Origin of the sequence: Micromonospora sp. NPDC049891, assembly GCF_040660295.1 — a bacterium.
Classification (GTDB): Bacteria; Actinomycetota; Actinomycetes; order Mycobacteriales; family Micromonosporaceae; genus Micromonospora.
The window spans coordinates 1-57,671 of sequence record NZ_JBFAML010000025.1 but is presented as its reverse complement, the minus strand read 5'-3'; the positions used below and the strand labels follow the sequence as shown (position 1 = coordinate 57,671).

At 69.6% G+C, this 57,671-nt stretch carries 55 protein-coding genes, 1 pseudogene and 1 riboswitch (1 of these 57 running past the window's edge); of the genes and pseudogenes, 4 read left to right on the top strand and 52 right to left on the bottom strand.

All coding sequences use genetic code 11. The annotated features are described in order from the left end of the window. A protein-coding gene (locus tag AB0I71_RS25535; protein WP_357588680.1) for a hypothetical protein crosses the window boundary here: on the top strand, positions 1–1,858 show its 3' portion. It extends 416 nt beyond the left edge of the window; 1,858 of the gene's 2,274 nt are visible here — the last part of the coding sequence; its start codon lies off the left edge, out of view; the stop codon is at positions 1,856–1,858. 157 nt (positions 1,859–2,015) lie between these two features. On the opposite strand, the gene thiC is transcribed toward AB0I71_RS25535, so the two are convergent. The 7 genes from thiC to AB0I71_RS25500 all read right to left on the bottom strand — a co-directional run bounded on the left by thiC (position 2,016) and on the right by AB0I71_RS25500 (position 8,195). Then, entirely contained in the window at positions 2,016–3,608 is a 1,593-nt protein-coding gene (gene thiC / locus AB0I71_RS25530; RefSeq protein WP_357588678.1) for a phosphomethylpyrimidine synthase ThiC, read from the bottom strand. 14 nt (positions 3,609–3,622) lie between these two features. Beyond that, positions 3,623–4,411 carry a bifunctional hydroxymethylpyrimidine kinase/phosphomethylpyrimidine kinase gene (gene thiD / locus AB0I71_RS25525; RefSeq protein ID WP_357588676.1) on the bottom strand — a complete coding sequence of 263 codons (789 nt, stop codon included), beginning with the start codon at positions 4,409–4,411 and terminating at the stop codon, positions 3,623–3,625. Continuing rightward, on the bottom strand, positions 4,408–5,337 hold the full coding sequence (locus tag AB0I71_RS25520; protein WP_357588674.1) for a thiamine phosphate synthase: 930 nt from the start codon (positions 5,335–5,337) through the stop codon (positions 4,408–4,410). Before AB0I71_RS25520 ends, thiD begins: the two co-directional genes overlap by 4 nt. A gap of 71 nt (positions 5,338–5,408) precedes the next feature. Continuing rightward, positions 5,409–6,194: a thiazole synthase gene (locus AB0I71_RS25515; protein ID WP_357588672.1), complete on the bottom strand. Its 786-nt coding sequence runs from the start codon at positions 6,192–6,194 to the stop codon at positions 5,409–5,411. Positions 6,195–6,199: 5 nt separating this feature from the next. Continuing rightward, entirely contained in the window at positions 6,200–6,400 is a 201-nt protein-coding gene (gene thiS / locus AB0I71_RS25510; RefSeq protein ID WP_099849631.1) for a sulfur carrier protein ThiS, read from the bottom strand. After that, the gene (thiO, locus tag AB0I71_RS25505) at positions 6,391–7,575 is read right to left on the bottom strand and encodes a glycine oxidase ThiO (protein ID WP_357588669.1); all 1,185 of its coding nucleotides are present in this window, start codon (positions 7,573–7,575) and stop codon (positions 6,391–6,393) included. The genes thiS and thiO overlap by 10 nt, the downstream gene beginning before the upstream one ends. Continuing rightward, positions 7,569–8,195 carry a thiamine phosphate synthase gene (locus AB0I71_RS25500; RefSeq protein ID WP_357588667.1) on the bottom strand — a complete coding sequence of 209 codons (627 nt, stop codon included), beginning with the start codon at positions 8,193–8,195 and terminating at the stop codon, positions 7,569–7,571. Before AB0I71_RS25500 ends, thiO begins: the two co-directional genes overlap by 7 nt. Then, a riboswitch (TPP riboswitch) is annotated at positions 8,190–8,299 on the bottom strand. Its footprint overlaps the gene before it by 6 nt. 350 nt (positions 8,300–8,649) lie before the next feature. Between AB0I71_RS25500 and AB0I71_RS25495 the strand changes: the two genes are divergently transcribed. Then, positions 8,650–13,350 (top strand): ThuA domain-containing protein, encoded by a 4,701-nt coding sequence (locus AB0I71_RS25495; protein ID WP_357588665.1) that lies wholly within the window; start codon positions 8,650–8,652, stop codon positions 13,348–13,350. A gap of 291 nt (positions 13,351–13,641) precedes the next feature. Continuing rightward, positions 13,642–19,482: a ThuA domain-containing protein gene (locus AB0I71_RS25490; protein WP_357588663.1), complete on the top strand. Its 5,841-nt coding sequence runs from the start codon at positions 13,642–13,644 to the stop codon at positions 19,480–19,482. 70 nt (positions 19,483–19,552) lie between these two features. Here AB0I71_RS25490 and AB0I71_RS25485 read toward each other — a convergent pair whose 3' ends face one another. The 3 genes from AB0I71_RS25485 to AB0I71_RS25475 form a co-directional block, all read right to left on the bottom strand. Further along, positions 19,553–20,503 (bottom strand): aldo/keto reductase, encoded by a 951-nt coding sequence (locus tag AB0I71_RS25485; RefSeq protein ID WP_357588744.1) that lies wholly within the window; start codon positions 20,501–20,503, stop codon positions 19,553–19,555. A 72-nt stretch (positions 20,504–20,575) separates the two neighbouring features. Continuing rightward, on the bottom strand, positions 20,576–22,255 hold the full coding sequence (locus AB0I71_RS25480) for an ATP-binding cassette domain-containing protein (RefSeq protein WP_357588661.1): 1,680 nt from the start codon (positions 22,253–22,255) through the stop codon (positions 20,576–20,578). Between the two features lie 47 nt (positions 22,256–22,302). Next, a complete protein-coding gene (locus AB0I71_RS25475) occupies positions 22,303–22,908 on the bottom strand; it encodes a methyltransferase (RefSeq protein WP_357588659.1) in 606 nt (201 codons plus the stop codon). A 127-nt stretch (positions 22,909–23,035) separates the two neighbouring features. On the opposite strand from AB0I71_RS25475, the gene AB0I71_RS25470 reads away from it, so the two are divergent. Next, positions 23,036–24,136: a hypothetical protein gene (locus tag AB0I71_RS25470; RefSeq protein ID WP_357588657.1), complete on the top strand. Its 1,101-nt coding sequence runs from the start codon at positions 23,036–23,038 to the stop codon at positions 24,134–24,136. A 41-nt stretch (positions 24,137–24,177) separates the two neighbouring features. On the opposite strand, the gene truA is transcribed toward AB0I71_RS25470, so the two are convergent. The 42 genes and pseudogenes from truA to AB0I71_RS25260 all read right to left on the bottom strand — a co-directional run. Continuing rightward, a complete protein-coding gene (gene truA / locus AB0I71_RS25465; RefSeq protein ID WP_357588655.1) occupies positions 24,178–25,008 on the bottom strand; it encodes a tRNA pseudouridine(38-40) synthase TruA in 831 nt (276 codons plus the stop codon). Positions 25,009–25,147: 139 nt separating this feature from the next. Continuing rightward, entirely contained in the window at positions 25,148–25,708 is a 561-nt protein-coding gene (gene rplQ / locus AB0I71_RS25460) for a 50S ribosomal protein L17 (protein ID WP_357588653.1), read from the bottom strand. Between the two features lie 34 nt (positions 25,709–25,742). Beyond that, a complete protein-coding gene (locus tag AB0I71_RS25455; protein WP_013735931.1) occupies positions 25,743–26,765 on the bottom strand; it encodes a DNA-directed RNA polymerase subunit alpha in 1,023 nt (340 codons plus the stop codon). A gap of 98 nt (positions 26,766–26,863) precedes the next feature. Beyond that, entirely contained in the window at positions 26,864–27,490 is a 627-nt protein-coding gene (gene rpsD / locus AB0I71_RS25450; RefSeq protein ID WP_123240570.1) for a 30S ribosomal protein S4, read from the bottom strand. 13 nt (positions 27,491–27,503) lie between these two features. Next, the gene (gene rpsK / locus AB0I71_RS25445) at positions 27,504–27,911 is read right to left on the bottom strand and encodes a 30S ribosomal protein S11 (protein ID WP_013288613.1); all 408 of its coding nucleotides are present in this window, start codon (positions 27,909–27,911) and stop codon (positions 27,504–27,506) included. 117 nt (positions 27,912–28,028) lie between these two features. Further along, positions 28,029–28,409, bottom strand: coding sequence for a 30S ribosomal protein S13 (gene rpsM, locus AB0I71_RS25440; protein ID WP_357588650.1), 381 nt, complete (start codon positions 28,407–28,409; stop codon positions 28,029–28,031). Positions 28,410–28,623: 214 nt separating this feature from the next. Beyond that, positions 28,624–28,737, bottom strand: coding sequence for a 50S ribosomal protein L36 (gene rpmJ, locus AB0I71_RS25435; RefSeq protein WP_012184307.1), 114 nt, complete (start codon positions 28,735–28,737; stop codon positions 28,624–28,626). A 91-nt stretch (positions 28,738–28,828) separates the two neighbouring features. Beyond that, positions 28,829–29,050, bottom strand: a complete 222-nt coding sequence (gene infA, locus AB0I71_RS25430) for a translation initiation factor IF-1 (protein ID WP_007073013.1) — start codon at positions 29,048–29,050, stop codon at positions 28,829–28,831. A 484-nt stretch (positions 29,051–29,534) separates the two neighbouring features. Beyond that, positions 29,535–30,023, bottom strand: a pseudogene (locus AB0I71_RS25425) (DUF1707 domain-containing protein); the annotation flags it as partial. 97 nt (positions 30,024–30,120) lie between these two features. Next, positions 30,121–30,972, bottom strand: coding sequence for a type I methionyl aminopeptidase (map, locus tag AB0I71_RS25420; protein ID WP_357588648.1), 852 nt, complete (start codon positions 30,970–30,972; stop codon positions 30,121–30,123). Positions 30,973–31,059: 87 nt separating this feature from the next. Beyond that, positions 31,060–31,713, bottom strand: coding sequence for an adenylate kinase (locus tag AB0I71_RS25415; RefSeq protein WP_210936527.1), 654 nt, complete (start codon positions 31,711–31,713; stop codon positions 31,060–31,062). Next, on the bottom strand, positions 31,714–33,036 hold the full coding sequence (gene secY, locus AB0I71_RS25410; protein ID WP_204000280.1) for a preprotein translocase subunit SecY: 1,323 nt from the start codon (positions 33,034–33,036) through the stop codon (positions 31,714–31,716). It lies immediately after the preceding gene. A 232-nt stretch (positions 33,037–33,268) separates the two neighbouring features. Next, positions 33,269–33,712, bottom strand: coding sequence for a 50S ribosomal protein L15 (gene rplO, locus AB0I71_RS25405; RefSeq protein ID WP_357588645.1), 444 nt, complete (start codon positions 33,710–33,712; stop codon positions 33,269–33,271). Beyond that, the gene (gene rpmD / locus AB0I71_RS25400; protein ID WP_018784560.1) at positions 33,712–33,894 is read right to left on the bottom strand and encodes a 50S ribosomal protein L30; all 183 of its coding nucleotides are present in this window, start codon (positions 33,892–33,894) and stop codon (positions 33,712–33,714) included. The genes rplO and rpmD overlap by 1 nt, the downstream gene beginning before the upstream one ends. Continuing rightward, complete coding sequence (gene rpsE / locus AB0I71_RS25395; protein ID WP_093403623.1) at positions 33,894–34,508, bottom strand: 30S ribosomal protein S5; 615 nt, start codon at positions 34,506–34,508, stop codon at positions 33,894–33,896. Before rpsE ends, rpmD begins: the two co-directional genes overlap by 1 nt. Before the next feature lie 34 nt (positions 34,509–34,542). Next, positions 34,543–34,932 carry a 50S ribosomal protein L18 gene (gene rplR, locus AB0I71_RS25390; RefSeq protein ID WP_093403621.1) on the bottom strand — a complete coding sequence of 130 codons (390 nt, stop codon included), beginning with the start codon at positions 34,930–34,932 and terminating at the stop codon, positions 34,543–34,545. Then, positions 34,929–35,471, bottom strand: coding sequence for a 50S ribosomal protein L6 (gene rplF, locus AB0I71_RS25385; RefSeq protein ID WP_357588641.1), 543 nt, complete (start codon positions 35,469–35,471; stop codon positions 34,929–34,931). Before rplF ends, rplR begins: the two co-directional genes overlap by 4 nt. 16 nt (positions 35,472–35,487) lie before the next feature. Beyond that, positions 35,488–35,895, bottom strand: coding sequence for a 30S ribosomal protein S8 (gene rpsH, locus AB0I71_RS25380; protein ID WP_093403619.1), 408 nt, complete (start codon positions 35,893–35,895; stop codon positions 35,488–35,490). A 97-nt stretch (positions 35,896–35,992) separates the two neighbouring features. Beyond that, positions 35,993–36,178, bottom strand: a complete 186-nt coding sequence (locus AB0I71_RS25375; RefSeq protein WP_007073023.1) for a type Z 30S ribosomal protein S14 — start codon at positions 36,176–36,178, stop codon at positions 35,993–35,995. 1 nt (position 36,179) lies between these two features. Next, entirely contained in the window at positions 36,180–36,749 is a 570-nt protein-coding gene (gene rplE / locus AB0I71_RS25370) for a 50S ribosomal protein L5 (protein WP_093403618.1), read from the bottom strand. Next, complete coding sequence (gene rplX, locus AB0I71_RS25365; RefSeq protein ID WP_170863408.1) at positions 36,749–37,069, bottom strand: 50S ribosomal protein L24; 321 nt, start codon at positions 37,067–37,069, stop codon at positions 36,749–36,751. The genes rplE and rplX overlap by 1 nt, the downstream gene beginning before the upstream one ends. After that, entirely contained in the window at positions 37,066–37,434 is a 369-nt protein-coding gene (gene rplN, locus AB0I71_RS25360) for a 50S ribosomal protein L14 (RefSeq protein ID WP_007073026.1), read from the bottom strand. The genes rplX and rplN overlap by 4 nt, the downstream gene beginning before the upstream one ends. Before the next feature lie 95 nt (positions 37,435–37,529). Then, on the bottom strand, positions 37,530–37,808 hold the full coding sequence (gene rpsQ, locus AB0I71_RS25355) for a 30S ribosomal protein S17 (protein WP_099849597.1): 279 nt from the start codon (positions 37,806–37,808) through the stop codon (positions 37,530–37,532). Then, the gene (gene rpmC, locus AB0I71_RS25350) at positions 37,805–38,041 is read right to left on the bottom strand and encodes a 50S ribosomal protein L29 (protein ID WP_007073028.1); all 237 of its coding nucleotides are present in this window, start codon (positions 38,039–38,041) and stop codon (positions 37,805–37,807) included. Before rpmC ends, rpsQ begins: the two co-directional genes overlap by 4 nt. Next, positions 38,041–38,466 carry a 50S ribosomal protein L16 gene (rplP, locus tag AB0I71_RS25345; protein WP_007465292.1) on the bottom strand — a complete coding sequence of 142 codons (426 nt, stop codon included), beginning with the start codon at positions 38,464–38,466 and terminating at the stop codon, positions 38,041–38,043. Before rplP ends, rpmC begins: the two co-directional genes overlap by 1 nt. A 3-nt stretch (positions 38,467–38,469) precedes the next feature. After that, the gene (gene rpsC / locus AB0I71_RS25340) at positions 38,470–39,336 is read right to left on the bottom strand and encodes a 30S ribosomal protein S3 (RefSeq protein WP_203997238.1); all 867 of its coding nucleotides are present in this window, start codon (positions 39,334–39,336) and stop codon (positions 38,470–38,472) included. After that, a complete protein-coding gene (gene rplV, locus AB0I71_RS25335; RefSeq protein ID WP_093403614.1) occupies positions 39,336–39,791 on the bottom strand; it encodes a 50S ribosomal protein L22 in 456 nt (151 codons plus the stop codon). The genes rpsC and rplV overlap by 1 nt, the downstream gene beginning before the upstream one ends. A gap of 40 nt (positions 39,792–39,831) precedes the next feature. Then, entirely contained in the window at positions 39,832–40,113 is a 282-nt protein-coding gene (rpsS, locus tag AB0I71_RS25330) for a 30S ribosomal protein S19 (RefSeq protein ID WP_013735950.1), read from the bottom strand. Between the two features lie 12 nt (positions 40,114–40,125). Continuing rightward, on the bottom strand, positions 40,126–40,965 hold the full coding sequence (rplB, locus tag AB0I71_RS25325; RefSeq protein WP_204000273.1) for a 50S ribosomal protein L2: 840 nt from the start codon (positions 40,963–40,965) through the stop codon (positions 40,126–40,128). Positions 40,966–40,977: 12 nt separating this feature from the next. Continuing rightward, the gene (gene rplW / locus AB0I71_RS25320) at positions 40,978–41,280 is read right to left on the bottom strand and encodes a 50S ribosomal protein L23 (protein WP_093403611.1); all 303 of its coding nucleotides are present in this window, start codon (positions 41,278–41,280) and stop codon (positions 40,978–40,980) included. After that, positions 41,277–41,927, bottom strand: a complete 651-nt coding sequence (gene rplD, locus AB0I71_RS25315; RefSeq protein WP_093403609.1) for a 50S ribosomal protein L4 — start codon at positions 41,925–41,927, stop codon at positions 41,277–41,279. The genes rplW and rplD overlap by 4 nt, the downstream gene beginning before the upstream one ends. Beyond that, the gene (gene rplC, locus AB0I71_RS25310; RefSeq protein WP_357588637.1) at positions 41,924–42,589 is read right to left on the bottom strand and encodes a 50S ribosomal protein L3; all 666 of its coding nucleotides are present in this window, start codon (positions 42,587–42,589) and stop codon (positions 41,924–41,926) included. Before rplC ends, rplD begins: the two co-directional genes overlap by 4 nt. 11 nt (positions 42,590–42,600) lie before the next feature. After that, positions 42,601–42,909 (bottom strand): 30S ribosomal protein S10, encoded by a 309-nt coding sequence (gene rpsJ / locus AB0I71_RS25305; RefSeq protein ID WP_007073037.1) that lies wholly within the window; start codon positions 42,907–42,909, stop codon positions 42,601–42,603. 349 nt (positions 42,910–43,258) lie between these two features. Then, positions 43,259–44,452: an elongation factor Tu gene (tuf, locus tag AB0I71_RS25300; protein WP_099849588.1), complete on the bottom strand. Its 1,194-nt coding sequence runs from the start codon at positions 44,450–44,452 to the stop codon at positions 43,259–43,261. A 220-nt stretch (positions 44,453–44,672) separates the two neighbouring features. Then, positions 44,673–46,769: an elongation factor G gene (gene fusA, locus AB0I71_RS25295; protein ID WP_204000267.1), complete on the bottom strand. Its 2,097-nt coding sequence runs from the start codon at positions 46,767–46,769 to the stop codon at positions 44,673–44,675. Positions 46,770–46,843: 74 nt separating this feature from the next. Beyond that, positions 46,844–47,314 carry a 30S ribosomal protein S7 gene (gene rpsG, locus AB0I71_RS25290; RefSeq protein ID WP_093403604.1) on the bottom strand — a complete coding sequence of 157 codons (471 nt, stop codon included), beginning with the start codon at positions 47,312–47,314 and terminating at the stop codon, positions 46,844–46,846. A gap of 1 nt (position 47,315) precedes the next feature. Beyond that, entirely contained in the window at positions 47,316–47,690 is a 375-nt protein-coding gene (gene rpsL / locus AB0I71_RS25285) for a 30S ribosomal protein S12 (protein WP_013735958.1), read from the bottom strand. A gap of 481 nt (positions 47,691–48,171) precedes the next feature. Beyond that, positions 48,172–48,543 carry a hypothetical protein gene (locus tag AB0I71_RS25280; RefSeq protein ID WP_357588741.1) on the bottom strand — a complete coding sequence of 124 codons (372 nt, stop codon included), beginning with the start codon at positions 48,541–48,543 and terminating at the stop codon, positions 48,172–48,174. 646 nt (positions 48,544–49,189) lie between these two features. Beyond that, entirely contained in the window at positions 49,190–49,555 is a 366-nt protein-coding gene (locus tag AB0I71_RS25275) for a hypothetical protein (protein WP_357588633.1), read from the bottom strand. Between the two features lie 155 nt (positions 49,556–49,710). After that, positions 49,711–53,598 (bottom strand): DNA-directed RNA polymerase subunit beta', encoded by a 3,888-nt coding sequence (locus tag AB0I71_RS25270; protein ID WP_357588739.1) that lies wholly within the window; start codon positions 53,596–53,598, stop codon positions 49,711–49,713. Between the two features lie 128 nt (positions 53,599–53,726). Continuing rightward, complete coding sequence (locus AB0I71_RS25265) at positions 53,727–57,158, bottom strand: DNA-directed RNA polymerase subunit beta (RefSeq protein ID WP_210936512.1); 3,432 nt, start codon at positions 57,156–57,158, stop codon at positions 53,727–53,729. A 356-nt stretch (positions 57,159–57,514) separates the two neighbouring features. Further along, positions 57,515–57,671, bottom strand: a 157-nt coding sequence (locus AB0I71_RS25260) for a biotin carboxylase N-terminal domain-containing protein (protein WP_357588737.1), incomplete at its 5' end; no start/stop codon positions are given.

Genomic DNA, 57,671 nt, shown 5'->3' with positions numbered 1-57,671 from the left:
CGTACTGGTCCGGCCGCCGCTGGCCTGGAACATGGCAGCGGTGGCCGCGGTGATCTGGCTGCTCGCGTTGCTCTCGGTGCTGCCCTCGCTGGGGGCGACCGGACCACTGACCCCGGTACGCCTCGGCGTGTTGGAGCCGTCCTGGCTCGCCGCCGGCACCGCGCAGCAACTGGCACTGCTGATCCTGCCGATGGTGACCCTGCTGGCCGGCGCGGCGACTGCGGCGGTGGCCCGGTGGCGTGGCCATCCGCCGCTGGTCAGCGGGCCCAGCGGAGTCGCCGGTCCGGTGCTTGTCGCGTTCGCCTACCTGGCCGCCGGCCCGGGTGACACGGGCGACAGGTACCAGTTGACCCCCTACTACGCAGCGCTGATCGCAGTGATGGTCGGCGCGCTCGGTTCGGCCGCCGCAGCCCTGCTGCCCTGGACGGCCACCGGCCGGCTCGCCCACCGGGCCACCGCGCCCGCCAACCCGACCGCCATCGAGCCGACCGCGATCCTCCAGCCGCTGCCGGCGACCCCCGCGCTACCCTCGCCGACCGGCGCCTCGGCCGACCCGCCGGCCACCCCGGTCGTCGTCCACGGCCGCACCGAGGCCGACCCGTCGACCGGCGGCACCCGCTCCGGCGACGGTCACCGGACCGCCGCCACCTCGGACGGCTCCCCGCCACACTGGCACTGGCCGATCGCGCACACCGATCCGTCCGCCGCCACGACCACGCCGACCACCAGCGACGCGGGTACTCCCGGCCAGGTCGCCGCCCTCAGCGCACCATCGGCAGCCGCACCGACAATCGGCACCGGGCCCGCCGACGTCGAGCGGCCCTGGGACGGCCTGCGCTCCGACGCGAGCGACGGCACCGACGACGGCGAACGGGCCGACGGTGCCCGCCCTGCTGACGGCGGTGCCGAGCCCGCGAACGACGCCGGCAGCCGAGCCGACGCCGTCGAACCCGCGGGCGACGCCGGCAGCCGAGCCGACGCCGTCGAGCGCGTAGCCGAAGCCGAGAGGCGAACCGACGCCGCCGAGCGGGCGCACAGCGGCGAGGGGCCGCGTGACACGGCCGGGCTGGAGTCCGGTGGCCAGCCGACGGTGGGGACCGACGGAAAGCCCGGGGCGGCGATCGATCCGGCGCCGGTTGGTGACGGCAGCGACCTGCCCCAGCCGGCACCCGCCACCATGGAGAGGGGCGCTCCGGTGGCCCCCGCCGGAAAGGCTCCGACCCCCCGACGCACCCGCGCCCCCCGCACACCGGCGCCGTCGCCGCCGCCGGGCTCGCCGCCCGCGACAGCAGCGGCGCAGCAGACACCGATCGTCGAGCCAGCACCAGCACCAGCACCAGCACCAGCACCAGCACCAGCACCAGCACCAGCACCAGCACCAGCACCAGCGAATGATGCCGGCGGCGGGGCGACGAGCGAGGCGCCACCTCGGCCCCGGCAACGGTTCGCGCTGCCCGACCTCGGTCGCGCGGCGGCCGGGCCCGACGCACCGGCCCGCCCCGACGCACCGACCGGGCCCGGCATCGCAGCGGCGCTTCCGGAGACCCCGGAGGTCTCCATCGAGACGGCCGCCACCGCCCGGGACCTCTCGGCCGCCTTCACGAAGCCACCCGCCGTCCTGGCCGAGGAGGTCCAGCCGGACGGCGAATCGGAGAAGGGCCGACGCGGGCTGTTCCGGCGAGGCAGGTCCCGCTCCGGAGAAAATGCCACGACCGAGCACGACGAACCGCTGCCGGCCCAGGACGAGGAGTACGTGGACTGGGTCGCCGGGCTCAGCCGGCCGCTCGACGACGAGCCCACACCGCCGAAGGAGCCGCGCCGCTCCCTCCGGTCGCCCGGACGACACCACCGGCGCTGACCGCCGGCACACCAGCATCACTCGCCGGCAACCGCACCGTCCGATGTGGTGGGCAGCGTGCGGTGCGGCAATGGTCGAGAGCCCTTTGTCTGGGTGGCATGATCATGTCACCCAGACAAAGGGCTCTTGAGGCTGCTACGGTCCTCCGCCCGACCGGTCAGGCCAGCGGCAGGTAGACCCGCCCGCCAGCGGCGACGAACTCGTCGGACTTGTCCTGCATGCCGCGGACGGCGTACTCCTTCAGATCCTGCGTGATCTTCATGGAGCAGAACTTCGGCCCGCACATCGAGCAGAAGTGCGCGGTCTTCGCCGGCTCGGCGGGCAGCGTCGCGTCGTGGTACGACCGCGCGGTCTCCGGGTCCAGCGAGAGGTTGAACTGATCCTCCCAGCGGAACTCGAACCGCGCCTTCGACAACGCGTCGTCCCAGTCCTGCGCCCCCGGATGCCCCTTCGCCAGGTCGGCCGCGTGCGCCGCGATCTTGTACGCGATCACGCCGGCCTTCACGTCGTCCCGGTCCGGCAGCCCGAGGTGCTCCTTGGGCGTGACATAACAGAGCATCGCCGTGCCGAACATGCCGATCATCGCGGCGCCGATGGCCGAGGTGATGTGGTCGTACGCGGGTGCGACGTCGGTGGTCAGCGGGCCCAGCGTGTAGAACGGCGCCTCGTGGCACCACTCCTGCTGGAGGTCGACGTTCTCCTTGATCTTGTGCATCGGCACGTGCCCGGGACCCTCGATCATCACCTGCACGTCGTACTCCCAGGCGACAGTCGTCAGCTCGCCGAGGGTACGCAGTTCAGCGAACTGCGCCTCGTCGTTGGCGTCCGCGATCGAGCCGGGCCGCAGACCGTCGCCGAGGGAGAACGTCACGTCGTAGCGGGCCAGGATCTCGCACAGCTCCCGGAAGTTGGTGTAGAGGAAGTTCTCCTGGTGATGCGCCAGGCACCAGGCAGCCATGATCGAGCCGCCCCGTGACACGATGCCGGTGACCCGGTCCACCGCCAACGGCACGTACGGCAGCAGCACACCGGCGTGCACCGTCATGTAGTCCACGCCCTGCTCAGCCTGCTCGACGACGGTGTCCCGGAACACCTCCCAGCTCAGCTTCACCGGATCACCGCCGACCTTCTCCAACGCCTGGTAGATCGGCACCGTGCCGATCGGCACCGGGGAGTTGCGCACGATCGCCTCGCGCGTCTCGTGGATTCGCTTGCCGGTGGACAGGTCCATCACGGTGTCCGCACCCCACCGGGTGGCCCAGGTCAGCTTCTCCACCTCCTCGGCCACCGAGGAGGTCACCGCCGAGGTGCCGATGTTCGCGTTGACCTTGACCAGGAAGGCCTTGCCGATGATCGCCGGCTCACACTCCGGGTGGTTGACGTTCAGCGGCAACACGGCCCGTCCCGCCGCGATCTCGTCCCGGACGAATTCCGGTGCCATCCCCTCCCGGATCGCCACGAACTCCATCTCCGGCGTGACGACACCGGCCCGCGCGTACGCGAGCTGCGTCGGCCGCTTGCCGTCCGAGCCGGCCAGTGGGGTCCCGGCACCGCGCACCGGCGCCACATCGGCCCGCTCGGCGATCCACGGTCCCCGCAACGGTGCCAGCCCGACCTCCGGATCAGAGCCCGGGCCGGAGGTGTCGTAGAGCCGTACCGGAGGGTTGTCTCCGGTCAGTTCCACCTCCGCGAACGGCACCCGGATGTCCGGTCGGGATCCCTCGACGTACACCTTGCGACGTGCCTGCATGACAGCCTCCCTGATCAGGCGGACCAGCCGAAGTGGTCCATCGGTCCGCGTCCCGCGCCCAACTCCCAGTCCCGCGCGCCGGTCAGCGCGCGGGTCACGTACTCCTTTGCGGCTCCGACCGCCGCCGGCACCGGATCGCCAAGCGCCAGCCGTACCGTCACGGCCGCCGAGAACGAGCAACCGGTGCCATGCGTGTGCCGCGTCGGCACCCGGGGGGCACGCAGCACCGTCGTCCCGTCCGGGCCGTGCAGCACGTCCACCGCCTCCGCACCGGCGTCCACGTCGCCGCCGGTGACGATCACCCATTCCGGTCCGCCGGCCGCCAGGGCCCGCGCCGCCGTGGTCATCTCCGCCACGTCGGTCACGGCCGCCCCGGTGAGGGCTGCGGCCTCCGCGCTGTTCGGTGTCGCCACCCGGGCGTACGGCAGCAGCCGCTCCACCGCCTCCACCACGCCGAGCCGGTGCCCGCTGGTGGCCACCAGCACCGGGTCGACGACGAGTTGCGGCAGCCGGCCGGCCGCCGCCGCGTCGGCGATCGCGGCAGCCACGGCCGGGGTGCCCAGCATCCCGGTCTTGACCGCCCGCACCGCGAAATCCGACAGGACACTGTCGAGCTGGTCGGTGACCAGTTGCGGCGGCAGCGGCAGCACCGCGTCCACGCCCCTGGTGTTCTGCGCGGTGACCGCCGTGAGCACGCTCGTGCCGTACGCGCCGAGCGCGGCGAAGACCTTCAGGTCGGCCTGGATGCCGGCGCCGCCACCGGAGTCGGAACCGGCGACGGTGAGCACGGTGGTGGGGGTCACGGCACTTCCTCTTGATTGGTCCGGGGTTCGGTTGTTGCTGTTGGGGGCTGCGGCCGACCGTGCCCGCTCCGGGCGGTCAGGCTTGATCCCTGCGTGGGCACGGTCGGCCGCAGCCCCGTCGTGGTCCGTCCGGTCGGGACGTGCCGGCCTGCGGGACTCGGGCCCGTCGCGGTCGTGCCCACCGGGACCTGCCGGCCTGCGGGCTTCGGAGTGGTCGCCTCGGGTTGGGTGGCCTGTCCGAAGGCTCGGGTCAGCGTGCTGGCTGCGGCGGTCGGGTCGTCGGCGCGCATGATGGCGCCGAGGACTGCGACGCCGGTGGCGCCGGCGACGGCGCAGGCGCGTGCCTGGGCAGGGGTCTCGATGCCGCCGAGGGCCAGCACGGGCACCGGGCTCAGCCGGATCAGCTCGGTCAGGCCTCCGGGGCGCAGGGGCGGGCCGTAGCCGGGCTTGGTCCGCGTGGGGAAGACCGGTGAGAGGGTGACGTAGTCCTCGGTGGTGAGGCGGCGCAGTTCCGACGCGTCGTGGCAGGAGCGACCGACCAGGTCGGCGACGGGCGGCGGATAGGGGCCGGCCGCCGACAGGTGCAGCGCGACCGGCGACCGGCCGGTTCCGGTGCTGCCGGGCCGGATGCCGGCACCAGCGCCGGTGAGGTCGGCACCGGACCCGTCGGCGGTGGCGCCGAGCGCGGCGCGGCCGGGATCGCCGTGGTCGATCAGCGGGTCGGGGCCGGCGATGACGAGGGTGCCGCCGGCCTCGGCGAGGATCGACCGCAGCTCGGTGGCGAGGGCGAGGCGCTCGACGCGCGGCAGATCCTTCTCCCGCAGCACCACCCAGCGCACTCCCCCGGCCACGGCCGCCGCCACCACCTCCACCAGCGCCCCCCGCGCCACCCGCCGATCGGTCAGCAGCACGACTCCCGAGGGCACTTGGATCTTGGTGCGAACCGGCCCCTGGAGGGGCGCTCCCGGGCCAAGATCGACGAGATCAGTCCACGCGGTCACAGGTCGGGGCGGCCTTCGTCTGGGGTGGAGGCGAGGGCGTGGAAGCGGCGGGGGATGCGACCGGCACCGTGGGCGAGGCGACCGGCCTCGATCGCGTACCGCATCGCGGTGGCCATCGCCACCGGGTCCGCCGCCCGGGTCACCGCGCTGGCCAGCAGCACCGCGTCGCAGCCCAGCTCCATGGCGAGCGCCGCGTCGGAGGCGGTGCCGATACCCGCGTCCAGGATCACCGGCACGCCGACGTCCTGCCGGATGAGCCGGATGTGGTGCGGATTGTTGATCCCCAGGCCGGAGCCGATCGGCGCGCCGGCCGGCATCACCGCCGCGCAACCGACGTCGGCCAGGCGCCGCGCCAGCACCGGATCATCCGAGGTGTACGGCAGCACGGTGAACCCGTCGTCGACCAGTTCCTCGGCGGCGCGCAGCAGTTCCACCCCGTCGGGCAGCAGCGTCCGCTCGTCGCCGATCACCTCAAGCTTGACCCAGTCTGTCTCGAAGGCGTCCCGGGCCAGCCGCGCCACCTTCACCGCCTCGCCCGCCGTGTAGCAGCCAGCGGTGTTCGGCAGCAGCCGCACGCCACACCTGTCGAGCAGGTCCAGCAGGCCACCTGAACCGCCCGGCACCGTCTCCACCCGACGCAGCGCCAGGGTGACCAACTCGGTGCCGGAAGCCCGGATCGCCTGCTCCAGCACGTGCAGGTTCGCCGCACCGCCGGTACCGAGGATCAGCCGCGAGTTGAACCGCACACCGCCCAGCTCGAAGCCGGTCGACTCGTTCTCCATCCGACTCACCCGCCCTGGGCGGCGCTGAGCACCTCGACCCGGTCGCCGCCGCGCAGCACCGTCGCCGGCCAGCCGGTACGCGGCACCACCTCGCCGTTGACCGCCACTGCCACACCGCGCTGCTGGCCGGTGACGTCGCGGACCAGGTCGGCCACCGTCAGCCCGTCCGGCAGGCTGCGGCCGGCACCGTTCACCGTCAGTTCCACGAGTCATCCTCCGTCGATGGCTGGAAAGTGCTGCCGGCAGCGGCCGCGCCGACGACGCCCGGCTGCTCGGCGAACCGGTCCGCCCGGAAGGGAGCGAGCAGCGGGTCGGAGCCGCGACCTCCGGTGACCAGATCGGTGATCAGGTCCGCGGTGACCGGGGTGAGTACGATCCCGTGCCGGTGGTGACCGGCGGCGACAAGCACGTCCGGGTGCCCCGGCAACGGGCCCAGGATCGGGGCGTTGTCCGGTGTGCCCGGACGCAGCCCGGCCAATGTCTCCACCAGGTCGTACTCGGCGATCTCGGGTAGCAGGTCGACGGCGGCCCGCAGCAGCCGCAGCACCGCACCGGCGGAGACGTCCAGGTCGGAGCGCTCCTCGACGGTCGCGCCGACGACCACCTCGCCGCTGTCTCGCGGCACCAGGTAGACGTGCTCGCCGTCGGCGTACCCCCGGATCACGTGCCGGAAGCCTGGCGGCCCGCCATCGGGCGCGCGCAGCCGCAGCACCTGTCCCTTCACCGGACGGACCGGCAGGCCGGTAAGTGCCGCCGCACCGCAACCGGCGGCGACCACGGTCACGCCGGCCGTGACGTCAGACAGCCGGCGTACCGGCTCGGTGACCAGCTCCGCTCCCGCCCGCTCCGCCGCCAGCCGCAGCGCCGGCACCAGCCGGCGCGGGTCGACCTGATGGTCGGTGGTGGCCAGCGCGCCGCCGCGCACCCGGGGCGCCAGCGCCGGCTCGCGCTCGCGTAGCTGCGACGGGCGTAACGGCGTCACCGGCAACCCCAGCCCCTGCTGGTACGCCCAGAGCCGGCGAGCCTCCGCGAGGTCGTCGGCGGTGAGCCCGACCATCAGGGTGCCCTCGGTCCGGTAGCCGATGTCGACGCCGGTCGCCTCGGTCAGTTCGGCGGCGAAGCCGGGCCAGCGGCCGGCCGACTCGGTGAGCAGGCCGGTCAGCTCCCGCTCGCCGAAGTACGCCTCGGCGACCGGTGCCAGCATTCCGGCGGCCACGTGCGAGGCACCGGATCCGGGTGCCGGATCGTGCACGACCACCCGCAACCCACGGGTGGCGCACCGCCAGGCGACCGCCCAGCCGATCGGGCCGCCTCCCACGACGGCCACCTCGGGCCGGTGTCGCCGCGCCACGCCGGTGGTGACGGGCTCCCCGGTCAGCATGTCAGCGCCCGAACCAGGTCGGCGGCGACGCGGGCGGGATCGGTGGCCCCGGCGAGCGCGCCGACCACCGCCACCCCGTACGCGCCAGCGGCCCGCAACTCGGGCACGTCCGCCGCCGTCACCCCACCGATGGCGATCACCGGCACCTCGACCGCGTCGACCACCGCCCGGACACCTGCCGCGCCGATCGGTGGTGGCAGCCCGTCCTTGGTCGCGGTGGCGCGGCACGGCCCCACACCCAGGTAGCTGGCCCCGGCGGTGACCGCCGCGAGCGCAGTTGCCGGTTCCCGGGCGGTGGCACCCAGCACGGCGGCCGGGCCGAGCACCTCGCGGGCCGCCGCCACGGGCAGATCGTCCGCGCCGACGTGGCCACCGGCGGCTCCGGTGGCCAGTGCCACGTGCAACCGGTCGTTGACCAGGCAGGGCACCTGGTACGGCGCGCAGCGGGCCAGTACCTGCCGGGTCAGCTCGTACGCCTGCCGGTCGGTCGCGGTGTCCTCGACCCGGACCTGCACCACCAGTTCGGTACGGGCCACCGGCAACACGGCACGGAGCACGGCGAGTGGATCCCGCCCGGGTCGGGTGTCGGTGATCAGATGCAGTCGTCCCAGGGACGGCACGGCAACACTCCTCCCTGCGCCGGCATTACCCGGATCAGGTTCGACGGTCGGGGGCTCACAGCCCCCCTCTCAGCCCGGTACACCGGGCTCCCGTGGGTTCGTTGGGTGTCACCGTACGTCGTTTCGCCGGCTCCGCCAAGCCCGTCCTGCGCCGCCGGCTGGGGCGAGGGCTCGCCCGCCACGCCGACTCACGTCGTTCTGCTGGACCGACCCGCAGCGGCACGGCGACCGAGAAAAGGCACCGATATGCAGCGACTCAGACCAATAAATAAGGTGGCCGTTACCAAACCGTTACCAGAGTTCACCTTGCCCGAAACTCATTCACGAACACAAATTGAATGATCGGATCGGCTTGTCGCCACCCAGACCTCGCTCGTCAGGCATGGGGGTCGGACCGACGCGGAGTGACCACCGCCGTCCACTCCGACCCGCCCCACCGACAGAGGAGATCTTCGTGCCCCGACCCCGTCGGCGGCGAGCACCGCTCGCCCCAGTGACCGTGGCGCTACTCGCCCTGGTACTCATCCTGGCCGCCGCACCGGCCCCGATCGCCGGCCCTGCCACCGCCCGCGCCGCCAGCCCCACCGCCGCCCAGCCCGCCGGCCCGGCCGTCCCAGTCGCCGCGGCGCAGGCGGAACCGTACTCCGTCCTGGTCTTCTCCAAGACCGCCGGATTCCGGCACGACTCGATCCCGGCCGGCATCAGCGCGATCCAGCAGCTCGGCACGGCGAACGGCTTCACGGTCACCACCACCGAGGACAGCGCCACCTTCACCGACACCAACCTCGCCAGGTTCAAGGCGGTCATCTGGTTGTCGACCACGGGTGACGTGCTCAACGCCAGCCAGCAAGCGGCCTTCGAGCGCTACATCCGCGCCGGTGGCGGATACGTCGGCGTGCACGCCGCGTCCGACACCGAGTACGACTGGGCCTGGTACGGCCAACTGGTCGGTGCCTACTTCAACAGTCACCCGGCCAACCAGACGGCCACTGTGAAGGTCGAGGACACCACCCACGAATCGACGCGGCACCTGCCGGACCGGTGGTCCCGATACGACGAGTGGTACAACTTTCGCACCAACCCCCGCGCCCGTCAGGTGCAGGTGCTGGCCTCGCTCGACGAGCGCAGCTACAGCCCGGGCAGCGGGGCGATGGGGCACGACCACCCGATCGCGTGGTGCCAGAACTTCGACGGTGGCCGGTCCTGGTACACCGGTGGCGGGCACACCCAGGAATCCTTCACCAACGCCGAGTTCCGGCAACACCTGCTCGGTGGTATCCAGACCGCGGCCGGGGTGGTGCACGCCGATTGCGGTGCCGGCCGAGCCGCCAGCTTCGAGAAGGTGACGCTGGACAGCAACACCAGCAACCCGATGGAGCTGGACATCGCGCCCGACGGCCGGGTCTTCTACATCGAACGCGACGGCCGGGTGCAGATCATCAAGCCGGACACCGGCCAGACGGTCACCGCGCTGCGGCTGAGCGTCTTCGCAGGTAACGAGGACGGCCTCCTGGGCATCCGGCTCGACCCCAACTTCGCCAGCAACGGGTGGGTCTGGCTCTACTACGCCCCGAACGCGGGCGGCTCCCGCAACCACCTGTCCCGGTTCACCGTCACCGGGGACACGATCAACCCGTCGAGTGAGCGGGTCGTCCTGGAGGTGCCCACGCAGCGCAACACCTGCTGCCACATGGGCGGGACGATGACCTTCGACTCGGCCGGCAACCTCTACCTGGCCACCGGGGACAATACCAACCCCTTCGAGTCCAGTGGCTACAGCCCGTTGGACGAGCGTTCCGGGCGGGCGGACTACGACGCGCAGCGCACCGCCGGCAACACCAACGACCTGCGCGGCAAGGTGCTCCGGATCCGGCCGCAGGCCGACGGGACGTACACCATCCCGAGCGGAAACCTCTTCGCCCCGGGCACTGCGCGGACCCGCCCGGAGATCTACGCGATGGGCTTGCGCAACCCGTTCCGGATCGGCATCGACCCGGTCACCAACGTGCTCTACGTCGCCGACTACGGCCCGGACGCCACCACCACCAACGCGAACCGGGGCCCGGAGGGCCTGGTCGAGTGGAACATCGTCGACCGGCCCGGCAACTTCGGCTGGCCGTACTGCCACGGCAACAACCAGGCGTACAACGACTACCAGTTCCCGTCCGGCCCGAGCGGGGCGAAGTTCAACTGCTCCGCGCCGGTGAACGACTCCCCCAACAACACCGGCCTGACCAACCTGCCGGCGGCCATCCCGGCCACCGTCGACTACGGCTACGGCGGCAACAGCCGCTTCCCGGAGATCGGCGGCGGCGGAGCGCCCATGGCCGGCCCCGTCTACCGGTACGACCCGACCATCTCGTCGCGGCGGCAGTGGCCGGCGTACTTCGACGGCAAGTCGATCTTCGGCGAGTGGAACCAGTCGCGGATGTACACCATGCAGGTCAGCCGGGACGGCAAGACGCTCGTCGACATCAACCGGATCCTCGACCAGATGACCTTCGTCCGGCCGATGGACTTCGAGTTCGGCCCCGACGGCGCGCTGTACCTGATCGAGTGGGGCAGCGGCTTCGGGGGCAACAACGACAACTCCGGCGTCTACCGGATCGACTACACCGCAGGCGCCCGCGCCCCGGTCGCTGTCGCCTCGGCGAACCCGACCTCCGGAGCGCCACCGCTCGCTGTCACCTTCTCCAGCGCCGGCTCGCGCGACCCCGACGGTGGCACGCTCACCTACGCCTGGACGTTCGGCGACGGCGGCACCTCCACCCAGGCCAACCCGACCCACACGTACACCCGGTCCGGCAGCTACACGGCGCAGCTCCGGGTGACCAACCCGGCGGGACGGACCGCGGTGGCGAACGTGCCGATCACCGTCGGCAACACGGCACCGACCGTGACCATCGAATTTCCGCCGGATGGAGGCTTCTTCGCCTGGGGTGACCAGGTCGCCTACACCGTCAAGGTCACCGACCCGGAGGACGGGACCATCGACTGCGACGATGTCGAGCTCCAGGTCCTGCTCGGCCACGACGAGCACGCCCACCCGCTGGAGCGGCACACCGGTTGCACCGGCACGGTGCAGACCCAGCTCGCCGACGGCCACGGGGCGGACGCGAACGTCTTCACCGTGTTGGAGGCGACCTACACCGACAAGGGCGGGTCCGACGGGGCCGAGCCGCAGACCGGCCGGGCGCTCGTGGTCCTTCAGCCGAAACGCAAGCAGGCCGAGTACTACTCCGCCACCGGTCGGGTGGCGGGCGCCACCGGGGGCGGCACCGCCGGGGTGGAGCGGGAGACCACAGGTGACACCGCCGGCGGCGGGCAGAACATCGGATTCATCGAGGACGGCGACTGGTGGTCGGTGAGTCCGGCCAGCCTGACCGGCGTCACCTCGATCCGGTTCCGGGTCGCCTCGGCCACCTCCGGCGGCCGGATCGAGGTACGCGCCGGCGCCGCGAACGGACCGCTGATCACCACCGCCACCGTGGCCGGCACCGGAGGGTGGCAGACGTACACCGACATCACCGCGCAGATACCCAACGGCGCCGCTGCGGAGGGCTCGTTGTACTTCGTCGCCCGGGACCCGAGCGGCGGCTCCGGCACCCTGTTCAATGTCAACTGGATGGACTTCGTCGGTCCCGGGGTGAGCGGCAACGCCCCGCCGACGGTCGCCGCCACGGCCACCCCGACCAGCGGGACCGGGCCACTGACCGTGACCTTCACCGGTACGGCGACCGACCCGGACGGGGACACCCCCCTGACGTACGCCTGGGACTTCGGCGACGGCGCGACCGCGAACACGCTCAGCGCCACCCACACGTACACCACGCCGGGCAGCTACACCGCCATCCTGACGGTCACCGACAGCCGGGGTGCCCGGGGGCAGGCAAGCGTGCCGATCCGAGTCGACGGGGCGGGCAACCCCTGCCAGGGAGCGCAGGGGCCACTGCGCTCCGACGAGTTCACCGGCACCTCGCTGGATCTCCAGCGGTGGACAGGCGTGGTGCGGGGGAACACCTCGTACTCGGTCGCCGATGGTTCGCTGCGGCTGCCCACCGCGGCGGGTGACCTGTACGGCACCCGCAACGACGCCACAAACCTGGTGCTCCAGCCCGCACCCAGCGGAGCCTGGCAGGCGACCACCCGGGTGACCCTGGCGGCCCGGGCCGACTACCAGCAGGCCGGTTTGCTCATCTACGGCGACGACGACAACTACGCCAAGTTGGACCTGCTCTACGGCGGCAGCCGCCGGGTGGAGTTCATCAGGGAGAGTGCCGGGACGCCGCGGAACGAGAGCACGGACTCCACAGCGGCTCCCACAGGTGACACCATCCATCTGCGACTGACGAGCGACGGGACGAACCTGACCGCCGCCTACTCGACCGACGGGCAGAGCTTCACCGCGGTCGGCCGGTCCGCCGCGCTGGCCGGGATCACCAACCCCCGGATCGGTCTCTTCGCCCTCAACGGCGGCACCACCGCACCCGTGGTGAACGCTCAGTTCGACTGGTTCCGGATCACCCCGGATGTCACCACGAGCGTCGTCACGCCGTCGGACGAGTTCACCGGCAGCAGCCTGGAGAAGTGCCGGTGGAACGCCATCGTGCGGGAGGATGCGACCCGCTACCGGGTGACCGACGGCGCGCTGCGCATCGACGTGCCGAACGGTGACATCTACGGCACCGGCAACACCGGGCCGACGAACTTCATCCTCCAGAACAGCCCGGCCGGGAACTGGACAATGCAGACCCGGGTCGACGGCAGTCTGCTCAATGAGCAGTACCAGCAGGCGGGCCTGCTGGTGTACGCCGACGACGACAACTACCTCAAGTTCGACTACGTGACGGACAACGCGGCCGGTCAGGCGGTCTCGCGGCGGATCGAGTTCCGCAGCGAGGTCGGCGGGGCGGTGCAGAGTACGCAGCCTCAGGCGACCGGCCTGACCCAGGGGATCTGGCACCTGCGGCTGACGCGCAGCGGCAGCACCTTCACCGCCGCGTACTCGGCTGACGGCACGAGTTGGACGACCCTGGGGTCGTTGACGAGCACCGCGGTCGGGACGACCCCGAGGGTGGGCCTGTTCACTCTCGGCGCCAACCAGACCGCCTCGAAGACGGCCGCGTTCGACTACTTCCGACTCACGCCGGGGTAGTCGGCCGACACAGCCGGTCCATCGATGCCGGTCCGTACCTCTGCTCTGAGGTGCGGACCGGCGCTCGTGGTGGTTTGGGCGGGCTGTGCGGGAATGTCACCCCCATTTACCGAAACGTTATCCATCGAAGTCTTGCCATTAATCGTTTCAACGGAACTAATTTGTTCAACGACTCGACATAAATGCTGGAACGGCACCCTTCGGCAAGGTGTCCGAACCGGCTCCATTTGGGACGGTCTTCGGCGAGCCGTCCCCCGCGACCAACGTCGAGTAACGACAGAGGAGACCGGAGTGCCCCGACCACCCCGTGCCCGCGTACCCATCACCGCCACACTGCTCGCCCTCGGCCTCGCCGCCACCGGCCTCGTCGGCGTCCCCGCCGCACAGGCCGCGCCGCGCACCGAGGCGATCGCCCAGAGCACCCCCGTCCAGCAGGCCAAGCGCACAGCAGTCCCCGAGGCCGCCGCCGAGACCTTCTCGGTGCTGGTCTTCTCCAAGACCGCAGGCTTCCGCCACGCATCGATCCCCACCGGCATCGCCGCCATCCAGGAACTCGGCGCGGAACACGGTTTCACCGTGGACACCACCGAGGACGGCGCCGCGTTCACTGACGCGAACCTGGCCCAGTACCGCGCCGTCATCTGGCTCTCCACCACCGGTGACGTGCTGACCGCCGACCAGCAGGCGGCGTTCGAGCGGTACATCCAGGCCGGTGGCGGCTACGCCGGCATCCACGCCGCCGCCGACACCGAGTACAGCTGGTCCTGGTACGGCGAACTGGTGGGGGCGTACTTCAACAGCCACCCGGCCAACCAGACCGCCACGGTCAAGGTCGAGGATCCGGCTCACCCCTCCACCGCGCACCTGCCGGATCGCTGGTCCCGATACGACGAGTGGTACAACTACCGCACCAACCCGCGTGGTGCGGTGCACGTGCTGGCCACCCTCGACGAGACCAGTTACTCCGCCGGCTCCGGCGCGATGGGGCACGACCACCCGATCGCCTGGTGCCAGGACTACGACGGCGGCCGGGCCTGGTACACCGGCGGCGGCCACACCGACGAGTCGTACGCCGAACCGGAGTTCCGCACCCACCTGCTCGGCGGCATCCGCACCGCCGCCGGAATCCAGGGTGCCGACTGCGGGGCGTCGCTGACCGCCAGCTTCGAGAAGGTGACGCTGGACAGCAACACCAACAACCCGATGGAGCTGGACGTCGCGCCCGACGGCCGGGTCTTCTACATCGAACGCGACGGCCGGGTGCAGATCGTCAAGCCGGACACCGGCAACACGGTCACCGCCATCGACCTCGACGTCTTCACCGGCAACGAGGACGGCCTGATCGGCATCCGCCTCGACCCGGACTTCGCGACAAACAACTGGGTGTACCTCTACTACGCCCCGAACGACGGGGTGGCGCGCAACCTGCTGTCCCGCTTCACGGTCAGTGGTGACTCGATCGACGCGGCCACCGAGAAGGTGGTGCTCCAGGTCGACACCCAGCGCAACACCTGCTGCCACGCCGGCGGCACCATGACGTTCGACTCGGCCGGGAACCTCTACCTGGCCACCGGGGACAACACCAACCCGTTCTCCTCGGACGCGTACACGCCTATCGACGAGCGGCCCGGACGCGCCGACTACGACGCGCAGCGCACCTCCGGCAACACGAACGACCTGCGCGGCAAGGTGATCCGGATCCACCCGGAGGACGACGGGACGTACACCATCCCGGAGGGCAACCTCTTCCCGCCGGGCACGGAGAAGACCCGACCCGAGATCTACGCGATGGGCTTCCGCAACCCGTTCCGGATCGGCATCGACCTGGCCACCGACACCCTGTACGTCGCGGACTACGGCCCGGACGCCGGGTCGGACAACCCGAACCGGGGCCCCCGGGGCCTGGTGGAGTGGAACATCGTCGCCGAGCCGGGCAACTACGGCTGGCCGTACTGCACGGGGACCAACGAGGCGTACAACGACTACCAGTTCCCCTCCGGCCCGAGCGGACCCAAGTTCGACTGCGCCGCCGTGGTGAACAACTCGCCGAACAACACCGGCCTGACCAACCTCCCGCCGGCCGTCCCGGCCACCGTCGACTACGGCTACGGCGGTGACCCGCGCTACCCCGAGATCGGTGGCGGCGGCGCGCCGATGGGCGGGCCGGTCTACCGGTACGACGCCGACCTCGACTCGGACCGCAAGTGGCCGGCGTACTACGACGGCAAGGCGCTGCTCGGCGAGTGGAACCAGTCGAAGATGTACACGATGCAGGTCACCGAGGACGGCAAGGAGCTGGTCGACATCAACCAGCTGCTCACCGGGATGTCCTTCATCCGCCCGATGGACTTCGAGTTCGGTCCGGACGGCGCGATGTACCTGATCGAGTGGGGCAGCGGTTTCGGCGGCAACAACGACAACTCCGGCGTCTACCGGATCGACTACATCGCCGGTGACCGGGCACCGATCGCGGTGGCCAGCGCCGAACCGACCTCCGGGCAGCCCCCGCTGGAGGTGACCTTCTCCAGCGCCGGTTCCCGCGACCCCGACGGTGGCACGCTCACCTACGCCTGGACGTTCGGCGACGGCGGCACCTCCGCCGAGGCCAACCCCACCCACACGTACACGTCGGCCGGCAACTACACCGCTCAGCTCACCGTCACCAACCCGAAGGGGCGTACGGCGGTGGCGAACGTGCCGATCACGGTCGGCAACACCGCACCGACCGTGACGATCGAGTTCCCGCCGGACGGTGGCTTCTTCGACTGGGGCGACCAGGTCAAGTACACGATCAAGGTGACCGACCCGGAGGACGGCGAGATCGACTGCGCCGACGTCCAGCTCCAGGTGCTGCTCGGTCACGACGAGCACGCCCACCCGCTGGAGCAGCACACCGGCTGCACCGGCACGGTGCAGACCCAGCTCGCCGCCGGCCACGGCGCCGAGGCGGACGTCTTCACCGTCCTGGAGGCCACCTACACCGACCAGGGCGGATCCGGTGGGGCCAACCCGCTCACCGGCCGGGCGATCGAGATTCTCCAGCCCAAGCGCAAGCAGGCCGAGTACTTCACCGCGACCGGGCGGACCGAGGACGGCACCGGCGGCGGTGACGCCGGCGTGGTGCGCGAGGCCAGCGGCGACTCCGCGGGCGGCGGACAGAACATCGGCGCCATCGAGGACGGCGACTGGTGGTCGGTCGTCCCGGCCGACCTGACCGAGATCGACGAGATCCGGTTCCGGGTCGCCTCGGCGACGAGCGGCGGCGTGATCGAGGTCCGCGCCGGTGCGGTCGACGGCCCGGTGGTCGCCTCGGCGACCGTGCCGGGTACCGGTGCCTGGCAGACCTACACCGACGTCACCGCACCGGTGACCGGGGCGGCGAGCGGTTCGCTGTACTTCGTGGCCCGCCACCCGACCGGGGGCTCCGGATCGCTGTTCAACGTCAACTGGGCGGACTTCGTCGGCAAGGGCGTCACCGACAACGCACCGCCGGCGGTCACCGCCACCGCCACGCCGACCACCGGCACCGCGCCGCTCACCGTCGCGTTCAGCGGTACGGCCACCGACCCCGAGGGCGACACCGCGCTGACGTACGAGTGGGACTTCGGTGACGGCGGCACGGCCGACACGCTGAACGCCGAGCACACCTACGCCGCGCCCGGCAACTTCACCGCCACCCTGACGGTGACCGACAGTCGGGGTGCCCGGTCGTACGCCACCGTGCCGGTCCGGGTCGAATCGCCGAACACCTCCTGCCTCGGGGCACGTTCGGACAACTTCGACGGCGACACGCTCAACCGCGACCGGTGGAGCAGCGTGGTGCGGGAGAACCAGCTCCTGTCCGTCTCCGACGGCGCGCTGCGACTTCCCACCGGGGTCGGTGACCTCTACGGCAGCCGCAACGACGCGACAAACCTGGTGCTCCAGCCCGCGCCGACGGGTGCCTGGCAGGCGACCACGAAGGTCACTGTCCCGGTGACGGCCACCTACCAACAGGCTGGTCTGATCGTCTACGGCGACGACGACAACTACGCCAAGGTCGACCTGCTCTACAACGGCAGCCGGCGGGTGGAGTTCCTCCGGGAGACTGCCGGCACGCCGCGCAACGACAGTGCCGACAACGTCGCCGCACCGGAGGGTGACACCGTCTACCTGCGGATCAGCAGCGACGGCACCAACCTGACCGCGGAGATGTCGGCCGACGGGCAGACCTACAGCCCGGTGGGGCGGTCCGCCGCGCTGGCCGGCATCGAGAACCCACGGATCGGCCTCTTCGCCCTCAACGGTGGCACCGACGCCCCCGTCGTGGATGCCGCGTTCGACTGGTTCCAGGTGACGCCGGACGAGCCGGCCGGGCCGGTCGACCCGTCCGACGACTTCGACGGCATCTCGCTGGACAAGTGCCGGTGGAACGCGATCCTGCGGGAGGACCCGAGCGCCTACCGGGTCAGCGGCGGCAAGCTGGACGTCGACGTGCCCAACGGTGACATCTACGGCACCAACAACACCGATCCGACGAACTTCATCATGCAGAACGCCCCGACCGGCGACTGGACGATGGAAACCAAGATCGACGGCAGTCTGCTGGACGAGCAGTACCAGCAGGCGGGTCTGATGGTGTACGGCGACGACGACAACTACCTCAAGTTCGACTTCGTGGTGGACAACCAGGCCGGCCAGCCGGTGTCTCGGCGGATCGAGTTCCGCAGCGAGATCGGCGGATCGATCCAGGATCCCCAGCCGGGTGCGGAGAACCTGACCTCGGCCGAGTGGTACCTGCGGGTGTCGCGCGCCGGTGACACCTTCACCGCGTCGTACTCGGCGGACGGCACCACCTGGACGGCGTTGACCGAGCTGGTCAACGCGGCCGTGGGGGCGACCCCGAAGGTGGGCGTGTTCACCCTCAGCGGCAACCAGACCGCCTCGAAGCCGGCGTCGTTCGACTACTTCCGGTTCTCCACCGAGGCCGGGCCGGACGACGACACCGCCCCGGTCACCACGGCCGAGGTGTCCGGCACCCCGGTCGAGGGTTGGCTCACCGGCCCGGCGACTGTCACCCTGACCGCCGCCGACAACGACGGCGGCAGCGGGGTGGCTCGCACCGAGTACCAGCTCGACGACGCCACCACCTGGACCGCCTACACCGCACCGGTGCAGGTGACCGGGGACGGCGAGCACGAACTGCGGTTCCGCTCGGTGGACGAGGCCGGCAACGTGGAGGAGACGAAGACGGTCACCGTCCGCATCGACGCCACCGCGCCGGTCAGCACCGCGACGTTCGCTCCGGCCAACGACGAGGGCTGGCACGACGGCACCATCCCGGTGGTGCTCACCTCGACCGACGCCGGTTCCGGGGTGAAGCTGCTGGAGTGGTCGCTGGACGGCGGCGACTGGACGCCGTACACCGAGCCGGTGCAGATCAGCGGTGACGGGGACCACGAGCTGCTCTACCGGGCCACGGACACCGCCGGCAACGCCGAGACGCTCAAGTCGGCGGTGGTGCGGATCGACGGCACCAAGCCCACCCTGTTGGTCTCCGGCATCGCCGACGGCCAGCTCTACGGTGACAGCCAGGACGTCCGCGTGTCGTGGCAGGCGGTCGACCCGACCTCGGGCATCGCGTCGGTGGTCGGTCAGCTCGACAACCGCCCGTACGTCAGCGGCACGCTCCAGGCGATGTACGAGCTGCCGCTGGGCCTGCACGAGCTGACCGTCACGGCGACCGACAAGGCGGGCAACGCCACCACCGCGTCGGTGCGCTTCTTCGTCACCACCTCGTTCCGGGACATGCAGAACCTGCTGGACCGGTTCAAGGCGACGGGTCGGCTCTCCACCAAGGCACACAACCAGTTGTCGAAGCGACTCTCCAACGCCCGTACGGCGGAGGCGGAGGGCAACGACAAGCGGGCGATCAACCAGCTCACCGCGTTCCGGACGCTGGCCGGTGACGCTGAGCTGGTCGGCGAGGCGGAGATCCGGGACGTGCTGATCCGGGACGCCGACGCCATGATCGTCCGGCTCGGTGGCACGGCCAGCAAGATCGGCGTACAGGCCAACGACGGCGAGTCCGTCAAGGGCGCCGGCCGCCTCGGCGGCGACCCCACCCGCCTAGCCCCGGGGCGTCGCCTCTGAGCGACAGTTCCCGGTAGCACACAAGGGCCCCGTCCGGCAGCAGCCGGGCGGGGCCCCGCCATGTTCCCGGTTACCGGTCGAGCACCGCCCGCAGGGCCTTCAGGTCGTCCTCGGTGGGGTGCCAGGTGCCGGCTTCGGCGTTGGCGCGTACCTGCTCCGGTGTGGTGGCGCCGGCGATGACCGAGGTGACTGTCGGCTGAGCCGCCAGGCCGCCGATCGCCACGTGCAGCATCGGCACACCCCGCTCCGCGGCGTACGCCTCGATGCCCTCGATGGTGTCCCAGTCGGCGGCGGCGAGGCGCTGGGCGTACCGTCCGCCGCCCGCCAGCCGGCTGCCCGCGGGTGGCGCCTCACCCCGCTTGTACTTGCCGGTGAGCAGCCCGTTCGCCAACGGGAAGAACGGCAGCATGCCCAACCCGAACCGGTCGCAGGCCGGCAGCACCTCGATCTCGGCGTCCCGGTTGAGCAGGCTGTAGTGGTTCTGTGCGCTGACGAACCTGGTGAACCCCCGGGTCTTCGCCGTCCAGTCGGCGTCGGCGATCTGCCAGCCGGCGAAGTTGGAGTTGCCGAGGTACCGCACCTTGCCGGCGCGGACCAGGTCGTCCAGGGCGGACAGCGTCTCGTCGATCGGGGTGCCTGGATCCGGCTCGTGGAACTGGTACAGGTCGATGTGGTCGGTGTCCAGCCGCCGCAGCGACGCTTCGACCGCCCGGATCACGTACCGCCGCGAGCCGCGTACCCCGAAGTCCCGTCCGTTGCCGCCGGCCATCGACATGCCGAACTTGGTCGCCAGCACCACCTCGTCCCGGCGGCCCTTGAGGGCCGCGCCGAGCTGCGCCTCCGACGCACCGTGCGGCTCGCCGTAGATGTCGGCGGTGTCGAAGAAGTTGATCCCGGCGTCGAGGGCCGCGTCGACCACCGCGCGGGTGCCGTCGAGATCGAGTTTGCGGCCGAAGTTGTTGCAGCCGATCCCCACGACGGACACCACGAGCCCGGAGTCGCCCAACCGGCGATAGGTCATCTCACTCACGAGATCACCATATGTCGCCCCGTCGGGTCGTCGCAGGGCCGACCACCGGAGCTGGTGCGGTGGTCAGCCCACGTCCCAGACCGGCTCGTCGGTCTCGACCACCTCGCCGTCGCCACGAAACAGCAGGAACCTGTCGAAGGTGCGGGTGAACCAGCGGTCGTGGGTGACCGCCACCACCGTCCCGGCGAAGGCGGTGAGCCCGGCTTCCAGCGCCTCTGCCGAGGCCAGGTCGAGGTTGTCGGTGGGCTCGTCGAGCAGCAGCATCGTCGCCCCTGACAGTTCCAGCAGCAGCACCAGGAAGCGGGCCTGCTGGCCGCCGGAGAGGGTGCCGAAGCGCTGGTCACCCTGCGCTGCCAGTTCGTACCGGGACAGCGCCGCCATGGCCGCGTGCCGGTCCATGCCGTCCCGGTGCTCGTCGCCCCGCCAGAGGATCTCGACGAGCGTCCGGGCCATCAGCTCGGGCCGGTCGTGGGTCTGGGAGAAGTGACCGGGACGCACCCGGGCGCCCAGTCGGGCCACCCCGTCGTGCGCCACCGGCGCCAGCGCCGCCGCACCGTCGACCGGGCCGTTCGCCGGGTCCGGGTCCGTCCCGCCCCGGGCCAGCAGGCGCAGGAAGTGCGACTTGCCGGTGCCGTTGGCGCCGAGCACCGCGAGCCGGTCGCCGTACCACAGCTCCAGGTCGAAGGGGTAGGTCAGGCCGTCCAACTCCAGCTGCTCGCAGACCAGCGCCCGCTTGCCGGTCCGCCCGCCGGCCAGCCGCATCCGGATGTCCTGCTCCTTCGGCGGTACGGGCGGCGGCCCGGCCTCCTCGAACTTGCGCAACCGGGTCTGCGCCGCCTGATAGCGGGAGGCCATCCCATCGTTGTACGCGGCCTTCTGCTTGTACATCAGCATCAGCTCGCGCAGCTTCTGATGCTCCTCGTCCCATCGCTTCCGCTGCTCGTCGAGACGGGCGTGGCGGGCCACCCGCGCCGCGTGCCAGCTGGCGAAGCCGCCCGGGTGCACCCAGGCGCTGCCGCCCTCCACCGCGACCACCCGGTCGGCGGTGTGCGCCAGCAGTTCCCGGTCGTGCGAGACGTAGAGCACCGACTTTGCCGACTCCCGCAGCCGCGCCTCCAGCCAGCGTTTGCCCGGCACGTCGAGGAAGTTGTCCGGCTCGTCGAGCAGCAGCACCTCGTCGGGGCCGCGCAGCAGCAACTCCAGGGCGAAGCGCTTCTGCTGCCCGCCGGAGAGGGTCCGCACCGGGCGCTGTCGGGCGGTCTCCCAGGGCAGATCGAGAACGATCGTGGCGACCGTGTCGAAGAGCACCTCGGCGTCGTACCCACCGGTCTCGCCCCAGGCGGCCAACGCGTCGGCGTACGCCAGCTGGGCCTTGCCGGCGGCGGTGCTGTACTTGCCGCGCAGCTCGGCCTCCCGCATGGCCGCCTCGGTCTCGGCCAGCCGGCGACCGGCGTCGCGCAGGGCCGGCGGGGCGAGCGACAGGGCCAGGTCGGCCAGGGTCGACTCGTCGCCGATCATGCCGATGAACTGGCGCATGACACCCAGCCCACCGGTACGCGCGATCGTGCCGGCGGGTACCGGGAGGTCACCGGCGACCATCCGCAGCAACGTCGTCTTGCCCGCCCCGTTCGGCCCGACAAGGGCCACCTTGGCGCCCTCACCGACCCGGAACGACACGTCGGCGAAGAGTTCCCGCCCGTCCGGCAGGACATGCCCGACCGCCGCCACGTCCACGTATCCCACGCGGGCATCCTGCCCGAGCCGGACCGGCCGGCCAACCGATTACCCGGTCAGCGGGTGACGCGCAACACCCGGAACCCCTTCTGGCTGGCGTGTCGGGTCACCTGCCAGCCCTGCTCGACCAGCCAACTCTGCAACGAGTCACCGCCGAGGTGGCGAGCCACCACGAGCCAGGCCACCCCGTCCGGGGCGAGCCGGGGCAGCCAGCGCAGCAGCAGCTGGTGCAGCTCGTCCTTGCCGACCCGGATCGGCGGGTTGGACCAGATCTGTGCGAAGCGGAGGTCGGCGGGCACCTCCTCGGGTGCCGTCACCCGCAGCCGGCCGGACAGCCCGAGCCGGGTGGCGTTCTCGGCCGTCAGACCCCGGGCCCGCTCGTTCACGTCCACCGCCCAGGTCGTCGCCGTGGGGGCGACGGTGGCGAGTACGCAGGCGATCGGGCCGAATCCACAGCCGAGGTCGAGCAGGGCACCTGTGGTCGTGGGGGCCGGTGGCTCGGCCTTGCGCAGCAACACGGCGGTGCCGGGGTCGAGGCGGCTGGCCGAGAAGACCCCGGACGCCGAGACCAGTGTGTAGTCGCGCCCGGCGACGGTGAACTGCACCTCACGCGCCTGGGCGGGCGCGTTCGGCTCGGCGGTGAAGTAGTGGTCCCCGGTCACGCGGGCCATTCTCGCACCGAGCCGGATCCGGCCGAAGGCGCGGCGGCCGCAGTGGATCCGACACGTCGATCCGCCGCGTTTCCGCAAAATACCTACTAAAGGGATAAACATCCCTACTCTGGACGACATGGTGTATCGGTACGACTCCGATGAGGACGCATACGTCCCGTACCGGGACGACGAGCCGGAGAGCGCTTCGCCCCGGCCCGGCCCGCCGCCACCGGCAGGGCCGTCCCCGTCGCGCTTCCCCACCCCGTCGCTGGCCCGGCCGAACCAGATCATGCTGCCGTCGTCGGCACCGCCACGCGGGACGTTCCCCGCCACGCAGGAACCGGCACCACGGTACGACCCGGCGCCGGCCATGCCCGACGAACCGGTGCCGACCGGCGTGGCGGCGGCCCCGCCGGAGCCCGGCACGACCACTGTCGTACCGCGGCCCCGCCGAGGTGGCGGTCGCGCCTGGCAGGTACTTGTCGGTGGCGCCGCGGCGCTGGTGCTGCTCGCCCTCTGCGGTCTCACCGCAGCCACCCTGCTCGACGGTCGGAACCTGATCGGCCAGCAGGCCGCGCCCAGCGCGGCACCGGACACCACCCGTGGGACGGTCCCCGCCGAGGCGAGCGACCTCGATTCCCGGGACACCGACCAGGCACCGCTCACCGCTCGCGAGGTCTTCCCCGCCAGCACTCTCGCCGTCGGTGACGGAGAAAACGGCTACGAGGTGCTGCGCACCCAGTCCAGCGCCAGTTGCGCGGTGGCCGCCACCGGCGAGGTCGGGGAACTGCTGGTCCGGCTCGGCTGCAACCAGGTCGTCCGGGCAACCCTCCGCACGCCGGACGGCGACCACCTGGTCACCACGGGGCTGTTCAACCTCACCGACCGGTCCAGTGCCGAACGGGCTCGGGACCGGATCCGCCAACTGCTCGACGAGCGGCAGGGCCGCTTCCGCGGCATGTCGGCGGGGGATGACACAGAGGTCGTCGCCACCGCCCCGGCACGGGTCGGCTGGCAGGTACGCGGCCACTACATCGCCTACGCGGTGGTCGCCCGCACCGACGGCGCCACCATCCGCTCCGGTGACACCACCGTCCGCGAGATCCTCTTCGACATGCTCGAACAGCACCTCAACCAGGGCGTGCTGGAGCGGCGTGCCGAGGGCGGGACGGCGAGCCAGCCGACCGAGGGGCCGACCGACGACACCGGCAACCAGGACGAGTCCACCGAGGACTGACCGGTCGGCAACGACGGGAGGCGGGCCCTGACGGGCCCGCCTCAGCTGTCGACGGCGACCCGCAGCCGCCGGGTCGCCTCAGCCCGGCGCGCGTACTCGACGGGGTCGTCCGGATAGCCGACGGCCACCAGGGTCAGCCCGTGCGCCGGTGCCACGGTCACCTCGCTGGCCCGCTCCCGACGCGCCAGCAGGTCGGCTGGCCAGCGCACCGGCCGACGGCCGTCACCGGCGACCAGCATGGCACCGACCAGGCTGCGGACCATCGCCTGGCAGAACGCGTCGGCCTGCACGGTGGCGACAAGCGTCCCGTCGGCGTCCCGCCGCCAGTCCAGCCTGGTCACCTCCCGCAGCGTGGTGGCGTTCTCCTTGCGCCGGCAGTACGCGGCGAAGTCGTGCTCCCCCACCAGTCCGGCCGCCGCGGCGGCGAGCCGGTCGAGGTCGAGTACGCGGGGCCAGGCCAGGATCTCGTGCCGACGCAGCGGGTCGCACCCCCACGGCGCGTCGGTCACCCGGTATTCGTAGCGGCGGAAGGTCGCCGAGAATCGGGCGTCGAAGGTGGCCGGCACCGCACGCATCGCCCGCACCCGCACATCGGTCGGGAGCAGGCGGGCCAGCCGGCGCAGCAGCCGCCCCTCGTGCACCCCCCAGACATCGGTGGGCAGGTCCAGGTGGCAGACCTGCCCGGTGGCGTGCACCCCGGCATCGGTGCGGCCGGCGACTGTCAGGCCCGTCGCCACGCCGGCACCGAGCACCAGATCCAGCGTCTCGACAAGCACTCCCGCGACGGTCCGCCGCTCCGGCTGGGCGGCCCAACCGGAGAAGGCTGTGCCGTCGTACGCGACGTCCAGCCGCAGCCGGGTGCGCTCCTCCACGTGGTACCTCCTGGGGTCGGCGACGAAGTCCCTGGTCCGCCTGCGGCGGGCCGGGTCAGCAACCGGGAACTTCGCCATCGACCCTAAACGGGTCGGGCCCGGCACCCCCCTGGGGTGCCGGGCCCGACGACGGCCTGGATCAGGCCTTGCCTTCTTCGGTGGCCAGGTCGCTGTCCTCGCGGGCAGCGGCGGTGTCACCGGAAGCCGACTGCGGCGGCTCGGCGTCCTGGTCGGCCGGCTGCGACGCGGGGGCCTCCTCGGCCGGCGCCAGCGCCTCGACCTTGTCCTGCTGGGCGGCCTTGCGGCCGGCGGTCTTCTTGTTCGCCTTCGGCTCGGCGACCTGAAGCTCCTCGACCAGCTCGATGATCGCCATCGGCGCGGCGTCACCCTTGCGCGGACCGGTCTTCACGATCCGGGTGTAGCCGCCGTTGCGGTTGGCGTACCGCGGCGCGATCTGGTCGAACAGGGAGTAGACCACGTCCTTGTCCTTGACCACGGTCAGCACCCGCCGACGCGACGCGAGGTCGCCCCGCTTGGCCTTGGTGATCAGCTGCTCGGCGAGCGGACGCAGCCGCCGAGCCTTGGTCTCGGTGGTCTGGATCTTGCCGTGCTGGAACAGCGCGGTGGCCAGGTTGGCCAGCATCAGCCGCTCGTGCGCGGGGCTGCCGCCGAGGCGGGGGCCCTTGGTGGGCGTGGGCATGCTTGGTGCTCCTCAGGTGTGGCGGCAGCGCGGACTAGAGCTGCTCGGTCTCGCGGTAGTCGTCGGTGTCGTAGTCGGCCTCGCCGAAGGCGTCCACGACGTGCGCCGGGTCGAAGTTCGGAGCCGAGTCCTTCAGCCCGAGACCCATCCCGGCGAGCTTCATCTTGACCTCGTCGATCGACTTCTGACCGAAGTTGCGGATGTCGAGGAGGTCGGCCTCGGTACGCCCGATGAGCTCACCAACGGAGTTGATGCCCTCGCGCTTGAGGCAGTTGTAGGAGCGGACGGTCAGGTCCAGCTCCTCGATCGGCAGGGCCAGGTCCGCCGCCAGCTGCGCGTCCTGCGGAGACGGGCCGATGTCGATGCCCTCGGCGGTCTCGTCCAGCTCACGGGCCAGCCCGAACAGCTCCACAAGCGTCGAACCGGCCGAGGCCAGTGCGGTACGCGGGCCCATCGACGGCTTGGTCTCGACGTCGATGATCAGCCGGTCGAAGTCCGTCCGCTGCTCGACGCGGGTCGCCTCGACGCGGTAGGTCACCTTGAGCACCGGGGAGTAGATCGAGTCGACCGGGATCCGGCCGATCTCCGCGCCCGCCTGCTTGTTCTGTGCCGCCGTGACGTAACCACGCCCCCGCTCGACGGTCAGCTCCATGTCGAGCCGGCCCTTGCCGTTGAGGGTGGCCAGCTTCAGGTCCGGGTTGTGCACCGAGACACCGGCCGGAGGCTGGATGTCACCGGCGGTCACGTCGCCCGGGCCCTGCTTGCGCAGGTACATGCTGACCGGCTCGTCGTGCTCGGAGCTGACGCAGAGCTCCTTGATGTTCATGACGAGCTCGACCACGTCCTCCTTGACCCCGGGAATCGTGGTGAACTCGTGCAGCACACCGTCGATCTTGATCGAGGTGACCGCCGCACCCGGGATGGACGACAGCAGCGTACGCCGCAGCGAGTTGCCCAGGGTGTAGCCGAAGCCCGGCTCCAGCGGCTCGATGGTGAACCGGGACCGGGTCTCGTTGATCGACTCCTCGGAGAGGGTCGGTCGCTGGCTGATGAGCATGTCTTCTCTTCTCTTCCGGGGCGCCCGCCATATGACGCCCACGACACAAACTGTTCCGGTGGCCCGCCCCGCCGGGGGAGGGCCACCGCAACGAGCCCTTACTTGGAGTAGAGCTCGACGATCAGCTGCTCCTGGACCTGGGTGTCGATCACCTGTCGGGCCGGGAGCGAGTGCACCAGGATCTTCATCTGGCTGGGGATCGCCTCCAGCCACGCCGGAACGGTCTTGGAGCCGGCCTCGGCCTGGGCCACGATGAACGGGGTGAGCTCCTTGCTCTTGCCCCGGACCTCGATGATGTCGTGCTCCTTGACGCGGTACGACGGGATGTCGACCTTCTTGCCGTTCACCGTGAAGTGACCGTGCTTGACCAGCTGACGGGCCATGTCACGGGACTTGGCGTAGCCGGCCCGGTAGACCACGTTGTCCAGCCGCGACTCGAGGATCTGCAGCAGCACCTCGCCGGTCTTGGCCTTCTTGCCCACGGCTTCCTCGTAGTAGCCGCGGAACTGCTTCTCCAGCACGCCGTACACGCGGCGGGCCTTCTGCTTCTCACGGAGCTGGAGCAGGTACTCCGTCTCCTTCGTGCGGCCGCGGCCGTGCTGCCCGGGCGGGAACGGCCGGGACTCGAACGGGCACTTCGGACCATCGCACTTGCTGCCCTTGAGGAACAGCTTCATCTTCTCCCGCCGGCAACGGCGGCAGTCAGCACCGGTGTAACGAGCCATCTCTCTCTACCTCTCAGACCCGACGACGCTTCGGCGGACGGCACCCGTTGTGCGGCTGCGGGGTGACGTCGGAGATCTGCCCGACCTCAAGGCCCACGGCCTGCAGCGAACGGATGGCGGTCTCCCGGCCGGAACCGGGGCCCTTGACGAACACGTCGACCTTGCGCATGCCGTGCTCCATGGCCCGACGCGCGGCGGCCTCGGCGGCCAGCTGTGCGGCGAACGGAGTCGACTTGCGGGAGCCCTTGAAGCCCACCTGGCCGGACGAGGCCCAGGAGATGACGGCACCAGTCGGATCGGTGATCGAGACGATGGTGTTGTTGAAGGTGCTCTTGATGTGCGCCTGCCCGTGGGCGACGTTCTTACGTTCCTTGCGCCGGACCTTCTTGACGGCGGCTCCGGCACGAGCCTTCGGTGGCATAAGTCTGTGCGCTCCTGAATGGGTTCTGGCTTCTCGCCCTGTTGATTTCGTAGACACCGGTTCCGGTTGGAGCCCGGCCTACCTCGACGGAGAACGACCAGAATTCCGGTTAAAGAATTACTTCTTGCCCGGCTTCTTCTTGCCGGCGACAGTCCGCTTCGGGCCCTTGCGGGTCCGTGCGTTGGTCTTGGTCCGCTGGCCACGCACGGGCAGGCCCCGGCGGTGCCGGATGCCGGCGTAGCAGCCGATCTCGACCTTGCGGCGGATGTCAGCGGCGACCTCGCGGCGCAGGTCGCCTTCAACCTTGTAGTTGGCCTCGATGTGGTTGCGGAGCTGGACCAGCTCCTCGTCCGTGAGGTCGCGGACGCGCTTGTCCGGCGAGATGCCGGTAACGCTGAGCGTCTCCAGGGCGCGGGTGCGGCCCACGCCGAAGATGTAGGTGAGCGCGATCTCCATCCGCTTTTCGCGGGGAAGGTCGACGCCGACTAGACGTGCCATGTGCGGGCGTACTCCTCGTGGTGTGCTGGCGAAGGTGTGGACCCGTCCCACCCCGCTACCGGCCGTCCCTGTCCTTCCGACGCCGATGGCGCCGGCGACCGGGATCGGTCGCTGCCCGAGCGGGCCCCGGCCTTCGACCGGGGGTCAACCACGATTGAGTACGCGCTGCGCACCGCTCGCGGCTGGGACGAGCATGTGTGTTGTGTGGGCTGGTTCAGCCCTGGCGCTGCTTGTGGCGCGGGTCGGTGCAGATGACCATGACCCGGCCGTGCCGGCGGATCACCCGGCACTTGTTGCAGATCCTCTTGACGCTCGGCTTGACCTTCACGGTTGCCTTACTTCCCATCTGGCCCGGCGCCACGAGGCGCGACACCGGACGTCGAAGACGGACACGGGACGTTTCCCGGCCGCCGTCAGGCTTACTTGTAGCGGTAGACGATGCGCCCGCGGGTCAGGTCGTACGGCGAAAGCTCGACGACGACTCGATCCTCCGGCAGGATGCGGATGTAGTGCTGCCGCATCTTGCCGCTGATGTGAGCCAGCACCTTGTGGCCGTTGGCGAGCTCCACCCGGAACATAGCGTTCGGCAGGGGCTCGATGACCCGACCTTCGATCTCGATGGCTCCGTCTTTTTTCGGCATGTCCTCCGCTGTCCTGACGTCGGTTGCTCCGGACGGCCCACAACGTCTTACACGGGTGCTTGACCAAGATCAGGCTTCCCGCGCCAGCCGCGGCTCCGCGTCCCACCGAAGCGCTGGTGGGCATGGCGGAGTGGACGCTGTGCGCCGATCAGAAAGTGTACGCCCGCCTGCACGCGGTCGCCAAACCGACCGGCCAGCTGGGCTCGGTCCGGTCCCGAAAACGGGACGTTCAGCCCACATCGCCCCGGTCGGGGCCTCGCACCGGCGTCTCGGTGACCTCGCCGGCCTCGGTATCCGCCGGGCCACCGGGGGCCGCCGCCGCGTCGCCGGTGACGTCGTCGCCGACCACCGCCCGCCGATCGCCGGGGACGCCGCCGGTCGCCAGCGCGGCACCGTCGCCGGCCGCTCCCCCGCCCGGGCCGACCGGCCCGACGGCACCGGGCTGCTGCTGGCCGAGGGCCTTGCGCTCCCGCTTGAGTGCGCGCTTCTCCGCCCGCCGCTGCCGGCGGCGCTCCCGCTCCGCCGCCCACCGCTGGGGCTCACCGCTGGCCAGTCCGGTGACGGTACGCACCAGGACCACAGCCCCCCACGGACCCGCAACCCAACCCGGCCAGAAGTAGAGCGCTTCACGGGTCGCCAGCGAGCTGACCGCCCAGATCGCCACCACGATCCCGACCACCTTCAGCCAGGGTTCCCAGACCTCGACCAACCAGCGCGCGGTCAGCCCACGTCCGACCCCGGCCGGCACCGGGGCGTCCGGCCCCCGAGGCGTCGGCACCACCGCACCGACGGGCGCCGGCAGATCGCTGACGAGGGCATCCAACTCGGCGTACGTGCGGGCGGCATAGGCCCGCTGCAACCGCTCGTCGTACTCGTGCAGGTCGAGCCGGCCCTCGTCGAGGGCGACCCGGAGGCGTTCGGCGACGGCCTGCCGGTCAGAGTCCGCTGCCCGCATCGCGTCCCGCTCGTCCATGCCGGCAAGCATGCCACCGCGCTGCCAGCGCCGCCCTGCCGGCCGTACCGGAGGGATCCCGCCGCGGTGCTCCCGGACGGTCCGCCGCCGCTGCCCGTCAGGCGGTGTGCGTGGCGCTCGGCTGGCGAGCGGTGACCAGGTCGCCCAGGCGGGCACGGCCACCGTCGTGGGCGGTCAGCACCCACACCCCGTCGGGCAGCAGGGCCATCGTGTGCTCGACGTGCGCGGCACGCGAGCCGTCGCGGGTGACGACCGTCCAGCCGTCCGCGAGTTCCGCGGTACGCGGCGACCCCATGGTGATCATCGGCTCGATGGCCAGCGCCAGCCCCGGCACCAACCGCGGCCCCTTGCCCGGCCGCCCGTGGTTGAGCACATGCGGGTCCTGATGCATCTCGGTGCCGATGCCGTGGCCGCCGTAGCCGTCGACGATGCCGTAACGCCCCGCCTTGCGTACCGCGCGCTCCACCGCGTGCGAGATGTCGGTCAGTCGACCCTTGCCGCTGGCGGCGCCGCGAGCGGCCGCAGCGATCCCGGCCCACATAGCGTCCTCGGCCACCTCGGCCATCCGCAGCAGCGCCGGATCGACCTCGCCCACGCCGACCGTGATCGCCGCGTCGCCGTGCCAGCCGTCGAGCACCGCTCCGCAGTCGATCGAGATCAGGTCGCCCTCGGCGAGGACCTGCTTCGGTGACGGGATGGCGTGCACGATCTGCTCGTTGACCGACGAACAGATCGACGCCGGGAAGCCGTGGTAGCCCTTGAACGACGGGACCGCTCCCGCCTCGCGGATCGTCGCTTCGGCGATCGCGTCCAGGTCGGCGGTGCTCACCCCGGGGGCCGCCGCCTCCCGCATCCGGCGGAGCGCCGCCGCGACCACGAGGCCGGCGGCACGCATCTTCTCGATCTGCTCAGGAGTCTTCAGCTGGATGTCCAGCTGGGGACGACGCATGGAGGCGCTACCTTTCGTTGCCGAACAGCGGGGTACGACCGGCGTACCCCGCTGTTCGCACTCTATCCGGCCGGCCGCCGGGCGACCTCAGCCCCCGTACGACCGCAGGGCGTCGATGGCGCGGACCGTGACGTCCTCCACCGGGCCGGTGGCGTCGATGCCGACCAGCTTGCCCTGCGCGCCGTAGTAGTCCACAAGCGGCGCGGTCTTCTCGGCGTACTCCCGCAGCCGCGCGGCGATGGTCTCCGGCTTGTCGTCGTCCCGCTGGAACAGCTCCGCGCCACACCTGTCGCAGATGCCTTCCCGGCTGGTCGCGTCGAACTCGACATGCCAGATCTTGCCGCAGCCCCGGCAGGTACGCCGGCCGGAGAGCCGCCGGATCACCTCGTCGTCGTCGACGACCAGTTCGAGCACGATGTCCAACGCGGTCCCGAGGTCCGCGAGGAGCTTGTCCAGCGCCGCGGCCTGCGGGGTGGTGCGCGGGAAACCGTCGAGCAGGAATCCCTCGGCGGCATCCGGCTCAGCGAGCCGGTCCCGCACCATGTTGATGGTGACCTCGTCCGGCACGAGCTTTCCGGCGTCCATGTACCGCTTGGCCTCGACGCCGAGCGGCGTGCCCTGGGACACGTTGGCCCGGAAGATGTCGCCGGTCGAGATCTTCGGCACGGACAGGTGCGCGGCGATGAACTCCGCCTGTGTGCCCTTGCCCGCACCCGGCGGGCCCACCAGAACCAGTCTCATCTACCGCAGGAACCCTTCGTAGTTCCGCTGCATCAGTTGGCTCTCGATCTGCTTGCTCGTCTCCAGAGCCACGCCAACCATGATCAGCACAGCGGTACCACCGAACGGGAAGTTGAGGTACTGCTGCCGGTCCAGCCAGATGAAGAAGAAGTTCGGCAGGATCGAGATGGTCGCGAGGTACAGCGCACCCGGCAGGGTGATGCGACTGAGGATGAAGTCCAGGTAGTCGGCGGTCGGCTTGCCGGGGCGGATGCCCGGCACGAAGCCGCCGTACTTCTTCATGTTGTCTGCGACCTCGGTCGGGTTGAACGTGATCGAGACGTAGAAGTAGGTGAAGAAGATGATCAGCATGAAGTAGACCACGATGTAGATCGGGCTGGTCGGGTCGACCAGGTTGTTCTGGATCCACGCCTGGGTCTTGCCCGGGTCATTCTGATCAAAGAACTGCAACGCCAGCTGCGGCAGGTAGAGCAGCGACGAACCGAAGATGACCGGGATCACACCCGCCTGGTTGACCTTCAGCGGGATGTAGGTCGAGGTGCCGCCGTACATCCGCCGGCCGATCATGCGCTTGGCGTACTGCACCGGGATCCGACGCTGCGCCTGCTCGATGAAGGTGACAGCGGTGATGACCACCAGGACCAGCGCGATGACGAGCAGGAACTTCCACCAGCCCTGGCTCTCCTTGATCCGCCAGCCCTCGCTGGGCAGGCGGGCGGCGATCGAGGTGAAGATCAGGACCGACATGCCGTTACCGACACCCCGGTCGGTGATCAGCTCACCGAGCCACATGACCATGCCGGTGCCGGCGGTCATCGTCATCACCAGGATGGACAGGGTCAGCCAGTCCGGGATGCCGGTGCCGGTCGGGATGATCTCCTCGTTGCACTGGTTGTTGAACAGCTGCCCGGAACGGGCCAGCGCCACGAACGCCGAGGCCTGCAGGACACCCAGCCCCAGCGTCAGGTAGCGGGTGTACTGGGTGATCTTCGCCTGGCCCGCCTGGCCCTCCTTGCGGAGCTGCTCGAGCCGGGGAATGACCACCGTCAGCAGCTGCAGGATGATCGACGCGGTGATGTAGGGCATGATGCCCAACGCGAAGATCGACAGCTGCAGCAGCGCGCCGCCGGAGAAGAGGTCGAGCAGGTTCAGTACGCCGGTGGAGCCTTCGATGGACTCCAGGCACTTCTGCACGTTGCCGTACGAGACGCCCGGGCTGGGCACCGTGGCGCCGAGCCGGTAGATCGCGATGATGCCGACTGTGAACAGCAGCTTCTTGCGCAGGTCAGGCGTACGGAACGCACTGAGAAAGGCGGACAGCAACTTCTTCCTCCTGCGCGAGGCGGGCCGCCGGTCGTCCCTGGCGGGTCGGGGTGGGTTCCGGGCAAGTGCCCGATATCCATGGCTGGGAAGGGACTCTAACAGCCCGATCCCGGTCCGGGCAGATGTGCCCGGCCACATAAACCGAATCCGATGTTACCGGGCGCACAAGGCCCTTGTAGACCTTGGCGCCCGCCAGCTGGGATCAACTGGCGGGCGCCAAGGTAAAACAGCTCTACAGCTCGGTTGCGGAGCCACCGGCGGCGGTGATCTTCTCCTTGGCCGACGCGCTGAACGCGTGCGCCGACACCTGGAGCGCCACCCCGCCGAGGTCCCCGGTGCCGAGGACCTTCACCGGCTGCCCCTTGCGGACCGCGCCGGCCTCGACCATCTCGGTCGGGCCGACCTGGCCACCGTTGGGGAACAGCTCGGCCAGGCGGTCCAGGTTGACAACCTGGAAGACCACCTTGAACTTGTTCTTGAAGCCCTTCAGCTTCGGCAGGCGCATGTGGATGGGCATCTGCCCACCCTCGAACGCCGCCGAGATGTTCTTCCGGGCCTTCGAACCCTTGGTACCGCGACCGGCGGTCTTGCCCTTGGAGCCCTCACCGCGACCCACGCGGGTCTTAGCGGTCTTGGCACCCGGCGCCGGACGCAGGTGATGGACCTTGATCGTCATTACTCGACCTCCTCGACCTTCACGAGGTGGTTGACCGTGAAGATCATGCCGCGAATCTCGGGCCGGTCCTCCTTGACCACCACGTCATTGATCCGCTTGAGACCGAGCGAACGCAGCGACTCGCGCTGGTTGCGCTTGGTCCCGATCTCGGAACGGACCTGGGTGACCTTGAGACGTGCCATCAGGATGCCACCTCCGCCCGCGAGGCCAGCATGGCCGCCGGCGCGACGTCCTCCACCGGCAGGCCCCGCCGCGCGGCAACGGCCTCCGGGGACTCCAGCCCCTTCAGCGCGGCCACGGTGGCGTGCACGATGTTGATCGGGTTCGACGAGCCCAGGCTCTTGGAGAGCACGTCGTGGATGCCCGCGCACTCCAGCACGGCACGGACCGGACCACCGGCGATGACGCCCGTACCGGCGGAGGCCGGCTTGAGCAGCACCACCCCGGCGGCGTCCTCGCCCGTGACCGGGTGCGGGATCGAGGAACCGATCCGCGGCACCTTGAAGAAGTGCTTCTTGGCCTCCTCGACGCCCTTGGCGATCGCCGCGGGCACCTCCTTGGCCTTTCCGTAGCCCACGCCCACGGTGCCGTCGCCGTCGCCCACGATCACCAGGGCGGTGAAGCTGAAGCGACGACCACCCTTCACGACCTTGGCGACGCGGTTGATCGCGACGACCCGCTCGAGGTGCGGGGTCTTCTCGGCGGGCGCGTTTCCGCGGCCGCCCTCACGGCGGTTGTCGCGGCGACCACCCTCGTTGCCACCGGACCCGCCGCCACGGCGCTGTTGACCTGGCATCAGCAGCCTTCCTTCTCTCTCGTGACGGGGATTGTCAGAACTCGAGCCCGGCTTCGCGGGCGGCGTCGGCAAGCGCGGCGACCCGCCCCGCGTACCGGTTGCCGCCGCGGTCGAAGACGACCTTGGAGATGCCAGCGGCCTTGGCCCGCTCGGCCAGCAGCGTGCCGACCTTGCCAGCCAGGGCGCTCTTGTCGCCCTCCGTGCCGCGCACCGAGGCGTCCAGGGTCGAGGCCGACGCCAAGGTGTGACCCTTGGTGTCGTCCACGATCTGGGCGACGATGTGCCGCAGCGAACGGGTGACCACCAGGCGGGGACGCGCGGCGGTGCCGCTGACGTTCTTGCGCACTCGGAAGTGCCGCCGCGCCCGCCCGACGGCACGCTTGGCGGCGACGCCGCGGCGGCGCTTGAGCAGCGTGGCGCTCACTTCTTACCTGCCTTTCCGGCCTTGCGTCGGATGACTTCGCCCTGGTACTTCACGCCCTTGCCCTTGTAGGGCTCCGGCGGGCGGATCTTCCGGATGTTGGCGGCGACCTCACCGACGAGTTGCTTGTCGATGCCGGCCACGTGGAACAGCGTCGGGCGCTCCACCGTGAAGGTGATGCCCTCGGGCGCCTGCACCTGCACCGGGTGCGAGAACCCGAGCGCGAACTCCAGGTCCTTGCCCTTGGCCACGACCCGGTAACCGGTGCCGGCGATCTCCAGGCTCTTACGGTAGCCCTCGGTGACCCCGACGATCATGTTGGCGACCAGGGTACGGCTCAGGCCGTGCAGTTCCTTGGCCTTGCGCTCGTCGTTCGGGCGGTTGACGCTCAGTTGCCCGTCCTCGGCCCGCTCGATGGTGATCGGCTCGGCCAGGGTGTGCGACAGCTCGCCCTTGGGGCCCTTGACCTTGACGGTCCGGCCGTCGATCGTCACGTCGACTCCGGATGGCACCGGGATCGACTTACGTCCAATACGCGACATTTCTACCTGTCTCCCGTTACCAGACGAAGGCGAGGACTTCCCCGCCAACGCTCCGCTTGCGGGCCTGCCGGTCGGTAAGCAGCCCCTGGGACGTCGAAATGATCGCCACGCCCAGCCCACCGAGCACCCGGGGGAGCCCGTCCGACTTGGCGTACACCCGCAGACCGGGCTTGGAGACGCGCTTGATACCGGCCAGGCTCCGCTCCCGGTTCTGGCCGTACTTCAGCTCGACGACCAGTCGCTTGCCGACGGCACCCTCCTCGGGCTCCTCGACTGCCCAGGTGGCGATGTAACCCTCGGACTTGAGGACCTCGGCGATGTTCGCCTTGATCTTCGAGTAGGGCATCGTCACCCGGTCGTGGTACGCCTGGTTGGCGTTACGCAGACGCGTGAGCATGTCTGCGATCGGGTCGGTCATCGTCATGAAAACTCGTCAACCTTTCTCGCCGGGGTTCCCGCGACACGTCGCAGGCCTACGGCGAAGAGACAGTCCAGCTGACGCGCCGGAGCGCGCCGGGCTATTACCAGGAAGCCTTGGACACGCCGGGCAGCTCACCGCGGTGGGCCATCTCCCGGATGCACACCCGGCAGAGCCCGAACTTGCGGTAGACCGCCTTGGGACGCCCGCACCGCTGGCAGCGGGTGTACGCGCGAACCGAGAACTTCGGCTTCGCGGCCGCCTTCAGGATCAGCGCCTTCTTGGCCATCTCAGTTCTCCTTGAACGGGAAGCCCAGGAGCTTCAGCAGCGCCCGGCCCTCGTCGTCGGTCGTGGCGGTCGTGACCACCGTGATGTCCATGCCCCGCTGGCGATCGATCTTGTCCTGGTCGATCTCGTGGAACACCGACTGCTCGGTCAGACCGAACGTGTAGTTGCCGTGCCCGTCGAGCTTGCGCCCGTCGAGGCCGCGGAAGTCACGGATACGCGGCAGCGCGATGGACAGCAGCCGGTCCAGGAACTCCCACATCCGGTCGCCGCGCAGGGTCACCTTCGCGCCGATCGGCATGCCTTCCCGCAGCTTGAACTGCGCGATGGACTTCGTCGCCCGCCGGACCTGCGGCTTCTGGCCGGTGATGGTGGCCAGGTCGCGGACCGCACCGTCGATGAGCTTGGCGTCCCGGGCAGCCTCGCCCACACCCATGTTCACGACGATCTTGACCAGCCGCGGCACCTGCATCGGGTTGCCGTACTCGTACTGCTCGCGCAGCTGGGCGATGATCTCGTTGCGGTACCGCTCCTTGAGGCGCGGCATCGTCTTGGTTTCGGTAGCCGTGGTCATCACAGGTCCTTACCGGTGCTACGCGCGATGCGAACCTTCTGGCCGTTCTCGTCGATCCGGTAACCGACGCGGGTCGGCTTGCCGTCGGAGTCCACGACCATCACGTTCGAGACGTGGATCGGGGCCTCCTGGGTGACGATGCCACCGGTCTTGGCGCCACGCTGGGTGGTGCTGATGCGAGTGTGCTTCTTGATCCGGTTCACGCCCTCGACCAGGACCTTGTCCTGCCGCGGGTAGGCCGCGATGACCTTGCCCTTGGCACCCTTGTCCTTGCCGGCGATGACGACGACCGTGTCGCCCTTCTTGACCTTCACGGTCACAACACCTCCGGCGCGAGAGAGATGATCTTCATGAACCGCTTGTCCCGCAGCTCGCGGCCGACCGGGCCGAAGATACGGGTACCGCGCGGGTCCCCACCGTCCTTGATGATGACGGCGGCGTTCTCGTCGAAGCGGATGTACGAGCCGTCCGGCCGCCGCTTCTCCTTGGCGGTGCGGACGACGACGGCCTTGACCACGTCGCCCTTCTTCACACCGGCACCCGGGATCGCGTCCTTGACGGTGGCCACGATGACGTCGCCGATGCTCGCGTAGCGCCGACCGGAGCCACCGAGAACCCGGATGCACAGGATCTCCCGGGCACCCGTGTTGTCGGCGACGCGCAGTCGCGACTCCTGCTGAATCACGTCTATCTCCTATGTCTGCCGGTTCTCCGGCCGCCGGAGCGGCCGGAGCCTGGCGGAACCTGCGCCCGACCGTCCCGGCCGAGCTCGAGCCTTCGCTACTTGGCCTTCTCGAGGATCTCCACGAGCCGCCACCGCTTGGTGGCGGAGAGCGGCCGGGTCTCCATGATCAGGACGCGGTCGCCGATGCCAGCGGAGTTCTGCTCGTCGTGGACCTTGAGCTTGCTGGTCCGGCGCATGATCTTGCCGTACAGCGCGTGCTTGACCCGGTCCTCGACCTCGACCACGACGGTCTTTTCCATCTTGTCGCTGACCACGAGGCCCTCACGGACCTTGCGGCGGCCCCGCGGCTGGGTGGCGGTCGTGTTCTCGCTCATGAAGCAGTCACCTCAGTCGGCGCGGCCGAGAGCCCCAGCTCACGCTCACGCATGATCGTGTAGATCCGGGCGATCTCCCGACGGATGACCTGCAGCCGCCGGTTGTTGTCCAGCTGCCCGGTTGCGGCCTGCACGCGGAGGTTGAACAGCTCCGCCTTGGCCTCGCGCAGCTTCGTGACCAGCTCCTCCTCGGAGAGCTCACGCAGCTCGGAGGCCTTAACGCCCGCTGCCATCAGGATTCACCCACTTCGCGCGTAACAATGCGGCACTTCATCGGGAGCTTGTGGATCGCGCGACGCATCGCCTCTCGCGCGATCTGCTCGTTCGGGAAGGACATCTCGAAGAGAACCCGCCCGGGCTTGACGTTCGCGACCCACCACTCGGGCGAGCCCTTACCGGAACCCATCCGGGTTTCCGCCGGCTTCTTGGTGAGGGCCTGGTCCGGGAAGATGGTGATCCAGACCTTGCCGCCACGCTTGATGTGGCGGGTCATCGCGATACGCGCCGACTCGATCTGCCGGTTGGTCACGTACGCCGGTTCCAGAGCCTGGATCCCGAACTCGCCGAACACCACCCGGTTGCCGCCCTTGGACGCGCCGCTGCGGTCCGGGTGGTGCGGCTTGCGGAAGCCCTTCGGGGGCTTGCGCGGCATCAGCATCTGTCAGCCCTCCTGCTGCGTTTCTGCCGGAGCCGAAGCGGCAGCCGCGACAGCAGCGCTGTCTACCGGCTCGCCACTCGGCGTCTCGGCCTGCTGCGCGACGGTCGTCGCGGCAGCCCGGCCGGCCTCGGTGCCACCGGAGGTCGTGCCGGACGAACCCGACCGACCGCGGCGCGGCCGCTCGGGCCGGTCACCGCGCTCCCGGCGCGGGCGCGACGGCGCCTCGGTCGGAGTCTCCCGACCCGGCACCGCGTCACCCTTGTAGATCCAGACCTTCACGCCGATCCGGCCGAAGGTGGTACGGGCCTCGAAGAAGCCGTACTCGATGTTGGCCCGCAGCGTGTGCAGCGGAACCCGACCCTCGCGGTAGAACTCCGTGCGGCTCATCTCGGCGCCGCCGAGGCGACCCGAGACCTGCACCCGGATGCCCTTGCACATCGGGTTCTTCATCGCCGACTGCATCGCCTTGCGCATCGCGCGGCGGAAGCTGACCCGGCTGGAGAGCTGCTCGGCAACGCCCTGGGCGACCAGCTGCGCGTCCGACTCGGGGTTCTTCACCTCGATGATGTTCAGCTGCACCTGCTTGCCGGTGAGCTTCTCCAGCTCGCCGCGGATCCGGTCGGCCTCCGCGCCCTTACGGCCGATGACGATGCCCGGCCGTGCGGTGTGGATGTCGACGCGGACCCGGTCGCGGGTGCGCTCGATGTCAACCTTGGAGATGCCGGCGCGCTCCAGCCCCTTGGACATCATCCGGCGGATCTTGACATCCTCGCCGATGTAGTCCTTGTAGAGCTTGTCCGCGAACCAGCGGGACTTCCAGTCGGTAGAGATGCCGAGCCGGAACCCGTGCGGGTGAACCTTCTGACCCATTACTCGGCGCCCTCCGTGTTGCTTTGCGTCTCGGCCGGCGCGGTCTGCTTCGCCGGAGCCGCCTTGTTCGCCGACTTCCTCGGCGCGGCCGGCGCGACCGCCTCGACCGCCACGGTGATGTGGCAGGTGCGCTTACGGATCCGGTACGCCCGGCCCTGCGCCCGTGGCTGGAACCGCTTCATCGTCGGGCCCTCGTCCACGAACGCCTCGCTGACGAGCAGCGCGTCGGGGTCCAGCCGCTCGTTGTTCTCCGCGTTGGCGATCGCGCTCGCGAGCACCTTGTACACCTGCTCGCTCGCAGCCTGCGGCGCGAACTGCAGCACCGTGAGAGCCTCCTTCGCGGGCAGGCCGCGGACGAGGTTGACCACCCGGCGCGCCTTCATCGGCGAGATGCGCACGTGTCGCGCAACCGCCCGCGCGCCCGGAAGCACCGGAGCGTCGCCCTTTCCTGGCATCGCTGTAACCCCTTGATCCTCTATCCGTATGCCCGCGGCGTCAGCGCCGGCGGCTCTTCCGGTCGTCCTTTTCGTGACCCTTGAACGTGCGGGTCAACGCGAACTCGCCGAGCTTGTGCCCGACCATCGCCTCGGTCACGAACACCGGGACGTGCTTACGTCCGTCGTGCACGGCGATCGTGTGCCCGAGCATCTCCGGGATGATCGTCGAGCGCCGCGACCAGGTCTTGATGACGTTCTTCGAGCCCTTTTCGTTCTGCGTCTCCACCTTCTTGAGCAGGTGGTCGTCGATGAACGGGCCCTTCTTCAGGCTGCGAGGCATGTCTTATCTCCCTCAGCCGCGCTTACGCGTGGCGTAGCGACGGCGGACGATCAGCCGGTCACTCGGCTGGCCCTTACGACGGGTGCGGCCCTCGGGCTTACCCTGCGGGTTGACCGGGTGGCGACCACCGGAGGTCTTGCCCTCACCACCACCGTGCGGGTGGTCGACCGGGTTCATGGCGACACCACGCACGGTCGGGCGCTTGCCCTTCCAGCGCATCCGGCCGGCCTTACCCCAGTTGATGTTTGACTGGTCGGCGTTGCCGATCTCACCGATGCTGGCGCGGCAGCGCACGTCCACCCGCCGGATCTCGCCGGACGGCATACGCAGGGTCGCGTACGCGCCCTCGCGGCCGAGCAGCTGGATGCCGACACCGGCCGAGCGGGCCAGCTTGGCGCCGCCGCCCGGACGCAGCTCCACGTTGTGGATCGTGGTACCGACCGGGATGTTGCGCAGCGGCAGGTTGTTGCCCGGCTTGATGTCGGCGCTCGGACCCGACTCGACGGTGTCGCCCTGCTTCAGGTCCTTCGGCGCGATGATGTAACGCTTCTCGCCGTCGGCGTAGTGCAGCAGCGCGATCCGCGCGGTGCGGTTCGGGTCGTACTCGATGTGCGCGACCTTGGCCGGCACACCGTCCTTGTCGACCCGCTTGAAGTCGATGATCCGGTACTGACGCTTGTGGCCGCCACCCTGGTGCCGGGCGGTGATCCGGCCGTGCACGTTCCGGCCGCCCTTCTTGGGCAGCGGAGCCAGCAGCGACTTCTCGGGCGTCGACCGGGTGATCTCGGCGAAGTCGGCGACGCTGGAGCCACGCCGGCCCGGCGTCGTCGGCTTGTACTTACGAATAGCCATTGTCTACACCCCTCAGCTGACCGGGCCGCCGAAGGCCTCGATGCGGTCGCCCTCAGCCAGCTTCACCATCGCCCGCTTGGTGTCCTTGCGCTTGCCGAACCCGGTACGGGTCCGCTTGCGCTTGCCCTCGCGGTTGAGCGTGTTGACCGTCAGGACACGGACGTTGAAGATCTGCTCGATAGCGATCTTGATCGCGGTCTTGTTCGCGTCCGGGTGCACCAGGAAGGTGTACCAGTTGCGGTTCAGCTCGCTGTAGCTCTTCTCCGAGACGACCGGCGCGACGATGATGTCGCGCGGATCGGCGATCGTGCTCACTTGCCACCCTCCTCGGTGGTCTCGGCCGGAACGCCCAGGAACTCGTCCAGGGCCTCCTTGGTGAAGACCACATCGTCGGCCACCAGCACGTCGTACGTGTTGAGCTGGCCGGCCTCGATCAGGTGCACCCGCGGCTCGTTGCGCAGCGACACCCAGTTCAGCTCGTCGGTGCTGCTCAGCACGACCAGCACCCGCCGGGCGGTGGTCAGCTTGGCGAGCGCGGTCAGCGCAGCCTTGGTCGACGGCTTCTCGCCCGAGACGAACGCCTCGACGACGTGCACCTGCCCGGCGCGCGCCCGGTCCGACAGGGCGCCACGCAGTGCGGCGGCCTTCATCTTCTTCGGGGTGCGCTGGCTGTAGTCGCGCGGCACCGGGCCGTGGACCACGCCACCGCCGGCGAACTGCGGCGCGCGGATCGAGCCCTGCCGGGCCCGACCGGTGCCCTTCTGCTTGTACGGCTTCTTGCCGCCGCCAGCGACCTCGCCCCGGGTCTTGGTCTTGTGGGTGCCCTGCCGGGCGGCAGCGAGCTGCGCCACGACGACCTGGTGCATCAGCGCGATGTTGGCCTGCGCGTCGAAGATGTCGGCGGGCAGCTCGACCGAGCCGGTCTTGGTGCCCTCTGAGTTGAGGACGTCAACGGTGGTCACTTGCCCACACCGCCCTTCTTCGCCTTGGCCTTGGCCGCGGTACGGACCAGGACCAGCGCGCCCTTGGGGCCAGGGATGGCGCCACGGACGAGCAGGAGATTGTTCTCGGTGTCGACCGCCTGGACGGTCAGGTTCTGCACGGTGTAGCGCACGCCACCCATGCGGCCGGCCATCCGGGTGCCCTTGAAGACGCGACCCGGAGTGGCGCAGGCGCCGATGGAGCCCGGCGAACGGTGCTTGCGCTCGACACCGTGGCTGGCCCGCAGACCGTGGAAGCCGTGCCGCTTCATCGGGCCGGCGTAGCCCTTGCCCTTGGTCTTGCCGGTCACGTCGATCGAGACGCCGACCGGGAACTCCTCGACCGTGACCTCCTGGCCGAGCGAGTAGTCCGCGGCGTCGTTGGTGCGCAGCTCGACGATGTGCCGGCGCGGCGCCACGTCAGCCTTGGCGTAGTGCCCGCGCAGCGGCTTCTTGGCCTTCCGCGGGTCGATCGTCCCGTACGCCAGCTGGACCGCGGAGTAACCGTCCTTGTCGGCGTCACGAACCTGGGTGATGACGCAGGGGCCGGCCTGAACCACGGTCACCGGGACAACACGGTTGTTGTCCCAGACCTGGGTCATGCCGAGCTTCGCGCCCAGGATCCCCTTAACTTGCCTGTCCATGTGTCCGGTCCCTACAGCTTGATCTCGATGTCGACGCCAGCCGGCAGGTCGAGGCGCATGAGCGAGTCGACCGTCTTCGGGGTCGGGTCGATGATGTCGATCAGTCGCTTGTGCGTACGCATCTCGAAGTGCTCGCGCGAGTCCTTGTACTTGTGCGGCGAGCGGATGACGCAGAAACGGTTGATCTCCGTGGGCAGCGGCACCGGGCCCGCGACCTGCGCCCCGGTACGCGTCACCGTCTCGACGATCTTCCGAGCCGAGGAGTCGACGACCTCGTGGTCATAGGCCTTGAGCCGGATGCGGATCTTCTGTCCCGCCATGGTGGCTTCTGTTCCTTCTCTCGATGCCGCTGTGTTGCGGGTGCCTGTACCGGCTGGCACAGACCCTCTTCGCCCACCCCCGCGGTCGGGCGTGTCGCGCCCTGGGGCCAGGCTCCGCCCCGGGACACCGGAGCGATCCTGACCGCGGTGGGTCGAGGCGCCGATCGCACTGAGGCGACCTGAGCGCCGCGCGAGGGTGGTTGACGGACGGGCCGCCAACCACCCCACGCCCGACTGCTCTGCCTACCCGGAGGTTCAGCGGAAGCCGAACACGGGCGGCGAACTGTCGTTACGCAACCTGACTAGTATGCCGCACGACCGGCGGCGGGTCTAATCGGGGTTACCCAGCTCACTTGATGATCTTGGTGACGCGACCAGCGCCGACCGTACGGCCACCCTCCCGGATCGCGAACTTGAGGTTGTCCTCCATCGCGATGGGCTGGATCAGCTTCACGGTCATCGTGGTGTTGTCGCCCGGCATGACCATCTCGGTGCCCTCGGGGAGGGTGACGACACCGGTGACGTCCGTGGTCCGGAAGTAGAACTGCGGACGGTAGTTCTGGAAGAACGGGGTGTGCCGGCCGCCCTCCTCCTTGGAGAGGATGTAGACCGTCGCCTCGAACTCGGTGTGCGGGGTGCTGGTGCCCGGCTTGACGACCACCATGCCGCGCTCGACGTCCTCGCGCTTGATGCCGCGCAGCAGCAGACCGACGTTCTCACCCGCACGGGCCTCGTCGAGCAGCTTGCGGAACATCTCGATGCCGGTGCAGACCGTCTTCTGCGACTTCTCGCGGATACCGACGATCTCCACCTCCTCGTTCGGCTTGAGCACGCCGCGCTCGGCGCGACCGGTGACGACGGTGCCACGACCGGTGATCGTGAACACGTCCTCGATCGGCATCAGGAACGGCTTCTCGGTCTCGCGCTCCGGCTGCGGGATCGCGGTGTCGACCGCGTTCATCAGCTCCAGGAGGCGGCCGGTCCACTCCGGGTCGCCCTCGAGGGCCTTGAGCGCCGAGACACGAACGACCGGCAGGTCGTCGCCCGGGTACTCCTGGGCCGAGAGCAGCTCACGGACCTCGAGCTCGACGAGCTCCAGCAGCTCCTCGTCGTCGACCATGTCGCTCTTGTTCAGCGCCACGACGATGTACGGCACGCCGACCTGGCGGGCCAGCAGCACGTGCTCGCGGGTCTGCGGCATCGGGCCGTCGGTCGCCGCGACCACCAGGATCGCGCCGTCCATCTGGGCGGCACCGGTGATCATGTTCTTGATGTAGTCGGCGTGACCGGGGCAGTCGACGTGCGCGTAGTGCCGCGCCTCGGTCTGGTACTCGACGTGCGCGATCGAGATCGTGATGCCCCGGGCCTTCTCCTCGGGCGCCTTGTCGATCTCGTCGAACGGCGTGTACGGGTTCAGGTCCGGGTACTGGTCGTGCAGGACCTTGGTGATGGCCGCCGTCAGCGTCGTCTTACCGTGGTCGATGTGACCAATGGTGCCGATGTTGACGTGCGGCTTAGTCCGCTCGAACTTCGCCTTCGCCACTGGTGTCCTCCTGTGGACTTCTTGGTTCGTTCGCCCCGGCGCGCCAGGTCGGCGCTTAGGACTCTGTCGACAGCCTTTCCGGCCTGACGGCCGGAGAGCTTTGTGGGTTCTGCGGCGATGAAGCCTACAGGCCCGGAATTCACACAATCCGACCGAGGTGGTCGCGGTCGGGGAACCTCCCACGACCACCGTCGGATCATCCGATCACGTCAGGTGAGCGTCACTCACCCGTCGCCTTGGCGATGATCTCCTTCGCCACCGAGGCCGGAACCTCCGCGTAGGAGTCGAACTGCATGCTGTAGCTAGCCCGGCCCTGGGTCTTCGACCGCAGGTCGCCGACGTAGCCGAACATCTCCGACAACGGCACCAGGGCCCGGACGACACGGGCGCCGCTGCGCTCCTCCATCGCCTGGATGATGCCGCGTCGGGAGTTGAGGTCGCCGATGACGTCACCCATGTTCTCCTCAGGAGTGGTGACCTCAACAGCCATCATCGGCTCGAGCAACGCCGGGTCGGCCTTGCGGGCCGCCTCCTTCATCACCATCGAGCCGGCGATCTTGAATGCCATCTCGGACGAGTCGACCTCGTGGTACTGGCCGTCCACCAGGGTCAGCTTGACGCCGACCAGCGGGAAGCCGGCCAGGATGCCGTACTGCATGGCGTCCTGCGCACCCGCGTCCACCGACGGGATGAACTCCCGGGGGATGCGGCCACCGGTGACGGCGTTGGCGAACTCGTAGGTCGGCGCGTCGTTCCCCAGCGGCAGCGGCTCCAGGCTGATGATCACCCGGGCGTACTGGCCGGAACCACCGGTCTGCTTCTTGTGGGTGTACTCGACCTTCTCCACCTTGCGGCGGATGGTCTCGCGGTACGCCACCTGCGGCTTACCGATGTTCGCCTCGACGTTGAACTCGCGGCGCATCCGGTCGACCAGGATGTCCAGGTGCAGCTCGCCCATGCCGGAGATGACCGTCTGACCGGTCTGGTCGTCCAGCTTGACGCGGAAGGTCGGGTCCTCCTCGGCCAGCCGCTGGATGGCGGTGCTGAGCTTCTCCTGGTCGGCCTTGGTCTTCGGCTCGATGGCCACCTCGATGACCGGCTCCGGGAAGGTCATCGACTCCAGGATGACCGGGTTCGCCGGGTCGCACAGGGTGTCACCGGTGGTGGTCTGCTTCAGACCCTGCACCGCGATGATGTCGCCAGCCTGGGCGGAGCTGCGCTCTTCCCGCTTGTTGGCGTGCATCTGGTAGATCTTGCCGATCCGCTCCTTGCGGTCCTTGGTGGAGTTGACCACCTGGGAGCCGGACTCGAGCGTGCCGGAGTAGATCCGCACGTAGGTGAGCTTGCCGAGGTGCTTGTCCGTCTGAATCTTGAAGGCCAGGCCGGAGAACGGCTCGGACACCGACGGCTTGCGCTGCATCGGGGTCTCGCCGTCGGTGGCCGTACCCTCGATCGCCGGGATGTCCAGCGGCGACGGCAGGTACGCGACAACCGCGTCCAGCATCGGCTGGATGCCCTTGTTCTTGAAGGCGGTGCCGGTGAGGACCGGGTTGGCCTTGCCGCCGATGGTGGCCCGACGGATGGCGGCCTTGATCTCCTCGGTGGAGATCTCCTCGCCCTCCAGGTACTTCTCCATCACCGAGTCGTCGACGTCGGCCAGGGTCTCCATCAGCTTCTCGCGCCACTCGGCAGCGGAGTCGGCCAGCTCGGCCGGGATCTCCTCGACCGCGTAGTCCTCACCCTTCTGGGTCTCGCCACGCCAGGTGAGGGCACGCATCTCGACCAGGTCGACCACGCCGATGAAGTCGGACTCGGCACCGATCGGGATCTGAAGCACCAGCGGGGTGGCGTTCAGCCGGTCGATCATCATCTGCACGCAGCGGAAGAAGTCGGCACCGGTGCGGTCGAGCTTGTTGACGAAACACATCCGGGGGACGTTGTACTTGTCCGCCTGGCGCCAGACGTTCTCCGTCTGCGGCTCCACGCCGGCCACACCGTCGTAGACCGCGACGGCACCGTCCAGCACCCGCAGCGACCGCTCCACCTCGACCGTGAAGTCGACGTGGCCGGGCGTGTCGATGATCTGGATCGTGTGGCCCTTCCACTCGCACTTCGTGGCGGCGGAAGTGATGGTGATACCGCGCTCCTGCTCCTGCTCCATCCAGTCCATGACGGCAGCGCCCTCGTGGACCTCACCGATCTTGTACGTGATACCGGTGTAGAACAGGATTCGCTCGGTGGTGGTGGTCTTACCGGCATCGATGTGGGCCATGATGCCGATGTTGCGTACGTTGGCGAGCGCGTCTGCGGCGGCCACTTCAATCCCTACTTATCGTCGTCTCGACACAACTGGTGGCGGTCCCGGCACCGGATGGCGCCGGGACCAGGGTGTTACCAGCGGTAGTGCGCGAAGGCCTTGTTGGACTCGGCCATCTTGTGCGTGTCCTCGCGCCGCTTGACGGCGGCACCGAGGCCGTTGCTCGCGTCCAGCAGCTCGTTCATCAGCCGCTCGATCATGGTCTTCTCACGCCGGGCGCGGGCGTAGGTGACCAGCCAGCGCAGGCCCAGCGTGGTGGCGCGGGCCGGCCGGACCTCGACCGGAACCTGGTAGGTGGCGCCACCGACACGGCGGCTGCGCACCTCGAGGGTCGGCTTGACGTTGTCCATGGCGCGCTTGAGGGTGACGACCGGGTCGGTACCGGACTTCTCCCGGCAGCCCTCCAGGGCGGCGTAGACGACGCGCTCGGCGAGCTGACGCTTGCCGCGCAGCAGGATCTTGTTCACCAGCTGCGTGACCAGCGGCGAGTTGTACACCGGGTCAGCGACCAGCGGTCGCCGCGGAGCAGGTCCCTTACGCGGCATGTCAGCTCTTCTCCTTCTTCGCGCCGTAACGGCTGCGCGCCTGCTTGCGGTTACGGACACCCTGGGTGTCCAGCGAACCGCGAACGATCTTGTAACGCACACCGGGGAGGTCCTTCACCCGGCCACCACGCACGAGCACGATCGAGTGCTCCTGCAGGTTGTGCCCGACACCGGGGATGTAGGCGGTCACCTCGACCTGGCTGCTGAGCTTGACACGAGCGACCTTGCGCAGCGCCGAGTTCGGCTTCTTCGGGGTGGTGGTGTACACCCGGGTGCACACGCCCCGCCGCTGCGGGGATCCCTTGAGCGCCGGGGTCTTGGTCTTGGTCGTCTTCGCCTGACGGCCCTTTCGGACCAACTGCTGAATGGTGGGCACCGGGTTTCTCCGCTCCCTTCGGCCGCTTGTCGCGGCCGCGCCGTCTGCCGTAGCCGATCTCGTGATCGGCTCTCCTACATTCCGGCCAGGGCCACCTCGCGGAGGTCCCGGCACCCGCGGTCGGGCGTGTCGCCCAGCTCACGGTTCCCGTCCGGCGCTCGCGCGCAGACCCGGGGTTTGTCACCGGCACACGGATCGCCGCAGGCCGGATCTTCTGGCTCAGTCGTGGTGCCGTCCGGATATCGGATCACCGGCTCCAGCGCACGCACGAGTTGCCCGGGCGGGCCCGGGCACAAGGGGAAAGAGTACCTACCACAGCCGTGCAGGTCAAAACGGAAGACCTGCCGAACATCGCACCGCTTGCCGGCTGGCCTCTGTCGTACCGCCCGCCCGTGATGGGCACCTACGGATACAAGTGTACCGGCTCCGCCGGAAAGCGGCCCGCGAGCCCCCAGGCTGGCCACTGCCGGTCAGCGACCGCCTAGGCCAGCGCCAACAGCAACGCCAGCCCCACACCCACCAGGCAGAGCAGCAACCCGGTTCCGCCACAGCTGATTCCCGCGATGGCCAGGCCACGGCCGGTGAAACGGACCGCCGGCGGAGGCGCCGGACGCCGGATCTGCCGCAGGCCGAGCAGGCCGGCCACGATGGCGCCCGCACCGGTGAGGCCACCCAGCGCGGCGAAGGCACCCGCCGCCCAGGCTCCGTTCGCCCCTCCCCCGATGGCGCCGAAGCAGATGACCAGGATCGAGACCAGGATCGAGGTGATACCCGCCACCAGCGAGCCGACCGCCAGGCCCGAGGCGACCGGGGGCACGTCGAGGTGCACCACCGCGAACGGGGTGCCGGGCACCGGCTCGACCCGCTTCGGCGGCCGGGGACGATCCTGCGGCGGTGGCGGCGGCTGCCGGACCCAGCCCGAGCCGCCGGCTGGCCAACCCGGAGGCGACGGCGCCCCCGACATGGACCCGAAGGCTGGTGGGCCCGCGGCCGATGCCCCGAAGGCCGCAGGAACGGGCGGTCCCGAACCAGGCGGCGGACCGTAATCGGGCGACCCGGGCGGCGGACCGAAGGACGAAGCGGCGGGCGGCGACCCGTAAGCGGGCGGCCCGGGCGGACCGTAAGCCGGCGACCCAGGCGGACCGTAAGCCGGCGGGCCGGGCGGCGGGCCGAAGGGCGGACCGGCGGGCGCCGGATCGAGGGCTGGCGGTCCGGACGGCGGGTGGACGGGCGTCGCGCCGGTTGCCGGTGGGGAGGTCGGAGGGACGGTCTGCTCCGGTTCGGGCTGTTCGGGCCCGGGCCGGGCCCATCCCGTCAGCTCGGCATCGGGGCGCCCGACGGTGGGCTGAGCGGCTTCGCCGCCCTCGGGGCGCACCGGTTCCGTCACGGGATCCTCCTTGTCGGGCAGCGTCCCCGCACCGCGCGACGGACACCGGTCAGGCTACCGTCGCCAGTCAGCCCCTCGGTGCCGGGCGCGAGGACGTACCGTCGCGCCGAGGTCAGTCGACGTCGGGCGCGAAGTCCTGCCCGTACGGTGCCTCGGCGAGCCGGATCACTCCGATCACCAACGCCACCACCAGGCTGACCGCGACCAGCACCAGGCCCGTCCAGGCCAGCCGCTCGCCGCGACGCAGCCAGGCCGCACCGGTCAGGAAACCCGCCGAGGCGTACGCCTCCCGGCGCGCCTGCCGGGCCAGGTGCAGGGCCACCGTGGCCGGTACCACGCCACCGATCAGCAGCCCCGTCAGCGCCGCCATCAGACCGAGGGCGAACACGGCCCGGGCCTTTGTCGCCCGGACCGGGTCCGGGTCGAGCGGGTGACGCGGTGCCGACGCGGTGGGCGCCGATCCGGGTGCGATCGTCATGACCACATGATGCCCCCGTCGACCGACGTCCGCGCCGTACCCACGGCACCTCGTCGGACCGCGACGCCGCAAGGTCCCTGCCGCGCCGCAAGATGGCCGGAACACGAGGAGGCCCCGGCGGTTGCCCGCCGGGGCCTCCCACGTCACTGCACGGTCTAGCGGTACGACCCGAAGTCGAAGTCGTCAAGCGGAACCGCCTGGCCGCTGGCCGGTCCGAAGCCGTAGTCGGTCTCCGGGTAGCCGGTCATCGAGTAGACCTTGGCCTTCGCCTCCTCGGTCGGCTCGACCCGGACGTTGCGGTACTTGCTGATGCCGGTACCGGCCGGGATGAGCTTACCGATGATCACGTTCTCCTTGAGACCGATCAGCGAGTCGCTGCGGGCGTGGATCGCCGCGTCGGTCAGCACCCGGGTGGTCTCCTGGAAGGAGGCCGCCGAGAGCCAGGAGTCGGTGGCCAGCGAGGCCTTGGTGATACCCATCAGCACCGGGCGACCGGCGGCGGGCTCGCCACCCTCACCGACGAGCCGGCGGTTCTCCGACTCGAACAGCGCCCGGTCGACAAGCACGCCCGGCAGGAACTCGGTCGAGCCGGAGTCGATGACCGTCACCCGCTTGAGCATCTGGCGGATGATGATCTCGATGTGCTTGTCGTGGATGAGCACACCCTGCGAGCGGTAGACCTCCTGGACCTCCTGGGTCAGGTGGACCTGGACCGCCCGCGGGCCGAGGATGCGCAGCAGCTCGTGCGGGTCGATGGTGCCCTCGGTGAGCTTCTCGCCGACCTCGACGTGGTCGCCGTCGTGCGCCCGCAGCCGGACCCGCTTCGAGATCTTGTCGTAGACGATCTCGTCGCTGCCGTCGTCCGGGATCACCACGATCTTGCGCGACCGCTCGCCGTCCTCGATCCGGATCCGGCCGGGGGTGTCGGCGATCGGCGCCTTGCCCTTCGGGATCCGGGCCTCGAAGATCTCCTGGACACGTGGCAGACCCTGGGTGATGTCCTCACCCGCGACACCACCGGTGTGGAAGGTACGCATCGTCAGCTGCGTGCCCGGCTCACCGATGGACTGGGCGGCGATGATGCCGACCGCCTCGCCGACGTCGACGATCTTGCCGGTCGGCAGCGAGCGGCCGTAGCACGCACCGCAGACGCCCAGCTTCGACTCGCAGGTGAGCACGCTGCGCACCCGGACGGTCTCGACCCCGGCGGCAACGATCCTGTCGACCAGGATCGAGTTGATGTCCGCGCCCCGCTCGGCGACGACGGTGCCGTCCGGCCCCTTGATGTCGTCGGCCAGGGTACGGGCGTGCACGCTGGTCTCGGCGTGCTCGTGCACCACGAGCCGGCCGTCGAGCTGCTGACCGACCTGCATCGGGATGGCCCGGTCGGTGCCGCAGTCCTCCTCGCGGATGATGACGTCCTGCGAGACGTCCACCAGACGCCGGGTCAGGTAACCCGAGTCGGCGGTACGCAGGGCGGTGTCCGCGAGACCCTTACGCGCGCCGTGCGTGGAGATGAAGTACTCCAGCACGGACAGACCCTCCCGGTAGCTGGCCTTGATCGGCCGCGGGATGATCTCGCCCTTCGGGTTGGCCACCAGGCCACGGATCGCCGCGATCTGCCGGAGCTGGAGCAGGTTACCGCGGGCACCCGAGTTGATCATCTTCCAGAGCGGGTTCTCCTGCGGCAGCGCGGTGTCCATCTCCTTGGCGACCTCGTTTGTCGCCTTGGTCCAGATCTCGATGAGCTCGCCGCGGCGCTCCTCGGCGGTCATCAGACCACGCTGGTACTGCTTGTCGATCCGGTCGGCTTCCTTCTCGTACCGCTCCAGGATCTCCCGCTTGCGCGGCGGAGCGATGACGTCCTCCATGCCGATGGTCACGCCGGACCAGGTGGCCCAGTGGAAACCGGCCTCCTTGAGCCCGTCGAGGGTGGCCGCCAGGGCCACCTTCGGGAACCGCTCGGCGAGGTCGTTGACGATCGCGGAGAGCTGGCCCTTACGGATCTCGTAGTTCACGAACCGGTAGCCCTGCGGCAGGGTCTCGTTGAACAGCACCCGACCGAGGGTGGTCTCCACCGTCAGCGGCTCGCCCGGAACCCAGCCCTCGGGGGCCGTCCAGGGCTGCCCGCCAGCGCCGTTGTCGACCTCGACGACGTCCCGCAGCCGGATCTTGACCGGTGCCTGCAGGTGCAGCTCACCGTTGTCGTACGCCATCCGCGCCTCGGCGTCCGAGCTGAACGCCCGGCCTTCCCCGCGCTCACCGGTGGTGAGGTGGGTCAGGTGGTAGAGCCCGATGACCATGTCCTGGGTGGGCATGGTGACCGGCTTGCCGTCGGCCGGCTTGAGGATGTTGTTCGACGACAGCATCAGGATCCGCGCCTCGGCCTGGGCCTCGGCGGACAGCGGCACGTGCACCGCCATCTGGTCACCGTCGAAGTCGGCGTTGAACGCGGTGCAGACCAGCGGGTGGATCTGGATGGCCTTGCCCTCGACCAGCTGCGGCTCGAAGGCCTGGATGCCGAGTCGGTGCAGGGTGGGCGCCCGGTTGAGCAGCACCGGGTGCTCGCCGATGACCTCTTCCAGCACGTCCCACACGACCGGCCGCTGCCGCTCGACCATCCGCTTGGCGGACTTGATGTTCTGTGCGTGGTTGAGGTCGACCAGCCGCTTCATCACGAACGGCTTGAACAGCTCCAGCGCCATCTGCTTGGGCAGGCCGCACTGGTGCAGCTTGAGCTTCGGGCCGACCACGATGACCGAACGGCCGGAGTAGTCGACGCGCTTGCCCAGCAGGTTCTGACGGAACCGGCCCTGCTTGCCCTTGAGCATGTCGGACAGCGACTTGAGCGGACGGTTACCCGGGCCGGTGACCGGCCGGCCACGGCGGCCGTTGTCGAACAACGCGTCGACGGCCTCCTGCAGCATCCGCTTCTCGTTGTTGACGATGATCTCCGGCGCACCGAGGTCGATCAGCCGCTTGAGCCGGTTGTTCCGGTTGATCACGCGGCGGTAGAGGTCGTTCAGGTCGCTGGTGGCGAAGCGGCCACCGTCGAGCTGCACCATCGGGCGCAGGTCCGGCGGGATGACCGGCACGCAGTCCAGCACCATGCCGAGCGGCGAGTTGCGGGTGTTCTGGAACGCCGCGACGACCTTGAGCCGCTTGAGCGCCCGGATCTTCCGCTGGCCCTTACCGGTACGGATGGTCTCCCGCAGGTTCTCGGCCTCGGCCTCGAGGTCCATGTTCTGCACCAGGGCCTTGATCGCCTCGGCACCCATGCCGCCGGTGAAGTACTCACCGAACCGGTCGCGCAGCTCGCGGTAGAGCAGCTCGTCGGTGACCAGCTGCTTCGAGTCGAGCTTGCGGAAGGTGTCAAGCACCTCGTCCAGGCGGTCGATCTCGCGCTGGGCCCGGTCGCGGATCTGGCGCATCTCGCGCTCTCCGCCCTCCTTGACCTTGCGCCGCACGTCCGCCTTCGCGCCCTCGGCCTCCAGCTCGGCCAGGTCGGCCTCAAGCTTGGCCGCCCGCTTCTCGATCTCCGAGTCGCGGCTGTTCTCCGACTGCCGCTTCTCGGCAAGGATCTCGTTCTCGATGGTCGAGAGGTCACGGTGACGCGCTTCGGCGTCAACGCTCGTCACGACGTACGAGGCGAAGTAGATGATCTTTTCGAGGTCCTTCGGAGCGAGGTCCAGCAGGTAACCCAGCCGGCTCGGCACGCCCTTGAAGTACCAGATGTGGGTCACCGGAGCAGCCAGCTCGATGTGGCCCATCCGCTCACGGCGGACCTTCGAGCGGGTCACCTCGACGCCGCAGCGCTCACAGATGATGCCCTTGAACCGGACCCGCTTGTACTTACCGCAGTAGCACTCCCAGTCCCGCTGCGGACCGAAGATCTTCTCGCAGAAGAGCCCGTCCTTCTCTGGCTTGAGGGTGCGGTAGTTGATCGTCTCGGGCTTCTTGACCTCGCCGTGCGACCACTGACGAATGTCGTCCGCGGTCGCCAGCCCAATTCGCAACTCGTCGAAAAAGTTGACGTCGAGCACGTTCAAATCCCTCACACGTCGCTTGGTGCGTCAGCAGCTCACCGGGTTTTGGTTTCGGGGCGGGGTGACCCGTGAAGGGATCAAACCTGACCGCCCGGAGTGGGTCGCCCCGCCCCGAAACCCCAACGTCACACTTCCTCGACCGAGCTCGGCTCCCGCCGGGACAGGTCGATACCCAGTTCTTCCGCGGCCCGGAACACCTCGTCGTCGGTCTCGCGCATCTCCAGGGCCACACCGTCGCTGGACAGCACCTCAACGTTGAGGCACAGCGACTGCAGCTCCTTGAGCAGCACCTTGAACGACTCCGGGATGCCCGGCTCCGGGATGTTCTCGCCCTTGACGATGGCCTCGTAGACCTTCACCCGACCGAGAACATCGTCGGACTTGATCGTCAGCAGCTCCTGCAGGGCGTACGCGGCACCGTAGGCCTGCATCGCCCAGCACTCCATCTCACCGAAGCGCTGGCCACCGAACTGCGCCTTACCACCCAGCGGCTGCTGCGTGATCATCGAGTACGGGCCGGTCGAACGAGCGTGGATCTTGTCGTCGACCAGGTGGTTGAGCTTCAGGATGTAGATGTAGCCGACGGCGATCGGATCGGGCAGCGGCTCACCGGAACGACCGTCGAACAGCTGCGCCTTGCCGGAGGAACCGATCAGCTGCCGACCGTCCCGGTTGGGCAGGGTCGACGCGAGCAGACCGGAGATCTCCTCCTCGCGGGCACCGTCGAAGACCGGGGTGGCCACGTTGGTGTCCGGCTCGGAGGAGTCGGCGCCGATGCCCTGGAGCTGCCGCTTCCACTCGGCGTCGTCGCCCTCGACCTGCCAGCCCGTCTTGGCCACCCAGCCCAGGTGGGTCTCCAGCACCTGGCCGATGTTCATCCGGCTCGGCACACCCAGCGGGTTGAGCACGATGTCGACGGGCGTGCCGTCCTCCAGGAACGGCATGTCCTCGACCGGCAGGATCTTGGAAATGACGCCCTTGTTGCCGTGTCGGCCGGCGAGCTTGTCACCGTCCTGGATCTTCCGCTTCTGGGCGACGTAGACCCGGACCAGCTCGTTGACGCCCGGCGGCAGTTCGTCGCCGTCCTCCCGGGAGAAGGTACGCACGCCGATGACCGTGCCGGTCTCGCCGTGCGGCACCTTCAGGGAGGTGTCCCGGACCTCGCGCGCCTTCTCGCCGAAGATGGCCCGCAGCAGCCGCTCCTCCGGGGTCAGCTCGGTCTCGCCCTTGGGCGTGACCTTGCCGACCAGGATGTCGCCGGGGACGACCTCGGCACCGATCCGGATGATCCCGCGCTCGTCGAGGTCGGCGAGCATCTCCTCGCTGACGTTCGGGATGTCGCGGGTGATCTCCTCCGGGCCGAGCTTGGTGTCCCGCGCGTCGACCTCGTGCTCCTCGATGTGGATCGAGGTGAGCACGTCCTGCTGCACGAGGCGCTGCGACAGGATGATCGCGTCCTCGTAGTTGTGCCCCTCCCAGGTCATGAACGCCACGAGCAGGTTGCGCCCGAGCGCCATCTCGCCCTCGTCGGTGCACGGACCGTCGGCGATGACCTGGCCGGCCTCGACCCGGTCGCCCTCGAAGACCACCGGCTTCTGGTTGACGCAGGAACCGGCGTTGGAGCGGCGGAACTTGTGCAGCAGGTACGTCCGGCGGTGGCCGTCGTCCTGGTGGACCGTGATGTAGTCGGCGCAGAGGTCCTCGACCACGCCACCGACCTCGGCCACGACCACGTCACCGGCGTCGACCGCGGCACGGTACTCCATGCCGGTGCCGACCAGCGGGGACTCGGCCTTGACCAGCGGCACCGCCTGACGCTGCATGTTCGCGCCCATCAGGGCCCGGTTCGCGTCGTCGTGCTCCAGGAACGGGATCATCGCGGTCGCGACCGAGGTCATCTGCCGCGGCGACACGTCCATGTAGTCCACGGCGGCCGGCGTGACGTCCTCGGTCTCGCCACCCTTACGGCGGACCAGGACGCGGTCCTCGGCGAACGAGCCGTCGGCCCGCAGCGGAGCGTTGGCCTGCGCCTTGACGAACCGGTCCTCCTCGTCCGCGGTCAGGTAGTCGATCTGGTCGGTGACCCGACCGTCGATGACCTTCCGGTACGGCGTCTCGATGAAGCCGAACGGGTTGACCCGGGCGAAGGTGGACAGCGCGCCGATCAGACCGATGTTCGGGCCTTCCGGCGTCTCGATCGGGCACATCCGGCCGTAGTGGGACGGGTGCACGTCGCGGACCTCGAAGCCGGCCCGCTCCCGGGACAGACCACCGGGGCCGAGCGCGCTCAGCCGCCGCCGGTGGGTCAGGCCCGCCAGCGGGTTGGTCTGGTCCATGAACTGGGACAGCTGCGAGGTGCCGAAGAACTCGCGGATCGCGGCGACGACCGGGCGGATGTTGATCAGGGTCTGCGGCGTGATCGCCTCGACGTCCTGAGTGGTCATCCGCTCCCGGACGACCCGCTCCATCCGGGACAGGCCGACCCGAACCTGGTTCTGGATCAGCTCGCCCACGGTACGCAGCCGCCGGTTGCCGAAGTGGTCGATGTCGTCGGCCTCGTAGCCCTCCTCACCGGCGTGCAGCCGGCAGAGGTACTCCACGGTGGCGACGATGTCGTCCTCGGTGAGCGTGCCGGTGGTGATCGGCACGTCCAGTTCGAGCTTCTTGTTGAACTTGTACCGACCGACCTTGGCTACGTCGTACCGCTTCGGGTTGAAGAAGAGGTTGTCGAGCAGGGTCTGGGCGTTCTCGCGGGTCGGCGGCTCGCCAGGGCGCAGCTTGCGGTAGATGTCTAGGAGCGCCTCGTCCTGGCCGGCGATGTGGTCCTTCTCGAGCGTGGTCATCATCAGCTCGGACCAGCCGAACTTCTCACGGATCTGCTCGGCCGACCATCCGATGGCCTTGAGCAGCACCGTGACGGCCTGCCGGCGCTTGCGGTCGATGCGGACGCCGACCGTGTCGCGCTTGTCAATGTCGAACTCCAGCCAGGCACCCCGGCTCGGGATGACCTTGACGCTGGAGAGGTCGCGGTCGGAGGTCTTGTCCGGCTGCTTGTCGAAGTACACGCCCGGCGAGCGGACGAGCTGGCTGACCACCACGCGCTCGGTGCCGTTGATGATGAAGGTGCCCTTCGGCGTCATCATCGGGAAGTCACCCATGAACACCGTCTGGCTCTTGATCTCGCCGGTGGTGTTGTTGGTGAACTCCGCGGTCACGAACAGTGGCGCGCAGTAGGTGAGGTCCTTCTCCTTGCACTCCTCGATGGAGGCCTTGACCTCGTCGAAGCGCGGCGCCGAGAAGGAAAGCGACATAGTGCCGGAAAAGTCCTCAATGGGACTGATCTCGTCGAGGATTTCCGCGAGACCCGAGCGTGCGTGCGGGTCGTCCGCCGACCGGCCCTGCCAAGCCTCGTTGCCGACGAGCCAGTCGAAGGACTCGTTCTGAATGGCGAGGAGGTTGGGGACCTCGAGGTGTTCGGTGATCCGACCGAAGGAAACTCGGCGGGGAGCGAATGCGCTCGACGTACGACTGGTCTTCGCAGGGCGGGAAGCTGCCAAGATGCGTCCTTCCGAGGACCGGTGCTGCAGAACGGCTGGTACGCGTGCACTCCAATGACCCCACCAGAAAATATCCACAAACGGACATTTCCGAGCAGGGGTCAAGTCGGAAGGCAGCGCAAACTAGCAGTGTAGCCGAGAGGCTAACCGCTGTCCAGCCCACCCCGCAGGTTGTTGCGGAACGTGCCTCGGGACCCCTCGAACGGGTCGCACCGGGCCGCTCGGAACGCAACGTCCCTGCCGGGCCGCCCGGGTCTGCGTGGCGAGTGGTGCTGCCGCTGCATTACCCGCGCGGTGGCCGTCGCAAGCGCGGAAGGTCTTGCTGATGTCAGCGTGCCTGGCAGCCCAGGGCCGCGTCAAGGGGCCTGGTCGGCATCGGGCGCTCTTTCCCACCGACGGGCGAGTCCGCCGGCCCGGTCGGCGGCGTCCGCGTCGGAGTGCACGGCGACCGTCTCGATCCCGAGTGCCCGGCAGGTGGCGAAGACCCGGCGGGCGATCTCTCCCCGGTTCGCC

Excerpts from the sequence above, each read along its gene's own strand:
- thiC (WP_357588678.1), bottom strand. The coding sequence starts at position 3,608 with ATGCAGGCACGTCGCAAGGTGTACGTCGAGGGATCCCGACCGGACATC.
- AB0I71_RS25515 (WP_357588672.1), bottom strand. The coding sequence starts at position 6,194 with ATGGAGAACGAGTCGACCGGCTTCGAGCTGGGCGGTGTGCGGTTCAAC.
- thiO (WP_357588669.1), bottom strand. The coding sequence starts at position 7,575 with ATGCTGACCGGGGAGCCCGTCACCACCGGCGTGGCGCGGCGACACCGG.
- AB0I71_RS25485 (WP_357588744.1), bottom strand. The coding sequence starts at position 20,503 with ATGACCTATCGCCGGTTGGGCGACTCCGGGCTCGTGGTGTCCGTCGTG.
- AB0I71_RS25470 (WP_357588657.1), top strand. The coding sequence starts at position 23,036 with ATGGTGTATCGGTACGACTCCGATGAGGACGCATACGTCCCGTACCGG.
- rplQ (WP_357588653.1), bottom strand. The coding sequence starts at position 25,708 with ATGCCCACGCCCACCAAGGGCCCCCGCCTCGGCGGCAGCCCCGCGCAC.
- AB0I71_RS25455 (WP_013735931.1), bottom strand. The coding sequence starts at position 26,765 with ATGCTCATCAGCCAGCGACCGACCCTCTCCGAGGAGTCGATCAACGAG.
- rpsD (WP_123240570.1), bottom strand. The coding sequence starts at position 27,490 with ATGGCTCGTTACACCGGTGCTGACTGCCGCCGTTGCCGGCGGGAGAAG.
- rpsK (WP_013288613.1), bottom strand. The coding sequence starts at position 27,911 with ATGCCACCGAAGGCTCGTGCCGGAGCCGCCGTCAAGAAGGTCCGGCGC.
- rpsM (WP_357588650.1), bottom strand. The coding sequence starts at position 28,409 with ATGGCACGTCTAGTCGGCGTCGACCTTCCCCGCGAAAAGCGGATGGAG.
- infA (WP_007073013.1), bottom strand. The coding sequence starts at position 29,050 with ATGCCGAAAAAAGACGGAGCCATCGAGATCGAAGGTCGGGTCATCGAG.
- map (WP_357588648.1), bottom strand. The coding sequence starts at position 30,972 with ATGCGTCGTCCCCAGCTGGACATCCAGCTGAAGACTCCTGAGCAGATC.
- AB0I71_RS25415 (WP_210936527.1), bottom strand. The coding sequence starts at position 31,713 with ATGAGACTGGTTCTGGTGGGCCCGCCGGGTGCGGGCAAGGGCACACAG.
- rplO (WP_357588645.1), bottom strand. The coding sequence starts at position 33,712 with ATGACGATCAAGGTCCATCACCTGCGTCCGGCGCCGGGTGCCAAGACC.
- rpmD (WP_018784560.1), bottom strand. The coding sequence starts at position 33,894 with ATGGCACGTCTCAAGGTCACCCAGGTCCGTTCCGAGATCGGGACCAAG.
- rpsE (WP_093403623.1), bottom strand. The coding sequence starts at position 34,508 with ATGCCAGGTCAACAGCGCCGTGGCGGCGGGTCCGGTGGCAACGAGGGT.
- rplF (WP_357588641.1), bottom strand. The coding sequence starts at position 35,471 with ATGTCGCGTATTGGACGTAAGTCGATCCCGGTGCCATCCGGAGTCGAC.
- rpsH (WP_093403619.1), bottom strand. The coding sequence starts at position 35,895 with ATGACGATGACCGACCCGATCGCAGACATGCTCACGCGTCTGCGTAAC.
- AB0I71_RS25375 (WP_007073023.1), bottom strand. The coding sequence starts at position 36,178 with ATGGCCAAGAAGGCGCTGATCCTGAAGGCGGCCGCGAAGCCGAAGTTC.
- rplE (WP_093403618.1), bottom strand. The coding sequence starts at position 36,749 with ATGACCACGGCTACCGAAACCAAGACGATGCCGCGCCTCAAGGAGCGG.
- rpsQ (WP_099849597.1), bottom strand. The coding sequence starts at position 37,808 with ATGAGCGAGAACACGACCGCCACCCAGCCGCGGGGCCGCCGCAAGGTC.
- rpmC (WP_007073028.1), bottom strand. The coding sequence starts at position 38,041 with ATGGCAGCGGGCGTTAAGGCCTCCGAGCTGCGTGAGCTCTCCGAGGAG.
- rplP (WP_007465292.1), bottom strand. The coding sequence starts at position 38,466 with ATGCTGATGCCGCGCAAGCCCCCGAAGGGCTTCCGCAAGCCGCACCAC.
- rpsC (WP_203997238.1), bottom strand. The coding sequence starts at position 39,336 with ATGGGTCAGAAGGTTCACCCGCACGGGTTCCGGCTCGGCATCTCTACC.
- rplV (WP_093403614.1), bottom strand. The coding sequence starts at position 39,791 with ATGCCAGGAAAGGGCGACGCTCCGGTGCTTCCGGGCGCGCGGGCGGTT.
- rpsS (WP_013735950.1), bottom strand. The coding sequence starts at position 40,113 with ATGCCTCGCAGCCTGAAGAAGGGCCCGTTCATCGACGACCACCTGCTC.
- rplB (WP_204000273.1), bottom strand. The coding sequence starts at position 40,965 with ATGGCTATTCGTAAGTACAAGCCGACGACGCCGGGCCGGCGTGGCTCC.
- rplC (WP_357588637.1), bottom strand. The coding sequence starts at position 42,589 with ATGGACAGGCAAGTTAAGGGGATCCTGGGCGCGAAGCTCGGCATGACC.
- rpsJ (WP_007073037.1), bottom strand. The coding sequence starts at position 42,909 with ATGGCGGGACAGAAGATCCGCATCCGGCTCAAGGCCTATGACCACGAG.
- rpsG (WP_093403604.1), bottom strand. The coding sequence starts at position 47,314 with ATGCCGCGTAAGGGACCTGCTCCGCGGCGACCGCTGGTCGCTGACCCG.
- AB0I71_RS25275 (WP_357588633.1), bottom strand. The coding sequence starts at position 49,555 with ATGACGATCGCACCCGGATCGGCGCCCACCGCGTCGGCACCGCGTCAC.